The 54,791-nt window shown below is 65.0% G+C and carries 57 protein-coding genes, 1 tRNA gene and 2 pseudogenes (2 of these 60 only partly in view); 21 read left to right on the forward strand and 39 right to left on the reverse strand.

The window, feature by feature from the left end; all coding sequences use genetic code 11:
* The 7 genes from EV669_RS07395 to polA all read right to left on the reverse strand — a co-directional run.
* A protein-coding gene (locus tag EV669_RS07395; protein ID WP_132098280.1) for a type IV pilin protein crosses the window boundary here: on the reverse strand, positions 1–156 show its beginning. It extends 294 nt beyond the left edge of the window; the window shows 156 of its 450 coding nt (coding positions 1–156); the start codon lies at positions 154–156; the stop codon falls past the left edge of the window.
* Entirely contained in the window at positions 157–3,135 is a 2,979-nt protein-coding gene (locus EV669_RS07400; RefSeq protein ID WP_165922721.1) for a pilus assembly protein, read from the reverse strand. It abuts the gene before it with no gap.
* 26 nt (positions 3,136–3,161) lie between these two features.
* On the reverse strand, positions 3,162–3,827 hold the full coding sequence (locus EV669_RS07405) for a pilus assembly PilX family protein (RefSeq protein ID WP_132098282.1): 666 nt from the start codon (positions 3,825–3,827) through the stop codon (positions 3,162–3,164).
* Positions 3,824–4,867: a PilW family protein gene (locus EV669_RS07410; RefSeq protein WP_165922722.1), complete on the reverse strand. Its 1,044-nt coding sequence runs from the start codon at positions 4,865–4,867 to the stop codon at positions 3,824–3,826. The genes EV669_RS07405 and EV669_RS07410 overlap by 4 nt, the downstream gene beginning before the upstream one ends.
* The gene (gene pilV, locus EV669_RS07415) at positions 4,842–5,411 is read right to left on the reverse strand and encodes a type IV pilus modification protein PilV (protein ID WP_165922723.1); all 570 of its coding nucleotides are present in this window, start codon (positions 5,409–5,411) and stop codon (positions 4,842–4,844) included. The genes EV669_RS07410 and pilV overlap by 26 nt, the downstream gene beginning before the upstream one ends.
* A 7-nt stretch (positions 5,412–5,418) precedes the next feature.
* Complete coding sequence (locus tag EV669_RS07420; RefSeq protein WP_055433301.1) at positions 5,419–5,958, reverse strand: GspH/FimT family pseudopilin; 540 nt, start codon at positions 5,956–5,958, stop codon at positions 5,419–5,421.
* Positions 5,959–6,191: 233 nt separating this feature from the next.
* Entirely contained in the window at positions 6,192–8,951 is a 2,760-nt protein-coding gene (gene polA / locus EV669_RS07425) for a DNA polymerase I (RefSeq protein ID WP_132098285.1), read from the reverse strand.
* 13 nt (positions 8,952–8,964) lie between these two features.
* Between polA and EV669_RS07430 the strand changes: the two genes are divergently transcribed.
* The 3 genes from EV669_RS07430 to EV669_RS07440 are packed head-to-tail and all read left to right on the forward strand — an operon-like array spanning position 8,965 to position 10,982.
* A complete protein-coding gene (locus EV669_RS07430) occupies positions 8,965–9,693 on the forward strand; it encodes an LOG family protein (protein WP_054286708.1) in 729 nt (242 codons plus the stop codon).
* 22 nt (positions 9,694–9,715) lie between these two features.
* On the forward strand, positions 9,716–10,033 hold the full coding sequence (locus EV669_RS07435) for a DUF2782 domain-containing protein (protein ID WP_054286707.1): 318 nt from the start codon (positions 9,716–9,718) through the stop codon (positions 10,031–10,033).
* Between the two features lie 10 nt (positions 10,034–10,043).
* Positions 10,044–10,982: a homoserine kinase gene (locus EV669_RS07440; protein ID WP_054286706.1), complete on the forward strand. Its 939-nt coding sequence runs from the start codon at positions 10,044–10,046 to the stop codon at positions 10,980–10,982.
* Positions 10,983–11,023: 41 nt separating this feature from the next.
* On the opposite strand, the gene EV669_RS07445 is transcribed toward EV669_RS07440, so the two are convergent.
* On the reverse strand, positions 11,024–11,905 hold the full coding sequence (locus EV669_RS07445; RefSeq protein ID WP_132098286.1) for a LysR family transcriptional regulator: 882 nt from the start codon (positions 11,903–11,905) through the stop codon (positions 11,024–11,026).
* A 126-nt stretch (positions 11,906–12,031) separates the two neighbouring features.
* On the opposite strand from EV669_RS07445, the gene EV669_RS07450 reads away from it, so the two are divergent.
* A complete protein-coding gene (locus EV669_RS07450; RefSeq protein WP_132098287.1) occupies positions 12,032–13,057 on the forward strand; it encodes a YeiH family protein in 1,026 nt (341 codons plus the stop codon).
* A 72-nt stretch (positions 13,058–13,129) separates the two neighbouring features.
* Here EV669_RS07450 and EV669_RS14115 read toward each other — a convergent pair whose 3' ends face one another.
* From EV669_RS14115 to EV669_RS07465, 3 genes are all read right to left on the reverse strand, one after another.
* Positions 13,130–13,318: a YbdD/YjiX family protein gene (locus EV669_RS14115; RefSeq protein ID WP_235445653.1), complete on the reverse strand. Its 189-nt coding sequence runs from the start codon at positions 13,316–13,318 to the stop codon at positions 13,130–13,132.
* A complete protein-coding gene (locus EV669_RS07460) occupies positions 13,311–15,377 on the reverse strand; it encodes a carbon starvation CstA family protein (RefSeq protein WP_132098288.1) in 2,067 nt (688 codons plus the stop codon). Before EV669_RS07460 ends, EV669_RS14115 begins: the two co-directional genes overlap by 8 nt.
* Before the next feature lie 159 nt (positions 15,378–15,536).
* A complete protein-coding gene (locus tag EV669_RS07465; RefSeq protein WP_055433306.1) occupies positions 15,537–16,160 on the reverse strand; it encodes a glutathione S-transferase family protein in 624 nt (207 codons plus the stop codon).
* Between the two features lie 133 nt (positions 16,161–16,293).
* Here EV669_RS07465 and hemF point away from each other — a divergent pair, with 133 nt between their 5' ends.
* Entirely contained in the window at positions 16,294–17,202 is a 909-nt protein-coding gene (hemF, locus tag EV669_RS07470; RefSeq protein WP_132098289.1) for an oxygen-dependent coproporphyrinogen oxidase, read from the forward strand.
* Positions 17,203–17,254: 52 nt separating this feature from the next.
* Here the strand turns inward: hemF and EV669_RS07475 are convergent, their stop codons facing one another.
* From EV669_RS07475 to EV669_RS07485, 3 genes are all read right to left on the reverse strand, one after another.
* Positions 17,255–17,593: a DnaJ family domain-containing protein gene (locus tag EV669_RS07475; protein WP_132098290.1), complete on the reverse strand. Its 339-nt coding sequence runs from the start codon at positions 17,591–17,593 to the stop codon at positions 17,255–17,257.
* 106 nt (positions 17,594–17,699) lie between these two features.
* Positions 17,700–18,011, reverse strand: a complete 312-nt coding sequence (locus EV669_RS07480) for a DUF3861 domain-containing protein (protein WP_132098291.1) — start codon at positions 18,009–18,011, stop codon at positions 17,700–17,702.
* A gap of 66 nt (positions 18,012–18,077) precedes the next feature.
* Positions 18,078–18,686, reverse strand: coding sequence for an FMN-dependent NADH-azoreductase (locus EV669_RS07485; protein ID WP_054286697.1), 609 nt, complete (start codon positions 18,684–18,686; stop codon positions 18,078–18,080).
* 112 nt (positions 18,687–18,798) lie between these two features.
* On the opposite strand from EV669_RS07485, the gene EV669_RS07490 reads away from it, so the two are divergent.
* The 4 genes from EV669_RS07490 (at position 18,799) to copM (ending at position 21,110) form a co-directional block, all read left to right on the forward strand.
* The gene (locus EV669_RS07490; RefSeq protein WP_054286696.1) at positions 18,799–19,722 is read left to right on the forward strand and encodes a LysR substrate-binding domain-containing protein; all 924 of its coding nucleotides are present in this window, start codon (positions 18,799–18,801) and stop codon (positions 19,720–19,722) included.
* A 109-nt stretch (positions 19,723–19,831) separates the two neighbouring features.
* Entirely contained in the window at positions 19,832–20,155 is a 324-nt protein-coding gene (locus EV669_RS07495) for a hypothetical protein (protein ID WP_132098292.1), read from the forward strand.
* A gap of 52 nt (positions 20,156–20,207) precedes the next feature.
* Complete coding sequence (locus EV669_RS07500; protein WP_055433309.1) at positions 20,208–20,639, forward strand: DUF411 domain-containing protein; 432 nt, start codon at positions 20,208–20,210, stop codon at positions 20,637–20,639.
* A 66-nt stretch (positions 20,640–20,705) separates the two neighbouring features.
* On the forward strand, positions 20,706–21,110 hold the full coding sequence (copM, locus tag EV669_RS07505; protein ID WP_132098293.1) for a CopM family metallochaperone: 405 nt from the start codon (positions 20,706–20,708) through the stop codon (positions 21,108–21,110).
* A 99-nt stretch (positions 21,111–21,209) separates the two neighbouring features.
* On the opposite strand, the gene EV669_RS07510 is transcribed toward copM, so the two are convergent.
* The 6 genes from EV669_RS07510 to EV669_RS07535 are packed head-to-tail and all read right to left on the reverse strand — an operon-like array spanning position 21,210 to position 28,151.
* Positions 21,210–21,596 carry a response regulator gene (locus tag EV669_RS07510; protein WP_054286692.1) on the reverse strand — a complete coding sequence of 129 codons (387 nt, stop codon included), beginning with the start codon at positions 21,594–21,596 and terminating at the stop codon, positions 21,210–21,212.
* 29 nt (positions 21,597–21,625) lie between these two features.
* A complete protein-coding gene (locus EV669_RS07515; RefSeq protein ID WP_072242795.1) occupies positions 21,626–22,006 on the reverse strand; it encodes a response regulator in 381 nt (126 codons plus the stop codon).
* Positions 21,996–23,204 (reverse strand): hybrid sensor histidine kinase/response regulator, encoded by a 1,209-nt coding sequence (locus EV669_RS07520; protein WP_132098294.1) that lies wholly within the window; start codon positions 23,202–23,204, stop codon positions 21,996–21,998. The genes EV669_RS07515 and EV669_RS07520 overlap by 11 nt, the downstream gene beginning before the upstream one ends.
* The gene (locus EV669_RS07525; protein ID WP_132098295.1) at positions 23,204–23,812 is read right to left on the reverse strand and encodes a chemotaxis protein CheB; all 609 of its coding nucleotides are present in this window, start codon (positions 23,810–23,812) and stop codon (positions 23,204–23,206) included. Before EV669_RS07525 ends, EV669_RS07520 begins: the two co-directional genes overlap by 1 nt.
* A complete protein-coding gene (locus tag EV669_RS07530) occupies positions 23,809–24,633 on the reverse strand; it encodes a CheR family methyltransferase (protein WP_054286688.1) in 825 nt (274 codons plus the stop codon). Before EV669_RS07530 ends, EV669_RS07525 begins: the two co-directional genes overlap by 4 nt.
* Positions 24,630–28,151, reverse strand: a complete 3,522-nt coding sequence (locus EV669_RS07535; protein ID WP_132098296.1) for a response regulator — start codon at positions 28,149–28,151, stop codon at positions 24,630–24,632. Before EV669_RS07535 ends, EV669_RS07530 begins: the two co-directional genes overlap by 4 nt.
* Before the next feature lie 218 nt (positions 28,152–28,369).
* Here EV669_RS07535 and EV669_RS07540 point away from each other — a divergent pair, with 218 nt between their 5' ends.
* Entirely contained in the window at positions 28,370–29,464 is a 1,095-nt protein-coding gene (locus tag EV669_RS07540) for an AI-2E family transporter (protein WP_132098297.1), read from the forward strand.
* Between the two features lie 9 nt (positions 29,465–29,473).
* Here the strand turns inward: EV669_RS07540 and EV669_RS07545 are convergent, their stop codons facing one another.
* The 8 genes and pseudogenes from EV669_RS07545 to EV669_RS14215 form a co-directional block, all read right to left on the reverse strand.
* On the reverse strand, positions 29,474–31,348 hold the full coding sequence (locus tag EV669_RS07545; protein WP_055433316.1) for an ABC transporter ATP-binding protein: 1,875 nt from the start codon (positions 31,346–31,348) through the stop codon (positions 29,474–29,476).
* Positions 31,349–31,426: 78 nt separating this feature from the next.
* Entirely contained in the window at positions 31,427–31,756 is a 330-nt protein-coding gene (locus EV669_RS07550) for a thioredoxin family protein (RefSeq protein WP_132098298.1), read from the reverse strand.
* A 59-nt stretch (positions 31,757–31,815) separates the two neighbouring features.
* Entirely contained in the window at positions 31,816–33,507 is a 1,692-nt protein-coding gene (locus EV669_RS07555) for an ATP-binding protein (protein WP_054286683.1), read from the reverse strand.
* On the reverse strand, positions 33,507–34,493 hold the full coding sequence (locus tag EV669_RS07560; protein ID WP_132098299.1) for a SpoIIE family protein phosphatase: 987 nt from the start codon (positions 34,491–34,493) through the stop codon (positions 33,507–33,509). The genes EV669_RS07555 and EV669_RS07560 overlap by 1 nt, the downstream gene beginning before the upstream one ends.
* On the reverse strand, positions 34,490–34,903 hold the full coding sequence (locus tag EV669_RS07565) for an ATP-binding protein (RefSeq protein ID WP_055433320.1): 414 nt from the start codon (positions 34,901–34,903) through the stop codon (positions 34,490–34,492). Before EV669_RS07565 ends, EV669_RS07560 begins: the two co-directional genes overlap by 4 nt.
* Positions 34,893–35,288 carry an STAS domain-containing protein gene (locus tag EV669_RS07570; RefSeq protein ID WP_318271364.1) on the reverse strand — a complete coding sequence of 132 codons (396 nt, stop codon included), beginning with the start codon at positions 35,286–35,288 and terminating at the stop codon, positions 34,893–34,895. Before EV669_RS07570 ends, EV669_RS07565 begins: the two co-directional genes overlap by 11 nt.
* Positions 35,289–35,299: 11 nt before the next feature.
* The gene (locus EV669_RS14210) at positions 35,300–35,842 is read right to left on the reverse strand and encodes an STAS domain-containing protein (protein ID WP_318271384.1); all 543 of its coding nucleotides are present in this window, start codon (positions 35,840–35,842) and stop codon (positions 35,300–35,302) included.
* Positions 35,840–36,154, reverse strand: a pseudogene (locus EV669_RS14215) (RsbRD N-terminal domain-containing protein); the annotation flags it as partial. The pseudogene EV669_RS14215 and the gene EV669_RS14210, both read right to left, overlap by 3 nt.
* 268 nt (positions 36,155–36,422) lie before the next feature.
* Between EV669_RS14215 and EV669_RS07580 the strand changes: the two are divergent.
* On the forward strand, positions 36,423–37,217 hold the full coding sequence (locus tag EV669_RS07580; protein WP_165922724.1) for an alpha/beta fold hydrolase: 795 nt from the start codon (positions 36,423–36,425) through the stop codon (positions 37,215–37,217).
* 196 nt (positions 37,218–37,413) lie between these two features.
* Here EV669_RS07580 and EV669_RS07585 read toward each other — a convergent pair whose 3' ends face one another.
* Positions 37,414–38,262 (reverse strand): EAL domain-containing protein, encoded by an 849-nt coding sequence (locus EV669_RS07585; RefSeq protein ID WP_132098301.1) that lies wholly within the window; start codon positions 38,260–38,262, stop codon positions 37,414–37,416.
* Positions 38,263–38,568: 306 nt separating this feature from the next.
* On the opposite strand from EV669_RS07585, the gene EV669_RS07590 reads away from it, so the two are divergent.
* The 4 genes from EV669_RS07590 to EV669_RS07605 all read left to right on the forward strand — a co-directional run bounded on the left by EV669_RS07590 (position 38,569) and on the right by EV669_RS07605 (position 40,448).
* A tRNA-Leu gene (locus EV669_RS07590) sits at positions 38,569–38,653 on the forward strand.
* Between the two features lie 49 nt (positions 38,654–38,702).
* On the forward strand, positions 38,703–39,188 hold the full coding sequence (locus tag EV669_RS07595; protein ID WP_132098302.1) for a hypothetical protein: 486 nt from the start codon (positions 38,703–38,705) through the stop codon (positions 39,186–39,188).
* A gap of 109 nt (positions 39,189–39,297) precedes the next feature.
* Positions 39,298–39,693 (forward strand): hypothetical protein, encoded by a 396-nt coding sequence (locus EV669_RS07600; protein ID WP_132098303.1) that lies wholly within the window; start codon positions 39,298–39,300, stop codon positions 39,691–39,693.
* Between the two features lie 218 nt (positions 39,694–39,911).
* Positions 39,912–40,448 (forward strand): helix-turn-helix domain-containing protein, encoded by a 537-nt coding sequence (locus EV669_RS07605; RefSeq protein ID WP_132098304.1) that lies wholly within the window; start codon positions 39,912–39,914, stop codon positions 40,446–40,448.
* Positions 40,449–40,596: 148 nt separating this feature from the next.
* Here the strand turns inward: EV669_RS07605 and EV669_RS07610 are convergent, their stop codons facing one another.
* The 8 genes from EV669_RS07610 to EV669_RS07645 form a co-directional block, all read right to left on the reverse strand.
* Positions 40,597–40,878: a hypothetical protein gene (locus EV669_RS07610; RefSeq protein ID WP_132098305.1), complete on the reverse strand. Its 282-nt coding sequence runs from the start codon at positions 40,876–40,878 to the stop codon at positions 40,597–40,599.
* A gap of 2 nt (positions 40,879–40,880) precedes the next feature.
* Positions 40,881–41,252, reverse strand: a complete 372-nt coding sequence (locus EV669_RS07615) for a hypothetical protein (protein ID WP_080050629.1) — start codon at positions 41,250–41,252, stop codon at positions 40,881–40,883.
* Complete coding sequence (locus EV669_RS07620; RefSeq protein WP_132098306.1) at positions 41,249–41,965, reverse strand: hypothetical protein; 717 nt, start codon at positions 41,963–41,965, stop codon at positions 41,249–41,251. Before EV669_RS07620 ends, EV669_RS07615 begins: the two co-directional genes overlap by 4 nt.
* A 134-nt stretch (positions 41,966–42,099) precedes the next feature.
* Positions 42,100–42,366, reverse strand: coding sequence for a hypothetical protein (locus EV669_RS07625; RefSeq protein ID WP_132098307.1), 267 nt, complete (start codon positions 42,364–42,366; stop codon positions 42,100–42,102).
* The gene (locus EV669_RS07630; protein ID WP_132098308.1) at positions 42,363–42,992 is read right to left on the reverse strand and encodes a hypothetical protein; all 630 of its coding nucleotides are present in this window, start codon (positions 42,990–42,992) and stop codon (positions 42,363–42,365) included. The genes EV669_RS07625 and EV669_RS07630 overlap by 4 nt, the downstream gene beginning before the upstream one ends.
* Position 42,993: 1 nt before the next feature.
* A complete protein-coding gene (locus EV669_RS07635) occupies positions 42,994–43,329 on the reverse strand; it encodes a hypothetical protein (RefSeq protein ID WP_132098309.1) in 336 nt (111 codons plus the stop codon).
* 753 nt (positions 43,330–44,082) lie between these two features.
* A complete protein-coding gene (locus EV669_RS07640; protein WP_132098310.1) occupies positions 44,083–46,560 on the reverse strand; it encodes a primase-helicase family protein in 2,478 nt (825 codons plus the stop codon).
* Between the two features lie 158 nt (positions 46,561–46,718).
* Positions 46,719–46,970, reverse strand: coding sequence for a helix-turn-helix transcriptional regulator (locus EV669_RS07645; RefSeq protein ID WP_100311737.1), 252 nt, complete (start codon positions 46,968–46,970; stop codon positions 46,719–46,721).
* Between the two features lie 427 nt (positions 46,971–47,397).
* Between EV669_RS07645 and EV669_RS07650 the strand changes: the two genes are divergently transcribed.
* Entirely contained in the window at positions 47,398–48,315 is a 918-nt protein-coding gene (locus EV669_RS07650) for a hypothetical protein (RefSeq protein WP_132098311.1), read from the forward strand.
* On the opposite strand, the gene EV669_RS07655 is transcribed toward EV669_RS07650, so the two are convergent.
* Both EV669_RS07655 and EV669_RS07660 read right to left on the reverse strand, forming a co-directional pair.
* Positions 48,281–49,351 (reverse strand): DNA methyltransferase, encoded by a 1,071-nt coding sequence (locus tag EV669_RS07655; RefSeq protein WP_132098312.1) that lies wholly within the window; start codon positions 49,349–49,351, stop codon positions 48,281–48,283. The genes EV669_RS07650 and EV669_RS07655 overlap by 35 nt on opposite strands.
* A gap of 272 nt (positions 49,352–49,623) precedes the next feature.
* Positions 49,624–50,901, reverse strand: coding sequence for a tyrosine-type recombinase/integrase (locus EV669_RS07660; RefSeq protein ID WP_165922725.1), 1,278 nt, complete (start codon positions 50,899–50,901; stop codon positions 49,624–49,626).
* A gap of 273 nt (positions 50,902–51,174) precedes the next feature.
* On the opposite strand from EV669_RS07660, the gene EV669_RS07665 reads away from it, so the two are divergent.
* The 5 genes and pseudogenes from EV669_RS07665 to EV669_RS07680 form a co-directional block, all read left to right on the forward strand.
* The gene (locus EV669_RS07665) at positions 51,175–52,101 is read left to right on the forward strand and encodes a CysB family HTH-type transcriptional regulator (RefSeq protein ID WP_132098314.1); all 927 of its coding nucleotides are present in this window, start codon (positions 51,175–51,177) and stop codon (positions 52,099–52,101) included.
* Positions 52,102–52,356: 255 nt separating this feature from the next.
* Positions 52,357–52,875, forward strand: a complete 519-nt coding sequence (locus tag EV669_RS07670) for an OmpA family protein (protein ID WP_054286675.1) — start codon at positions 52,357–52,359, stop codon at positions 52,873–52,875.
* 59 nt (positions 52,876–52,934) lie between these two features.
* A pseudogene (locus tag EV669_RS14295) lies at positions 52,935–53,234 on the forward strand (double zinc ribbon domain-containing protein); the annotation flags it as partial.
* A gap of 927 nt (positions 53,235–54,161) precedes the next feature.
* Positions 54,162–54,635 carry a hypothetical protein gene (locus tag EV669_RS14220; RefSeq protein WP_054287408.1) on the forward strand — a complete coding sequence of 158 codons (474 nt, stop codon included), beginning with the start codon at positions 54,162–54,164 and terminating at the stop codon, positions 54,633–54,635.
* 66 nt (positions 54,636–54,701) lie between these two features.
* Positions 54,702–54,791: the beginning of a zinc ribbon domain-containing protein gene (locus EV669_RS07680; protein WP_132098316.1), read on the forward strand. Its footprint extends 1,047 nt past the window's final position; the window shows 90 of its 1,137 coding nt (coding positions 1–90); it begins with the start codon at positions 54,702–54,704; the stop codon falls past the right edge of the window.

A 54,791-nucleotide genomic window follows, 5' to 3' on the forward strand; every position in this document is an offset into this window, starting at 1 on the left:
TTCCAGCAGCAGGGCACGCGCTTCCGCCTGCCGGGTTTTCACCACATGCTGTCGATAGACCGGCACGGCGATCGCGGCAAGAATGGCCACCACGGCCATCACCACCAAAAGTTCGAGCAGGCTGAAGCCTGCCATCCGGATGCAAAACCTGTTCATTCAGAAGAGCTCCCGCCATGCAAGGCGCCGGCCGGGCCCACCGGCCGCTCCCCAAGGCAAGGTGAGCGGGCCTTCGGCCCCACCCCCACCGGCACCACCGTACATCTGCCGCAGGCCGCCCTGAAAAATGCGGTCAATGTAGGGATTGAGCCGGTTGTTGATCTGACCGCTCTGGGTAACCGAGCGGCGCCAGACATAACGGTTGCGCGCCATGCCTACCGGTGCCAGCGCCGAGGGCATGCCGACCTGCGAACGGTAGCCGGTGATCACCTCGGGCTGCCCTGCGGCAAAGGCGGTGCGGTCCGCCACCGAGGCGCGGCCGTCCTCATCCAGGTCCCACGGATCGCGCACTGGCCGGCTGCCGGTGAGCGGGTCGAGTGAAAGCACCCAGCCGGTTCCCCCTGCAGTGCACTGGTTCGCCCCGAGGAAGGGAACCTGCGTGGAGAAGTCCACGCGCCCGTTCCCCAGCGGCACCATCTCGTAGAGCACCCGCTCGCCCTGCGGGATGCCGGAGGCCGGCAGCAGATCGAGGTACCAACCGCCAAAGGTGTCTGCCCCGGCACCGAGCATGAAGCTGCGACGGGTGGTGCGCCGTGTTTCGTAGGTGCGCACCGTGGCGCTGCCCGAAAGCGTCACGGTGGTGCTGCCCTCGGCATCGACACTTTGGCGGGCCAGACGGCCAGGGCCGCTGCCGGCCTGATCCTCACGGTCGCCATAGGCGTGGGTTGGCCGAAGGCCGGCCGGATCATCCCACAGGCCGTATACCGACTGCACGTCCAGGGCGCTCCCGGCGCTGCCCTGAGGCTTGTCCTCGCTGTAGAGCAGGCGGCCAGTGCCGAACAGCACCATGTAACCGGGGCCGTCGCTGCGGCGCACCAGCGCCGGGGTGGCTGTTACCGGCTGGCGGGCCACCCCGTGCCAGAACGCCGTGCCCGACCCCTGCGCCCAGTCGGCCACCCCGCCAAGGGCGAAACGCCATACCCGACCTTTCAGATCGCCGGCATAGGCCCAGTCCGCCACACCGTCACCGTCGCTGTCCAGCACCGCCGGGCCCGACAGGCCGTTGTCCGGGCTGTCGTCCGTCTGCAGCTGGGCCACCCGCGTACCCGTCAGCAGGTCGTGGACGAGCAGCCAGCCCCTGCGCACCGGGCTGTCATAGCCATTGCCGGTGATCACCGCCCAGCGCACTGCACCGGCCTGCCAGCCGGCGCCCGCCACCGGCATGCGGACGCGCGCGATGACCGGCCGGCCGAAGACATGCCCCAGCAAGGGATCATTGTCTGCCTGTCCACCCCGCTCCCACAGCACTACCTGACCGGGCGCATCCACCGCTGCCGTAGCCGGCGTCAGGGCCGAGGTCACGTCTAGTGCGAACAGGCCCCGCCCGCCCTGGGCCAGCGTACCCACCAGATAATGGCGGCCTTCGGCAGTCTCGGACACAACCGGCCCGTTGACGAAATAGGTGTGCGCCAGTCGGCTGCCGTATCCGGCATCACGCAGTACGGGCAGGCGCGTCAGCACGTTGAACGGCACGTATGCCAGCCGCTCGCGGTACTGGCCGCTACCAGGCGAGGTTTCGGTGAAGAGGTGCAGCATGCCATCGTTGGCGCCCACCGCAAACGCGGCCCCGTCGGCCAGCATCTCGATCCGTGAGTCGATGATGTCGCCCAGCCAAGGCAGACCGCCATTGGGGTTGCGCTCGTTCGCCGCCGGGCTGCCCCGAAGGTGCCGGATGACATCGGCGGCGGCCTCGCCGAAAGTCAGCGTATCGCTGGCGAGGGGGCTGTCGAAGCGCTGGCCGGAGAGCACGGCCCCTGCGGTCAGACGGTACTGGCCCCCTCCCATCGGGCATGTCCACATGCCCGCAGGCTGCGTGGGATAGCTGGTATAGATCAGCCGCTCCGCCGCGGCCGGCAGCTGCACAGGGTAGCGCTGCGCCGGGTCCAGATTGCCGCGTCCGTCCAAACCGTAACTCACCAGTTCCGATGTCCAGGTCTTCGGATCGAAACGGCTGAACACCACCGAGGTCGGCTTGCCGCTGCCGGCAGCAGGAGGGGTTGCTGCAGCGTTGCGGTTGTTGATGTCGGTCAGGATGGCATTGAAGCTCTGCCGCAACGAAGCGGCATCGCTGGCGGTAAAGTACAACCCTCCGCCTGCCTGGGCTGCCTTCTTAAGGTAGGCGTGGTCGATGGTGAAGCCGACGGTATAAGTACGCAGATACTGGCGCACAAACCCGGCGGTGTTCCAGCTGAAGCCTTCGATATCGTTCTGGCTACCGTCGGGGAACAGGTCGCTGCTGAAGGCCGCACCGGTCAGCTTGGGCAGCACGTTCAGCGCTCCGTCCACTTTTAGCTGGCTATTGGACAGGCCACCGAACAGAGCGTCACCGTCCACGCGAAAGTCGTCGTCCTCGTAAGGCTCCCCATCGGTCATCATGAGGATGGCGTTGTTCTGGCAACGGTATTGCACGGGAGAGGTGTAGGCCGGGCTCCCGGCGGCTTTCCTGTACACCGTGGACAACCCGCGGAAATACCGGCTCATCTCGATGAAGGCTTCCGAAAGCGGAGTGTTGGTCTGTGCCTGCAGGGCGTCGATTTCGGTTGCCATGCGCTGCAGGTGCGTGAGCCCGTCGGCTTCGGGCTGGCTGCCATCAGCGATGGGAAGCACCAGCTTCCCGGCAGTCGTGTAGGCATTCGGGTCGAAGGTGAACAGGCCCCAGCGGATGTCCGGATAGTTGCCCACCACTTCCTTGGCCGCCGCCTTGGCTGCCTGCAGCCGCGTGCGTGTGCTGTTGGGAAGGCGGGTACTCATGCTGACCGAGTTGTCGAAGAACATCAGCACGTTCGGGCGGGTGACGGGCGCAAGATAGAGGGGAACCGACGGATAGACCGACCTGAGTCCTGGCAGCTCGCAGACACCTGCGGGCACGGCTGCCCCCGGCCAAGCGGCAAGCAGCAGGCCCAGGGACGTTAGCAACATGGAGAAGGACAGGCGGCAAGCAGGCATCACGGCACCAGATAGAAGCTTTGCAGGGTAACGACGGTATTGGCGCTTTTCCCCCAGGCGCGGGCAGTGATCCGGTACAGCCGACCGCTCCCTCTGGCGTCGCTGTGTGCCGGGTCAACAAGTTCGATCAGATAACGCGGATTGGCCCACACCCGACTGCCGGAGACCACCGCAGCACAGCGGTTCTGGGCCCGGGGCGTTTCATAGGCGAACTCCCGCGCCTGCCCACAAGGGTGCAGCAGGGAAACGGTACCACCCCGTACCGCGCCCTCGCTCGCCACATAGGTGCGTACGCCCAGCCACGGCATGGTCTGCTGGCCGCCCCTGCCAGGCGGAGCACACAGCCCCTGTCGCCAGCGCTCCGGATTGCCGGCATTGGCACAACCGGCAGTGAAGAGCCCGTTGCGCCCCCATAGCGCGTCCTCGCTGCGTCCGGCCACCTCCAGTTCGGCATCCAGTTGTTCGGCCTCTGCTTCTCCTTGCCGCAGGGCCAGCTCCGCCAGCTCGAAGGCCAGATGGCGGTCGGTCTGGTTGGCGCCGATGCGTTGCTCGTCCAGCATCAGCCGAGCGCTGCCGACCACGGCCATCGACACCAGCATCAGCAGCATCAGCGCAACCGTCAGGGTATGGCCCCGCTGGTGCCGCCCGGGGGGAGAAAGCCTCATGGCCGCTCTCCACCACAGGGGGGCTGGCTGCGCAGTGCCACGTTTGCCTGATACGTCAGGGTGGCGCTGGCGGCCGCCGCATCCCGATAAGGAAAGGCCAGCTGCAGCCGCAGAAGTGCCAGACGTGGCCATTCGTCCTGCGCCACCCCGGCGGCATCAGCGCGGAACACCATGCGTGGGCCTGAGGCGTTGCAGGCCGAGCGGATACCGTACTCCACCTGCCACTGGTCGACACCAGACGCCACGAGCGCAGGTACGCTTCGTGTACCGTCCTTTTTCAGATCCATCCGCCACAGGCTGCGCACGCCCCCGGACGCTGCGATGAAGTAGGCGCGCGAGACCAGCGCCAGTACTTCCAGCGACCCCGGCTGGTGGCCGGAAACGGCTCCGCTGGCCAAAGGAAGTGCGTGCGCCAGTGTCAGAGTACTGCCGCTGGCACCGGTACTCACGGTGACGCCTCCGCTACCTACGGCCAGCACGTCAGCACGACCGCAACTACTTACCACAACCGTGCCCCAGGCCTTCCAGTCACTCTGGCTGGCCACGGGAAAGCTCAGCTGGGCCAGCTGACCGGAGGCCACCGAGTAGGAAGCGACCGGACCGATCAGCTGCCCGTACTGTACGATCAGCACCTCCCCAACCGGTACCATCCCGCTGCCTCCGAACCAAGTGTTGCCTGTGGCGGAAGCCTGTGCCAGCCCGGCCACGCCGGCCCCTGTGGCTGCCAGCTGCCGCCAGGGTGCGGCAGAGGCCACTGCGTTGACGATGCTGCCCGATGCCTCCGCCAGCGAGAGGCATCCCAGCTCGCCCGCCATGCGCACGTCCCGCGCCAGTGTCTGGACGGCATAGCGCGCATCCTGCTGGCGGCTGATCCGCTCCTCGGCATTAGCCAAGGTACGCCGGGTGTTGAGATAGGCGGACAGTACAGTCGCCAGCACAACCAGCCCCAGCGTCAGAGCCACCATCAGCTCCACCAGCGATACCCCCCGCTGATGCCGCAGTGCCTGCCCATCCTCAGTCGGTCTGTATCGGCAGGACATAGCGTTTCTCCACGGTAGCCGAAGCGCCGGAGGCGAGGGCAGCCCGTGTGCGGGCATCCTGACGCTGACGCCATACGATCCGTACGCCCAACTCGCCACTGGGGCGGCATCCGCTGTCAGCGAAGCTAGGCTGCGATCCGGGCGCGGCACGGCAGACCACGGCTTTCCAGGCGGTGCTGCTGGCCGGAAAACGAGCCGCCAACGCCTGCTTGAACCGATACAGGTCCCAGGCCGCAAGGTCAGCGGCGCTACACTCGGTGCCGGCTTGGCAGGCCTGCCCTGGCACAGTCAGATGGCTGGTGTAATCCTCCTCCTCGTAATGCGCCCATGAATAGGCCAGTCCGCCACTGGCTGTGGCACTGGCAATGCCGTTGGCACGCATCGACTCGGCAAGACTTTCGGCCTGTGCGCTCATCACCAGCGCAAGTTCTGCGTCGCGCGCCAGCGTCAGGCTACGTGCCTGCATGCCAGCCAGCCCCAACAGGCCCACGGCCAGCACCATGAGCGCCACCAGCACTTCCAGCAGGCTGAAGCCTGCGTGCATGCATCGATCAGGCGCAACCATCGCAGCCATTTCCCCTGCATGCGCGTGCCCGTCCGGTCGCCTCCATCTGTACCGAAGCGCATTGCCCTCCGGCTTCGCGGATCACCCACCTAGGCGGGGTGTCGTTGCTGCCCAGCCGGCCCTCCGGCGTCAGGGTGAGGCGGTCTACGTTGGCCGAAACACTGGCCAGATCATCGAAGTTGAGCTTCTTGCGTGCTTCGCCGCTATCAAAGCGACCATTGGGCAGATCGGGATTGTCGGCGTAGACCAGCACGCCTTCGCTCCAGCTGGCGCTGGCGGTACCACTTCGGGCCAGGCAGCCCTGAAGGTTGAGGTTGGAGCGGAAGTTTGCGGCACAGACCGTCAGAGCCTGGTTGCCACGTATGGCCTCGCTGCGTGCGAACTGCAAGCTGGACACCAGGCCGCGTACCCGGGTTTCGATCCGTGCCGAAGCGGTCCAGGCCGCCAGCCCGGGGGTAGCGATGGCAGCCAGCACCGCGGCCACGGCCAGCGTCGCCATCATTTCCACAAGCGTGAAACCTTTCATCGCACAATGCTCTGCTACTGGGTCTTCATGCCAACGAAGGAAGACATTCGATACAAATGCACAGGAACACCAAGCGAGGAAAATTTAAGACGAGCGGGTATTTATGTCAATTACATATATGGCATTTGATTCAAGGCGCAGAAAAATGTGGCACAAAAACAAACCGCCCCGTGGACCGGGGCGGTGTCATGCAAGGGCAGGGTAAGGAAGAAACGGCCGGCGCAACGCACCGGTCAGTGGGCCGCCTCCCAGCTGTCCCCGAAGCCTACTTCTGCGAGGAGCGGCACCTTGAGCGCCGCCACCCCGGCCATCAGTGCGGGCAGGCGCTCGGCAATCAGGGCCTGCTCTTCCCGGGGTACTTCCAGCACCAGCTCGTCATGCACCTGCATTACCAAGCGGCTGGCCAGTCCTTCCGCATTCAGCCAGCGGTGCACCGCGATCATGGCCAGCTTGATCAGGTCGGCAGCTGTTCCTTGCATGGGGGCGTTGATGGCCGCCCGCTCGGCGGCGGCACGGCGCCCCGCATTGCTGGCCCGGATCTCGGGCAGGTAAAGGCGACGGCCGAACACGGTCTCCACATAACCCTGCTCTCGTGCCGATTCCCGGGTGCGCTGCATGTAATCAGCCACCCCCGGGTAACGCATGAAGTAGCGGTCGATATACTGCTGTGCAGCCACCCGCTCGATGCCGAGCTGTGCTGCCAGCCCGAAAGCACTCATGCCGTAGATCAAGCCGAAATTGATCGCCTTGGCAGCACGCCGCTGGTCGCTGCTGACCGCATCCAGCGCCACGCCGAACACCTCGGCGGCCGTGGCGCGGTGGATGTCCTCGCCGCTGGCAAAAGCGCGCAGCATACCCGGGTCATCGGACAGGTGGGCCATGATGCGCAGCTCCACCTGCGAATAGTCGGCCGAAACGATGAGGTGGCCGGGGGGGGCCACAAAGGCCTCACGCACCCGCCGTCCTTCAGGGGTACGCACTGGGATGTTCTGCAAGTTGGGGTCGGAACTGGCCAGCCGGCCGGTAACGGCGACCGCTTGGGCATAGTTGGTGTGCACCCGCCCGGTCTCGGGCCGGATCAGCGCCGGCAGCTTGTCGGTGTAGGTGGACTTGAGCTTGGACAGCCCCCGGTACTGCAGAATCAGCCGCGGCAGGGGATGGTCGAGCGCCAGCTTCTCCAGCACCTCTTCGTCGGTAGAATAGCCACCCGAGGCGGTCTTGCGCACCCCTTTGGTGTCGATGCCCAGCTTGCCAAACAGGATCTCCTGCAACTGCTTGGGAGAGTTGAGATTGAAGGGCTGACCTGCCATCTCGTGTGCGCGCCGCTCCACCTCCAGCATCTCCCGGCCCAGCTCGTGGCTCTGCTGTGCCAGCTTGTCGCGGTCGATGAGCACCCCGGTACGCTCCATCGCGAACAGCACATCCGCCACCGGCAGTTCAATGGTGCGGTATACCTCGGCCAAGCGGTCCGTCATCTTGCCGGCGAGCGTGCTGTTGAGGCGCAACACAATATCGGCATCCTCTGCCGCATAGCGGGTGGCAGTGTCCACGTCCACGTCGGCAAAACCGATCTGGCGCGCACCCTTGCCGCAGATCTCCTCATACGTGATCGTGGTTTCCCCCAGATGGCGCCGGGCCAGGTCATCCATGTTGTGCGTGAGGTGGCTTTCGATCACGTACGACGCCAGCAGGGTGTCATCGACGATGCCCCGCAGGGTGATGCCGTGGTTGGCAAACACATGCCGGTCGTACTTGAGGTTCTGCCCCAGCTTGCCGGCTTTCGGGTCCTCCAGCCACGGCCTGAGCCGGGCCAGCGTAACTTCGCGATCCAGCTGATCGGGCGCCCCGGGGCCGTGATGCGCCAGCGGCACATAGGCCGCATGACCGGGCTCCACCGAGAAGCTCAGGCCAACGATTCGGGCATCCAGTGCATTGAGGCTGGTGGTTTCGGTATCGAGCGACACCCGCTCCGCCGCCTCAAGCCGAGCGATCCAGGCCTCCAGCGCCGCTTCGGTGAGCACGGTCTCGTAATGGCGCTCGATTGCTGCCTGGGGCGCAGGGGCCGCCTCGCCGGCGGCCGGCGGTGCAAAAAAATCGCCCGGAGGGTTGGCCGAAGCCTCCGCCCCCGCTTCGGCCAACCCTTCGCTGGCCTCACGCAGCCAGCTGCGGAATCCGAAGCGCTGGAACAGCTCCACCAGTCGCGGCTGGTCGCGCGGCTGGTGACGCAGCGCCTCCAGATGCGGCAGGTGCTCGGCGAGCGTGACATCGCACTTGATGGTGATGAGCTCGCGTGCCGTCGGCAGCCAGGACAGGGCTGCACGCAGGTTCTCGCCCACCTTGCCGCCCACCTGGTCCGCATGTGCAATGAGGTTGTCGAGCGTACCGTACTCCTCCAGCCACTTCACTGCGGTCTTGGGCCCGCACTTTTCCACGCCTGGCACGTTGTCCACCTTGTCACCCACCAGGACCAGGTAATCAACGATGCGCTCCGGTGGCACGCCGAACTTGGCCTTTACGCCGGCCTCATCCAGCGTCTCGTTGGTCATGGTGTTGACCACGGTCACGCTCGGAGAGACCAGTTGGGAGATGTCCTTGTCGCCGGTGGAGATGATCACCCGCATCCCTGCGGCGGTGGCCTGGCAGGCCAGCGTGCCGATCACGTCGTCCGCCTCCACGCCAGGCACCACCAGCATCGGCCACCCCGAGGCTTGCACCACCTCGTGCACCGCCGTAATCTGGCTGGCCAGCTCGTCCGGCATCGAGGGACGGTTGGCCTTGTAGTCGGCATACAGGTCGTCGCGAAAAGTCTTGCCTTTGGCGTCGAATATGCAGGCGCTATAATCGAAGGCGACCTCCCTTTCCAGCCTCCGGAGCATGTTCACCATGCCGTAGATGGCCCCTGTGGGCAGCCCTTCGGGCGAGCGCAGGTCCGGCATGGCATGAAAGGCGCGATAAAGATAAGAAGAGCCGTCAATCAATAACAGTGTTTTCATAGAGGCATTCAGTATGAGCTTGGTCGACAAGCTGCCGCCGACGAGCGACCGCTACGATTCGATGCAGCGTTTCCGCGCACGGGAAGCGTGGCACGTCATGAAGATCCTGTCCGAATTCGTCGAATCGGCCGAGGAGCTGAATGCGGTGACACCGGCCGTGAGCATCTTCGGCAGCGCCCGGATTCCGCGTGATCATCCGTATTATAAGCTCACCGAGGACATCGCCCGCCTGTTGTCGGATTCCGGCTTTTCGGTCATCTCCGGTGGGGGCCCCGGTATCATGGAGGCAGCCAACAAAGGCGCCTTTTTCGGCAAGAGCCCGTCGGTGGGGCTCAACATCGTGCTGCCGCACGAGCAGCGCGGCAACGAGTACCAGGATCTGGCCATCAGCTTCAACCACTTCTTCTCGCGCAAGGTAATGTTCGTGAAGCATGCGGTGGCCTATGTGGTGATGCCCGGCGGCTTCGGCACGCTCGACGAACTGTTCGAGGCCCTGACGCTGGTGCAGACCGGCAAGAGTCGCAAGATTCCCATCATCCTCTGCGGCAGCGCCTTCTGGGGCGGCCTGCTCGACTGGGTGCGCGACCGCCTGGCGGGCGAAGGCATGATCAATCCTGCCGACCTGGCGCTGGTGGAACTCCTGGACGAGCCACGTCAGATCGTGGACACCATCTTCAAGCATTATGAAACCCGCGGCTTCGAGGCATCGCCTGAAGAGCGCGAGCAACTTCTCAATCTGTAAGACCGCCAGAAAGGAGCGTGCCATGCGCCGCCTCAGCCTGTTCATTGTCAGTGCCGCTGCAGCCCTCAGCCTGCAGGCCCGCGCCGAAACCACGCCCGTGCCGGCCCCCCCTCAGGTGGCCGTGGACCCGGCCACGGCCGAGCCCGAAGTCAAGATCATCAAGCGCGGCGAGGACACCATCGAGGAATACCGCCTCAATGGCCACCTGTACATGGTGAAGATCACACCTTCGGTGGGCCTGCCCTACTACCTGATGGACGAGGAAGGCAACGGCCAGATGCGCCAAATCGACCCTGTGCGGCGCGTGATCATACCGCAGTGGGTTCTGCTGCGGTTCTAACGGGGGCCTCATGTCGGTTTACACCACGGTGAGCGAGGCCGAGCTCGCGGCCTGGCTGTCCCGCTACGCACTGGGCGAGCTGGTCAGCCTCAGAGGCATCGCAGCGGGGATCACCAATACCAACTACTTCGTCACCACCACCCACGGGCGCTATGTGCTCACCCTGTTTGAGGTGCTGCGGCTGGAGGACCTGCCGTTCTACCTCGGGCTAATGAGCCATCTGGCCCGGCATGGTGTAGCCTGCCCCGCCCCGGTGGCCGACCACAACGATGCCTTCGCCTCGCTGCTGGCGGGCAAGCCCGCTTGCCTCGTCACCTGTCTGGACGGTCAGGACGTCTCCACGCCCAGCGCTGCGCAGTGCCGCGCGGTGGGCGAGATGCTGGCCCTGATGCATCGGGCAGGTGACACCTACCCCGAGCGGATGCCCAACCCGCGTGGCCCGGCCTGGTGGAGCCGTACCGCCAGCGGGCTCTACCCGTTTCTGAACGAAGACGAAGCCGCGCTGCTGCGTGATGAGGTGGCCTATCAGGAGGCACACCGTTTCGATGCCCTGCCCTCGGGTGTGATCCACGCCGACCTGTTCCGCGACAACGTGCTAATGCAGGGCGAGACGATTGCCGGCTTCATCGACTTCTACTATGCCTGCAACGATCTTTTGGCCTACGACGTGGCGATTGCGCTCAACGACTGGGCACGGCGGGATGATGGCAGCATTGACGCCGAGCTGGCCCGCGCCCTTATTGCAGGCTACCAGTCGGTACGCCCGTTCATCGAGGCCGAGCGCGATACCTGGCCGGTGATGCTGCGTGCGGCAGCCCTGCGCTTCTGGGTGTCCCGCCTGCTGGACTTCCACCAGCCGCAGGCAGGTGAGCTCACCTACACCAAGGACCCGGGCGTGTTCCGGCACCTGCTGGAGGCCCATCGGACGCGCAGCGATTTCTGGCTTTAACAGGCTTGGCCGAACCCGGTCGGACAGGCGTCTGGCCGGGTTCATTCCTCTTCGGGCTCAAGGCTAAGGAAGGCTTCCAGCCCCCGCCCGGCCCGTCGCGCCTGGTGGCGTACGAGGTATAACGTGCGCGACAGCGGGGGCAGCGGCGTTTCGAGTTCGACCAGCCGCCCGCTCTTCAGCCATTCCTCCACCACATGCCGAGACAGGCAGCTAATGCCCAGCCCGGCCGCCACGGTACGCTTGATGGCTTCGGAGTTGCCCAACTCCATCACCCTTCCCAGACAGGTCAGGTGCGGCAACAGCAGGCGCTCCACTTCCTCCCGCGTGCCCGACCCACTCTCACGCAATACCCACTCGGCCGCTGCCAGTGTCTCCAGACTCAACGGGTGTCCGGCAAGCGGATGCTCAGCAGCCGCGAACACACACATGCGGTCCTCCCGCCACGGAACGACCTGGAGCGCAGGATGATGGGCGGGGCCTTCGATGAAGCCTGCATCGACCCGAAACGCGGTGACGGCCTCCACCACATCAGCGGTGTTGGCCACCAGAAGCTCCACACGCGCCTGGGGATAGCGCAGGCGGAAGCGGGCCAGCCGCTCGGGCAGAAGGTAGTTGCCGATGGTGGTGCTCGCCGCCAAGCGCAGATGTAGCGCTCCCTCGCGGGTGAACAAGTCCTGCATCGCGCCGGCCTCGTCCAAGAGTGCCTGGGCGCGCGGCCACAGCAGCCGCCCCTGTTCATTGAGCACCAGCCGCCGGCCCACCCGATCGAACAGGGGCACCGACATCCCCCCCTCCAGATTGGCCAAGGCTTGGCTGGCAGCCGACTGCGTCAGTCCAATGTAGTCAGCCGCTGCGGTAACAGTGCCGACCTCTGCCACGGCAACAAACACTTCCAGTTCACGCAGACTGATGCGCAGGCGCATGCGCCTCTCCCAAATAATCGGTATTTCTTATTATAAGAAGAAATTTTATCTGTTTTTCTGATTTAAACGGCCCGCGTATCGTCTTGGCTGTCTGCTTCCGGGAGGAAGCCCATCAGGGACAGAACGATGAATGCTTTGCGCTTGGTTTTACCGGGGGTGTCGCTCAGTGTGGCGATCGCCCTCTTGGCAGACTGGTCGGCCCGGCTGCCCGGCCCGCAGTCGCTAGGGCTCTCCGCCCTGACTCTGGCCATTCTCGGCGGCATGCTGCTCGGCCATACCGTTTACCCGAGGCTGGCGGGCATGTGCACCGCAGGGGTAGCGCTGGCCAAGACACGGCTGCTGCGGCTGGGGATCGTGCTCTATGGCTTCCGGCTGACCTTCCAGGCCGTAACCACCGTGGGATGGGCGGGCGTACTGATCGACGCGCTGGTGCTGTCCAGTACCTTTCTTCTCGCCTGGCAGGTGGGGCGGCGCCTGCTGGGGGTGGACGAGGAAAGCGTGATCCTGATTGGGGCCGGCAGCGCCATCTGTGGGGCTGCTGCGGTGCTCGCCACCGAACCGGTGGTGCGCGCCGCCCCGGAGCGGGTGACGGTGGCGGTGTCCACCGTCGTGGTGTTCGGCACGCTGGCAATGTTCCTCTATCCGGTGTTGCACGCACTGGGCAGTACCTGGGGTATCTCCGACTTCGCTTTCGGCATGTTCACCGGCTCCACCGTGCACGAGGTGGCCCAGGCGGTGGCCGCCGGGCGCGCCATCAGCGAAACCGCTGCCACCAGCGCGGTGATCACAAAACTGCTGCGAGTGATGATGCTGGCCCCGTTCCTGATGCTGCTGTCGGCCTGGCTGGCCGGACGCTCCAGCCGGGCACAGCGTCCGAGCGCGCGCATTGCCCTGCCCTGGTTTGCCCTAGGCTTTCTGGTCGTGACCGGCTTCAATTCGCTGGCGCTGCTGCCGGCACCGGTCACCGCTACCCTGGTGACGCTGGACAACCTGTTGCTGGCCACAGCGATGGCCGCACTCGGGCTCACCACCCACCTGTCGGCCTTCCGGCTGGCGGGGCCTCGGCCCCTTCTGCTGGCCGCCGTGCTGTTCCTGTGGTTGGTGGCAGGTGGCAGTCTGATCAATGCCACCGTGCTGCGGCTGATGCCTTGAACTGCAAGCAAAAGCCGCCCGGGGTGTCCGGGCGGCCAAGGGCTTCGGCCAACCTTGCGGATCAGGCCGCCGCTAGCAGGCGCACTTACCTCCGCCCCTGCCGTAGCGGGCTTTCTGGCAGTAACGGAAGAACTCCTCGCGGCTCATGACCGGCGCCTCGGGGTTGAAGCGGCGGGCACGGGCCAGATAGGCGTCATAATCCTTGACGCCCACCATCAGTCGCAGCATGGCGGTCAACCGGTGAAGCAGGCGGTCAGGCACGGCCACCCTCCTCGCGGTAAAGGGCGGGCACTTCCTTGACCGTTGCCCACTTGACTGCCAGCGCCTGCCGGGCCACGCGCAGGCCAAAGCCCACCATCGCCAGCAGCACGAACATGAAGAGCCCGATCAGCACCGCATCCACATAGTCGTTGAAGACAATCTGCTGCATCTGCTCCAGCGTCTTGGCCGGAGCCAGCACCTCTCCGTTGGCCGCGGCGCCGGAGAACTTGGACGCATGGGCCAGGAAGCTGATCTTGGGGCTGGCGTCGAACAGCTTCTGCCAGCCGGCCGTCAGCGTCACCACCAGCAGCCCTAGGGCAGGCAGTAGCGTCACCCAGACGAAGCGCTCCTTCTTCATCTTCACCAGCACCACCGAGGCCAGGATCAGCGCGATGCCTGCCAGCATCTGGTTGGCAATGCCGAAGAGCGGCCACAAGGTGTTGATGCCACCGAGCGGGTCCACCACCCCTTGGTACAGGAAGTAGCCCCAGCTGGCCACGGCCAAGGCAGTGGCCAGCAGGTTGGCCACCAGCGACTCGGTGTTGGCCAGCGGCTTGATGAAGGTACCCAGCAGGTCCTGGAACATGAAGCGCAGCGAACGGGTGCCGGCGTCGACGGCCGTCAGGATGAACAGTGCTTCGAACAGGATGGCAAAGTGATACCAAAACGCCATCATCGTCTTGCCGCCGATCACTTGGTGCAGGATGTGCGCCATGCCCACCGCCAGTGTCGGGGCGCCCCCGGCACGGGACAGGATGGACGTCTCGCCCACGTCACGCGCCACCTGCTCCAGCGTCTCTGGGGTGATGACAAAGCCCCAGGTGGAAATGACCTGGCTGGCCTCCTGCACGGTGTGGCCCACCACAGCGGCCGGACTGTTCATGGCAAAGTACACCCCCGGGTCGATCACGCTGGCGGCAATCAGCGCCATGATCGCCACGAACGACTCCATCAGCATGGCGCCATAGCCGATGGGACGGATGTGCACCTCGTTCTCCACCATCTTGGGCGTGGTGCCCGACGACACCAGCGCATGAAAGCCGGACACGGCGCCGCAGGCAATGGTGATGAAGAGGAAGGGGAACAGCCCGCCGGCGAACACCGGACCGGAGCCGTCGATGAAGCGGGTGACGGCCGGCATCTGCAGGCTGGGCATTACGATCACGATGCCCAGCGCCAGCCCGACGATGGTACCAATCTTGAGGAAGGTGGAGAGGTAGTCACGCGGGGCCAGCAGCAGCCATACCGGCAGCACCGACGCCACAAAGCCGTACAGGATCAGCGCCCAGGCGAGCGCGGTGCCATCGAAGGTGAAATACGGGGCCAGCGTCGGGTTCTCCGCCACCTTACCGCCATAGACGATGGCCAGCATCAGCAGGATGAAGCCGATGACCGACACCTCGCCGATGCGGCCCGGTCGGATGAAGCGGGTGTACAACCCCATCAGCAGCGCGATCGGAATCGTCATGGCGATGGTGAAGGTCCCCCAAGGGCTGCCGACCAGGGCCTTGACCACCACCAGCGCCAGCACAGCGAGGATGATCACCATAATCATCAGCACGCCGATGGAGGCCACCAGCCCGGCCACCGCGCCCATCTCGGCGCGGACCATGTCACCCAGCGACTTGCCGTCACGGCGGGTGGAGAGAAAGAGCACCATCATGTCCTGTACCGCGCCGGCGAACACCACGCCGGCGAGGATCCACAGCGTGCCGGGCAGGTAACCCATCTGCGCGGCCAGCACCGGGCCCACCAGCGGGCCAGCCCCGGCAATCGCGGCAAAGTGGTGCCCGAAGAGCACGGTCTTGTTGGTGGGCACGTAGTCCAGCCCGTCATTGTGGCGCTCGGCCGGTGTCATGCGGCCAAACTCGAGCCCGGCCACGCTCTGGGCTATAAACCGGCTGTAGAACCGGTAGGCGATGAGATAGACCGAAACGGCAGCGACGACAAGCCAGACGGCGTTGACGGTTTCGCCGCGCCCGAGCGCCACGACCCCGAAGGCCACGGCACCGGCGACGGCCACCACAAGCCAGATCAGCCAGTTTTTGAGGTTTGACATGCTTGCTTCCTGAAAGAGCGTCAGAGGGAGGATTGAGTCCGCAGTGCGGTGATGGTGTTGTGCGTGACAATTCTTGCCGTGACAGTCGGGTGTGGCAATACGGGACAGCCCCTTCCCTGCCGACACCTGACCTGGCTCAAGCCCTCACTGCAGCAAGTTTCACACCGCCGGCACCTGCATGCCGGCCACCACCGCAGGCCGCTCGCCCACCCGGCGATACCATGCCTCCACGGCCGGGAAGGCGGAAAGCGTCACCGCATGCCATTCATGGCGGGCCACCCAAGGATAGAGCGCAATGTCGGCAATGGTGTAGGCCTCGCCCGACACGTACGGTCCTTCGGCCAACTGGCGGTCGAGCACGCCATAGAGCCGTAGCGTCTCGTCGTGATAACGCTTTCGGGCGTAGGGCACCGGCTCGGGGGCATAGCGCAGGAAGTGGTGAGCCTGGCCCAGCATCGGCCCGAACCCGCCCATCTGAAACATCAGCCACTGCAGCGTCCGGTAGCGGGCGACCCCTTCGGCAGGCAGGAAGCGGCCATGTTTCTCGGCTAGGTACTGAAGGATGGCGCCGGATTCGAACAGCGCCAGCGGGGTACCGCCTGGTCCTTCGTCGTCGACGATGGCGGGGATCTTGTTGTTAGGGCTGACGGCGAGGAAGGCGGGTTCGAACTGCTCGTTGCGCGTGATGTCGACAGTCTTCACCTGGTAGGGCACCCCGAGTTCCTCGAGCAGGATAGACACCTTTCGACCGTTGGGGGTACCCCAGGTATACAGTGTGATCATGGTGCGGCTCCGGTAAGGTCAGAGACGGCCGCCAGCCAGACGGGGCGGCCCGGTCGGCCTATCCTAGCCCGCCCCCCTCCCACCGGCCAGCACCGGCGGTACAATGTCCGGCCCATCCGCTTGGACGACCACGATGCAGACGCCCGATACCGCCCGCGTACAAGACTTTCTTACCGACCTGCAGGACCGCATCTGCCACGCCCTGGAAGAAGCCGACGGCCAGCGCCGCTTCACAGAGGAGCGCTGGATGCGCCCCGGCGGTGGAGGCGGCCGCTCGCGCGTGCTGGCCCAGGGCGCGGTGTTCGAGCAGGCCGGGGTGAATTTCTCCCACGTCACGGGCGATGCACTGCCCCCGTCGGCCACCGCTCACCGTCCCGAACTGGTAGGGCGGCGCTGGCAGGCGATGGGCGTGTCACTGGTGGTGCATCCGGAAAACCCGTATGTGCCCACCAGCCACGCCAACGTGCGCTTCTTCATCGCGGAGAAGGACGGCGAGGCACCGGTATGGTGGTTTGGCGGCGGCTTCGACCTGACACCCTACTACGGCTTCGAGGAGGATGCGGTGCACTGGCACACGGTGGCACGCGACCTGTGCACACCCTTCGGGCCGGAAACCTACCCTGCCTACAAGAAGTGGTGCGATCAGTACTTCTTCCTCAAGCACCGCAACGAGGCGCGCGGGGTGGGCGGACTGTTCTTCGACGATCTGAACCGGCCTGACTTCGAGCATTGCTTTGCCTTCCTGCAGGCGGTGGGCAACGGTTATCTGGACGCTTACCTGCCGATCGTCGCGCGGCGCAAGAACACGCCGTGGGGGGAGCGCGAACGTCAGTTCCAGTTGTACCGGCGCGGACGCTATGTGGAGTTCAACCTGGTGTGGGACCGTGGCACGCTATTCGGCCTGCAGACCGGCGGCCGCACCGAATCCATCCTGATGTCGATGCCCCCGCTGGTACGGTGGGAATATGGCTACCAGCCGGAGCCGGGCAGCCCGGAAGCAGCCCTGACCGAGCGCTTCCTGCCCGCGCGCGACTGGGTCTGACAGCGCGCCGGCCGGGCGAAAGCCTTCGGCCAACCGTGCCTGCGCCCGAGCGTCAACCGCGCAAACGGTGCAACAGCCACAGGGCCCGGGCGTAGCGCGCCGCGGCCGAAGGTGCGGTGTCCGGTCGCGCCAGCACTTGGGGCAGCCACGCTCTTTGGTCGGACTCGGCCACGCCACCGGGCCCGCCCGCGAGGAGACGTCGCATGTCGTCCAATGGGCGGGCCGCCCCTATCGTTCGCAACAGGCGCCAAGCCATCCGTTCGTCTGGCATCAGCCCCGCCGGGGCATCGTCCTCCGGCAGGGGCTGTCCGGCGCACGCCAGGCTCTTCCAGTCGCCCCGCTCCACCGCCTCGTCGATCCGGCGCTCGCCGATCAATGCCAGTGCATCCATGTGAAATGTCCCGTTTCAGCCTGCATGTGCTCCAGTTGGGGCTGGCCACGCCAAAGCCAAGCCGTAGCCGACACTGCAGACGACCGGCATGCTATCCGCAGGCTGCTCAGGCCTCGGGCATGGCGCTCGCTGCAGCTTTGCCCTGTCCAGCCGCCTTCAGCCTCTTGATAAAGTCCCCCAGCGCGTCTTCGGCCAAGGGGGCGAAGAGCGGGTCCTTGCGGTGCGCTAGGACCACTTCGCCCAGCAGCTTCAGGCCTACCGCCAGCGCGGCGGCCTCGTCGTTCTCGAAGCGACCCAGACCACGCAGGCGTTCCACGATCGCCAGCATGTCGTCGTGGCACGCCGACTCGAACGCCAGCGGCGCCCGCGCCACATCGTCCAGGTCGGTGACACTGATCAGGTAATGGTGTGCAGCCATCGGCTCCTCCGGAAAGAAAAAGGGCGCGGAACCCTTCCGCGCCTTGGGGATGATGCAGTGTCCGCCTCAAACCGCCAAGGTGGCGATGACGTCCTGGGCGGTGCGGATGGCCGCTTCACGCTGAGCCTGTCCCATGTTAACGGCTTCGGCCCGCACCACCTCGATGTCGGTGATGCCCAGAAAGCCCAGCACGGTCTTGAGGTAGTCTTCCTGAAAGTCCATCAGCTGACCCTGACCGGTGCTGTAGACGCCGCCGCGGCCGGAAACGATGTAGACCTTCTTGCCCCCAGCCAGACCCACCGCGCCGGCTTCGGTGTACTTGAAGGTGCGGCCGGCAGCGGCCACGCGGTCGATCCAGGCCTTCAGCTGTGAGGGAATGGAGAAGTTGTACATCGGCGCGCCGATCACCACTACGTCGGCCGAAAGGAACTCGTTGAGCAGGGTTTCGGTGCACGCTTTCTCACGGCGTTGGACATCATTCCACTCGGCTTCCGGCGTGAAGTTGGCTCCCAGGATCTCCCCAGACAGGTGGGTGATCGGCTCGGCGGCCAGATCGCGGTAGCTGATCTCGCTCTGCGGATGGGCACGGCGCAGGGCGTCGACCAGGGCGCCGGTGAGGAGACGGGTGACCGACTGGCCGCCCAGTACGCTGGAGTCGAGGTGAAGGATATGCATGGCGGTTCCTTATTGGATGATGGCGATTGACAGGATTGAGCATAAGAAACTGCACGCCCTGCGACTAGATGGTTAGAATCGGAAACATTGTTCCATCATCAGGACAATCCTAATGAGCGATCTGAACGACCTCTACTATTTCGCCAAGGTGGTAGAGTACGGCGGCTTCATGGCAGCCGGCCGGGCTCTGGGCGTGCCCAAGAGCCGGCTCTCCCGGCGGGTGGCCGAACTGGAGGAGCGGCTGGGGGTGCGGCTGCTGCATCGCACCACCCGCAAGCTGGCACTGACCGATCTGGGCACCCAGTACTATCGCCACTGCCAGGCCATGCTGGCCGAAGCCGAGGCCGCACAGGAAACCATCGATCGGGCACGCGCGGAGCCACGCGGCGTGGTGCGTGTCAGCTGCCCGGAACTGCTGTGCAAGACACTGCTGGCACCGGTGCTGCCAGGCTTCATGCAGCGCAACCCTCAAGTGAAGGTATGGCTGGAGATCACCAACCGCCGGGTGGACCTGCTCGAAGAAGGGGTGGACGTGGCACTGCGCGTGCGCCCGCAGATGGAGGACAGCGCCAGCCTGGTGGCGCGGCGCCTGGGCATCAGTGGTTACGCGCTCGTGGCCAGCCCGGCACTGCTGGCCACCCACGGCATGCCGCGCCGGCCCGAAGACCTGCTGGCCATGCCGGTGGTAGCCATGAGCCGCCCGGATAACCGTACCAGCATCGTCCTGACCGACCCTACCGGTACCACCCAGACGCTGACCTTTGATAGCCCGCGCCTGATGGGCGACGACCTGGTGCTGCTGTCTGCTGCCGCAGAGGCTGGCATCGGCATCGGTGCCCTGCCAACGCTGGTCTGCCACGAAGCCATGGCCGCCGGCCGGCTTGTGGCGCTACTGCCGGAGTACCAGCTTCCTGGCGGCATTCTGCATGCGGTGTTTCCTTCCCGACGGGGGCTGGTGCCGGCGGTGCGCGCCTTCATCGACTTTCTGGTCGAAGAACTGGTGCCCCCCAACCATCCTGCCTACGACCGGCTCTGACCCGTTTCACCAAGGGCTGCGCTGGATCAAGCGTTGCCGGACTTTACCCCTGGCGGGTATGCAGGAGTGTGCTAGGATAGCGTCTATCCTGACATGGCGGAGTGGCCCCGTGGCGTTCCTCAAGATGCTGGTATTGCTGTTCAGTCTGGTCCTGCTACCGCAGGCCGGTCTGGCGCTGCCTGCCGCCTCCGCCAGCACGCCCACCTCGTGCCACGATAGCCGCCCCGCTCCGGACTGCCCATCGGCCCATACCGCCGATCACAGCGCCACACAGGGGGCCTCGGCCTGCTGCCAGCTGCCGGCCGCCACACCTCCGGCGGCGATCACCCTGCCTGCGGCACCGCTCAAGCCGGTGCACGCCGGCCATGTCTGCCTTCCGGTCGCTTCGCGCGACACCCCGCCTCCGGTCCCGCCGCCCCGCGGCCTCGTCTGAACGACGACACCGGCTGACGCCGGCTGCCTATTCCTATCGACCGGAGAACATCATGTCTTATCTGACCCGGGGAGGTCTGGCGCTGCTTGCTGCGCTGGCCCTGCCCGCTTGGGCGGCAACGCCCGGCACCCTCTACAAGGACCCGAACTGCGGCTGCTGCGGTGCGTGGAACGAACACATGAAAAAAGGCGGGTTTGCGCTGGAAACCCGCGCCGATGCCAACATGTCTGCCCTGAAGGACCGCTACCGCGTCCCGGCAGACCTGCGCTCCTGCCATACGGCCGTGGTCGGTGGCTATGTCTTCGAAGGCCATGTCCCGTCCGACCTGGTGGCGCGCGTACTGAAGGAAAAACCCAGGATCGCTGGTCTGGCGGTGCCAGGCATGCCGCCGGGCAGCCCCGGCATGGAGAGCCCGACACACCAGCCGTACAAGGTGATCGCCTTCGACCGTGACGGCCGCCGGCAGGTATATGCCTCGCGCTGACGCCGTAATGTCTTTTGCCATGACCCATTGCGCAGGCTGCCTGGGGCAGCCTGCAGGAGAACCGAAATGAAAACACTATTGATGCTGGCCGCTGTTGCCACCCTCTCCCTTTCGGCTGCGCAGGCCGCCACCCCTGCAGCCCCGGCAGCCTGCCCGATGATGCAGGGCGGCGCGCACCCGATGCATGGCATGGCGATGCCCCAGGGGGCGCAGACTCCGTCCACCCAGGGTTACCTGGCCGCCCATCGCGGCATGATGCAGGGCATGGCGATCCCGTATACCGGCAACGCCGACTATGACTTTGCCGCCGGCATGGTACCGCACCACCAAGGGGCGGTGGACATGGCCCGTGTAGAGTTGCAGTACGGCAAGGACCCGGAGCTGCGCAAGCTGGCCGAGGAGGTGATTGCCGCGCAGGAGAAGGAAATCGCCTTCCTCAAGGCGTGGATGGCTGCTCACCCGGCCAAGTAAGGAGCACGGCAGGGTTGGCCGAACCCGCTTCGGCCAACCCTGCCCATGACAAAGCCCGGCTCAGGCCGGGCTTTGTCATGGGCATCAGGAGGCGAGGCGTCAGTGGCGGCGGCTGGCGTACTCGTGCACCAGCTCGATAAAACGGTCCAGGTCGGTCAGCTTGCGTATGAACCCGGCTGCCCGGCTGGGCGGCACGCTGTCCATGCCGGTCAGGAAGACCACCGGTGTCTGGTCCAATAGCTGCGGGTGCTCCACTTCCAACCGGGCCAGGAAATCGACCCCGGTCATGTCGTACATACGGAAGTCCAGCAGGATGAGATCTGGCGTCTCGATGTCGTCCAGCACCTGCAGCGCGCGGCTGCCGCTCGCGGCAGTGTGTACCGCATAGCCTTCCATCTCCAGCACCGACTTGTGCAGTTCAAGGATGTCGAGGTCGTCGTCGACCACCAGGATCGATGCCCCCCGCAGAGTATGTTCTTCACGCATGCCCGTATTTCCGTCCCCCGACCAGCCGCTCATGACAGGCTCACCGGTAAGTGGCGCGCTACCGCATCGATCAGCACGCCGATATCCACCGGCTTGCGCACCACCTCGGCCACGCCGCCTGCCAGGAAGGGCTCGCTGATGGCGGTGAGCACCAGCACGGGGATGCGCTGCCACGCCTCGGGCCAGCGGCCGCTGGCCAGCTCTGCCAAGAACTGCGGGCCATCCATCACCGGCATCGTCAGGTCCAGCAGGATCAGCGCAGGCAGGGTCTGCGCGCTCTGAAGCGCCTGCAGCGCTTCACGCCCATGCGCCGCAGTCAGCACCTCGAACCCCTCGCTGACCATGATTTCCTCAAGACATGCCCGGATGTCCGGGTCGTCCTCGACGATCAACAACGTATTAGCTTGCATCCGATGCCCTATTCCCTTCTACGGGCAGCTCCACGATGAAGGTCGAGCCCTTGCCCAGTGCGCTTTCCACCCGGATGCTGCCGCCGTGGGCCCGTACGATCTGGTCTACGATGTACAGGCCCAGCCCCAGTCCGCCGATCTGCGAGGCGGAAACCACCCGCTCGAACTGCTGGAAGATGCGCGCCTGATGTTCTTCAGCAATTCCGATGCCCTCGTCACGCACCGAGAGCCGCGCCCGTCCGTCACCCGCCTCCAGTACGATGGTCACCGGCTTGCCCGCCCCATAGCGCATGGCATTGGTCAGCAGGTTGATCACCACCTGTTCCACGCGAAAATGGTCCCAGTAACCCACGACGGGCCCGGGCACGGTCAGCGTTACCGTGCAGCCCGCTGCGGCCAGCTGTTCGCTGAAACGGTCCACCACATCATGCACCAGTTCGCTCAGGTCGAAGGTGGCCGGGTGCACCGTCAGGCGTCCGGAGCGGATGCGCGAGATGTCGAGCATGTCGTCGATCAGCCGGATCAGGCGCTGGATCTGCCGATCGTCGCTTTCCACCATCTTGGCGATCTTGTCGATGGTAAAGGCGGAGGCATCGCCCTTCTTGAGGTAGCGCTGACGCAGCTGGATCTGCAGCTTGAGCGATGTGAGCGGAGTCTTGAGCTCGTGCGAGGCGATGGACATAAATTCGTCGCGGATGGTAATTGCCTTGCGCAGCTCCTCCTGGGTCTCGGTCAGCTCCTGCAACAGCGCTTCCTGTTCCTGCCGGTTCCTCTCCAGCGTCTCCAGCTGGTGCTTGAGCACCTTACTCTGCCGGTAGAGGTCCACGAACACGTTGACCTTGCTTTTGACCGTATGGGCGTCCAGCGGCTTGTGCAGGAAGTCCACCGCTCCGCTCTCATAGCCCTTGAAGGCATAGTTGAGCTCACGCCCCCCCGCCGTCACGAACACAATGGGGATGTGCTTGGTCTTCTCTGTGCCACGCATGAATTCGGCCAGCTCGAAGCCGTCCATGCCCGGCATCTGCACGTCCAGGATGGCCAGGGCGAAATCGTGCGCCAGGAGCAGCTCCAGCGCCGCATCGCCCGAGGCCGCCTTGTGCACCACCACATCGTCGCGCCGGATCAGGGCCTCCAGCGCCAGCAGGTTCTCCGGGACGTCGTCGACCAGAAGGATGCGGGTCTTTTCTCTGTGGGGCATTACGCTTCCTTTTCCAGCCCGGCCAGAAAGCGGCCGATGTCTTTGAGCGGCAACACGGCCCGGGCAGCGCCCAGTTCCACCGCCGCGGCCGGCATGATGGAAATCATGGCTTCGGCCGGGTCCTGTGCCAGGGTCTGGCCGCCCGCCTCGCGGATGGCCAGAAGCCCGCGAGCGCCGTCCTGGCTGGCGCCCGTCAACAGCACACCCACCGCACGCTCGCCATAGGCGTCCGCGGCCGACCCGAACAGCACGTCGATCGAGGGCCGGGAAAAGTGCACCGGCTCCTCGGTGCTGAGGGCGAAGGTACCGTCCGCCTCCAGAAGCAGATGGTAGCTCGGTGGTGCGAAATAGATCACGCCCGGCTGCAGGCGTTCCTTCTCGTCTGCTTCCTTGGTGGCCAACCCCACCTTGTACGAGAACACCTCGGCCAGCAGGCTGGGCTCGTCGGCTGGCAGATGCAGCACCACCACCACCGGCAGAGTGTAGTGCTTGGGCAGCATCGGCAGCACCGTGCCCAGCGCCTCAATACCCCCGGCAGAGGCACCGATCACCACCACCGCAAAGCGGCGGGCGGGGCGGGGGGCGGAAGTGGGCGCGGCCGTAGTCATTTCTTGCGGAAAATACGGTCTTCGCGCACCACGGGTTCGAACAGTTCCGCATAGGCCGAGAACTGTACGGTCTCCTTGGCGCCCAGCCCCAGAAAGCCCCGGCGGCACAGCGATTCGTGGAAGAGGCCGAAGGCCCGGTCCTGCAGGGCACGGTCGAAGTAGATCAGCACATTGCGGCAGGAAACGAAATGCGTCTCCGAGAACACGCTGTCGGTGGCCAGGCTGTGGTCGGCGAAGGTCACGTTCTGGCGCAGCGACTTGTCCATGATGGCGGAGTTGTAGGCGGCGGTGTAGTAATCCGAAAACGCCCGCTTGCCCCCTGCCTTCTGGTAGTTCTGCGTAAACTTGCGCACGCTGTCCGCGCTGTAGATGCCGCGTTCCGCCTTCTCCAGGCTCTGCGGGTTGATGTCGGTCGCGTAGAGGATGGTGCGTTCCAGCAGGCCTTCTTCATGCAGCAGGATGGCCATCGAGTACACCTCCTCGCCGGTGCTGCAGCCGGCTATCCAGACCTTCAGCGACGGATAGGTGCGCAGCATCGGAACCACATGCTGGCGCAGCGCCAGGAAATAGGTGGGATCGCGGAACATCTCGCTGACCGGGATCGTGAGGATCTGCAGCAGCCGCATGAAGGCGTCCGGGTCGTGCAGTACCTTTTCCTGCAGCGCCGACACCGTCTGGCAGCCAAACTGTTGCAGTGCGTATGCCACGCGCCGGCGTAGCGACGCCGGCGAGTAATTGCGGAAGTCGTGGTTGTATTTCAGGTAGATCGCTTCGATGAGAAGGCGGATCTCGATCTGAAAATTCTCGGGGTAGAGACTCACGCCCGCTCCAGTTGAGGCAGCCACACACGGATCAGCGACAGCAGACGGTCAAGCTCGATCGGCTTGGCCAGGTAGTCGTTGGCGCCAGCCTCGAGACAGCGCTCCTGATCGTCCTTCATGGCCTTGGCGGTCACGGCAATGATCGGCAGCTTGGCCAGACGCGGGTTCTTGCGGATGGCGCGCATCGCCTCGTAGCCATCCATCTCCGGCATCATGATGTCCATCAGCACCAGGTCGATCGGGCGGCCGCCGTCCAGCTTCTCCAGGGCCTCGCGGCCATTGCGGCCGATCTCTACCTGCGCCCCCTTCTGCTCCAGCGCGCTCGTCAGGGCAAAGATGTTGCGCACGTCGTCGTCCACCACCAGGATGGTGCGTCCTTCGAAGGCACGCTCCCGGTTGCGCGCGGCCTTGAGCATGCGCTGGCGCTCCGGTGGCATATCGGCCTCCACGCGGTGCAGGAACAGCGTCACCTCGTCCAGCAGGCGCTCCGGCGAGCGCGCACCCTTGATGATGATCGAGCGGGAGTAGCGCATCAGCTGGGCTTCCTCCTCGCGCGACAGCTCGCGCCCGGTGTACACGATCACCGGCGGGAAGGAGCAGATGTCCTCATGCGTCATCCGCTCCAGGAGCTGACTGCCCTGCATGTCGGGCAGCACCAGGTCGATGATCATGCAGTCGAAGACGTTGGTACGCAGCTGGGTGAGTGCGTCTTCGGCCAAGGCCACAGCCACGATCTCCACGTCGGTGTCGGCGATCAGGCGCGACACGCTCTCGCGCTGGCGTGGGTCGTCCTCCACCAGCAGCACCCGCTTCACCTTCTGCGACAGTTTGGCTTCCAGACGGGCGAAGGCGGCGCGGATGTCGTCCGGGGTTACCGGCTTGAGCTGGTAACCCACCGCCCCCAGATGCAGCGCGGTTTCGGCCCGGTCTTCGGCTGACACCACATGCACCGGGATGTGACGGGTCTTGGGATTCTGCTTGAGCCGCTCCAGCACCGTCAGCCCGGAGTGGTCCGGCAGCTTCATGTCCAGGAGGATGGCGTCCGGGGTGAACTCCTGCGCCATCTGGTAGCCCTCGTCGGCGCCCTGCGCCACGATGCACTTGTAGTTCTGCTCGTGTGCCAGGTCGTAGAGCACTTGGGCGAACTGCGGCTCGTCCTCGATCACCAGCACCGTGCGCCCACTGCCGGCCAGATGGGTGCGGTCGTCGTTGAACACCGGCGGCACCGGGCGCGGACGTGTCTCGGGGACGGCAGGCCGGACCGGCGAGAGCGGCTGCACCAGCGCCGGGCGCTCCGGACGGGGCGTGGGTTCGACCACATGTGCCGGCGGCGTCGGGTCCACTTCGGTATAGCTTTCAGGCAGCGTCAACGTGAAGGTGCTGCCACGGCCGGGCTGACTGTCCACCTCGATCGAGCCGCCCAGGAGGCGGGCCAGGTCGCGCGAGATTGACAGGCCGAGTCCGGTGCCGCCGTACTTGCGGTTGGTGGTGCCGTCGGCCTGGCGGAAGGCTTCGAAGATGATCGACTGCTGCTCGGGCGGGATGCCGATCCCCGAGTCGTTGACGGCAAAGCGGATACGTCCGTCATCATCGCGGCTGACGGCCAGCCGCACGCTGCCGGTATCGGTGAACTTCACCGCGTTGGAGAGCAGGTTCTTGAGGATCTGCTCCAGACGCTGGCTGTCGGTGTAGAGCGTCTGGGCCACGTCTTCGGCCACGGTAGCCTCGAAGCTCAGACCCTTGTCGTCGGCGAGCGGACGGAAGAGGTTGCGCAGGCTGTCCACCAGACGCGGCAGCGAGAACGCCTCGGGGCGAATCTCCAGCTTGCCGGCCTCCACCTTGGAAAGGTCGAGGATGTCGTTGATCAGGTTGAGCAAGTCGTTGCCGGCGGAGTAGATCGACTGGGCAAACTGGACCTGATCCTCGCTGAGGTTGCCATTGGGATTTTCTGCCAGCAGCTTGGCCAGGATCAGCGAACTGTTGAGCGGCGTGCGCAGTTCATGCGACATGTTGGCCAGGAACTCGGACTTGTACTGGCTGGCCCGTCTGAGCTCGTTCGCCTGCTCTTCCAGCTGACGCTGGGCGTGGTTGAGCGCCTGGTTGCGCTGGTTGAGCTCGTCGCGCTGGCGCTCCAGCAGACGGGTCTGTTCTTCCAGGTGTTCGTTGGTCTGCTCAAGCTCGGTCTGCTGGCCTTCCAGCCGTGCCTGTGATTCGAGCAGCGCCCGCGACTGTTCCTCCAGTTCCTCGTTGGCAGCCTTGAGTTCCTCCTGCTGAACCTGCAGCTCCTCGTTGAGATGCTGGGTCTCCTTGAGGATGGACTGCAGCCGCTGGCGGTAACGAGCGGCCTCGATCGCGTTGGCCGCCTTGTCGCACACCCGGCGCACCAGTTCCACCTGCATCGGCGTTAACGCCTGCATGAAGCCCAGTTCCACCACGGCGTTGACGGTCTCGCCCGCTGCGATCGGAGCGATCAGCACGGTGCGCGGCGGCATGTCGCCCAAGGTGGAGCCCACCTTGAGGTAGTTGTCAGGCACCTCGTCCAGCTGCACCAGCCGGTTGTCGGTCACAGCCTGGCCCAGCAGCCCTTCACCCGCATTAACGAGGCCGGGGGCGGCATGGTCGTCTTCTAGCAGCGCGTAGCTGCCGATGCGTTCGATGCGTTTATCGTCGTCCACCAGATAGAGTGCGCCCACGGAGGCGCCGAGGTACTCGGCGAAGAACTGCAGCACATTGTCGGCCAGCTCCGACAGCGACCGCTGGTCGATGACGCGCTCGGCCACCTGCATCTGTCCGGTGCGCAGCCAGGCCTGCTGCTCCAGTTCGGCGTTCAGGACGTTCTGTTTATCCAGCGCGTCGCCATACACCGTGGAGAGGCGCAGCAGTTCGCGCCGCCCCATGTAAGCCAGCAACAGCCCGGTCACCAGCCCGAACAACAGGGTAAGACCCACCATCCAGGTGATGAGGTGGTTGGTGTTCTCGATGCGCTCCAGGCTAAGCCGCTCCTCCATCTGGACGAAGTCGGCAAATTCCTGACGGATGGAGTCGGTCAGCATCTTGCCGGTGCCGGCGGCCACCAGCGTGGACACGTCCTGCCCGCTGCGGCGGATGGCAATCCCTTCGCGCGCGAACTTGCCCCATTGCTGGTACAGCATGTTGATGCGTTCGAGCCGCTGAATCTGGACCGGATTATCGGATACCAGGGCCTTCAGTTCGGCCAGCGAGGGCGTGAAGAGGGCATTGCCGCGGTTGTAGGGTTCGAGGAAGTTGTTTTCCCCGGTGATGAAGAAGCCGCGCAGGCCAGTCTCCACGTCGATCGCCAGCCGCAGCACCTGCTGCGCACGGCCGATGACCTGGCTGCTGTGGGTAACCTGCCTGCTCGCAGACATCAGGTAAAAGATCATGCCGATGAAGAGGGCGGAACTGACCAGGCCCAGGATGATCGGCAGGCTGATGTTGCGTACCAGCACCCGGCGGAAGCTGGTTTCGTCGATGGGTGACGCACCCGACTTGCTGTTCATGAACACGGCCCTTGCTCTCGGCCGTCGTGCGGCCGCCAATGCTGTGCCCGGCCGGGGCCGGGACGGTCTGTCAGGAATAACCGGCAGATGTTAAGCGAGCGTTCGGTTTTGGTGAAGGCAGCGTGGCAGCCCTCTGCCGCAAGGTTGGCCGAAGGCGAGTTCGGGAATGAAGATTGCCCGGCAGGCCTCGACACCGTCGTCCACGCTGCGGAACCCTCATGCCCTTCCATCCCCTTACCAGGCGCGTACTGCGCCGAAGCGCCCTCCAGGTACTGATGCTGTGCATCGGCGTGATGCTGCTGGCCCTGCTGTGGCAGGCAGCCAGCGTATTGCTGGTCCTCTTTTGCGGCGTGCTGCTGGCCCTGTTTTTGTCCGGCTTGGCTGGCTGGCTGAGCAGCCGCACCGGGCTGGGCTACGGTTGGGCGCTGACTGCGGTGCTGGTCGGGCTGGCCGGGAGCGCGGTTGCCGCTCTTCTCGCGCTGGCACCCAGCGTTTCCGAGCAAATGGGCGAACTTTGGTCGCGCATGCCACAACTACTGCGTGGCCTCGTTGCACAGATGGAACACTATCCTTGGCTGAACGGGGTGCGGCAGCGCTTGGCCAGCCTGACAGGCGCGGCGCCTGCCGCTTCGGGCGGCACGCCGGCGCTGCCCACGGGCCAGGCCCTGAGCACGGCCGCGTCGATGTTCTCGGTCACGCTCGGCGGGCTGGTCAATCTGGTGGTCATCCTGGCGCTGGGGCTTTACCTGGCCGTCAGCCCCACCCTGTATCTGCGTGGGCTGATGCATCTGGTGCCCCCTGCGCACCGCACCCGTACGCAAGAGGTACTGGCGGCGCTGGGCAGCACACTGCGTCAGTGGCTGGCTGCCCAGCTGATGGCGATGGCGGTGATCGGCTCGCTGACTACGCTCGGGCTGTGGCTGCTGGACGTGGAGCTGGCGCTGGCGCTGGGGCTCTTTACCGGCGTGCTGACCTTCGTTCCCACCATCGGTCCGGTGATCTCGGCGATCCCCCCGGTGCTTTTGGGGTTGGCCGAAGGCCCGGACAAGGCGCTTTATGTGCTGGCGATGTATCTGGGCGTACAGGCCATCGAGGAATACCTTGTCACTCCGATGCTGCAGAAGCGCATGGTGTCTCTGGCTCCGGCCGTCACTATCGCAGCGCAGTTCCTGATGGGGGTGCTGGCCGGACCAATGGGCATCGTGGTGGCCGCACCGCTGGCGGCTTCGGTGCTGGTGCTGGTGCGTATGCTGTATGTTGAAGGCGCGCTCGGCGATGCAACCGGAGCATCGCCGGCCCCCCCTGCGCCGTGAGCAGACGCCTTAGCGCGCCGGGGTGAGGCGATCCTTGGCAGATTCGCTGTCCCCGTCCACTTCCTCTCCGAGAAAGCCACCACTCTGGTGGGCCCAGAGCCGGGCGTAAAGACCGTTGCGTGCCAGCAGGCTGGCATGGTCACCCTCCTCCACGATGCGCCCTTGGTCGAGTACGATCAGCCGGTCCATCGCGGCAATCGTCGACAGCCGGTGTGCAATCGCCACCACCGTCTTGCCTTCCATCAGGCGGTAGAGGCTGGCCTGAATGGCGGCCTCCACCTCCGAGTCGAGCGCGCTGGTGGCCTCGTCCAGCAGCAGGATGGGGGCATCCTTCAGCATCACCCGCGCAATCGCGATCCGCTGGCGTTGCCCACCGGAGAGCTTCACACCGCGCTCGCCCACATGCGCATCGTAGCCGCTACGGCCTCGGGCATCGGTCAGTCGCAGGATGAAGTCGTGCGCTTCGGCCCGCCGCGCTGCGGCCACCATCGCCTCGTCGCCGGCGTCGGGGCGTCCGTACAGGATGTTGTCGCGCACCGAGCGGTGCAGAAGCGAGGTGTCCTGCGTCACCATGCCGATCTGGGCACGCAGGCTGTCTTGCGTCACGGTTGCGATGTCCTGACCGTCGATGAGGATGCGGCCGGATTCCACATCGTAAAAGCGCAGGAGCAGGTTGACGATGGTGGACTTGCCGGCCCCGGAGCGGCCTACGAGGCCGATCTTCTCGCCAGGGCGGATCGTCAGGTTGAGGTGGTCGATCACCGTGCGCTCGCCCCCGTAGGCAAACGACACATCCTCGAAGCGGATCTCCCCACGACGGACGGCGAGCGTGCCGGCCTTTGGCGTGTCCACGATGCGGCGCGGACGCGACAGCGTGTTGATGCCGTCCTGCACGGTCCCGATCTGTTCGAAGAGCGAGGACATCTCCCACATGATCCAGTGGGAGATGCCGTTCAGGCGCAGCGCCATCGCGGTGGACGCGGCCACCGCGCCCATGCCCACCTGCCCCTGCGTCCACAGCCACAGCGCCGCCCCGGCGGTGCCGGCGATCAGCAGCATGCTCAGGAGATGGTTCACGATCTCGAAACCGCTGACCAGCCGCATCTGCCCGTAGGCGGTGACCATGAAGTCCTGCATCGCGGCGCGGGCGTAGTCTGCCTCACGGCGTGAATGGGAGAAGAGTTTGACGGTGGCGATATTGGTGTAAGCATCGGTGATGCGGCCGGTCATCAGCGAGCGGGCATCGGCCTGACGCGCGCCCATCCTGCCCAGACGGGGCACAAAGTAGGCCACCGCCGCGGCATAGGCCACCAGCCACAGCAGGAAAGGCACCAACAGCCAGGTATCGAAGCGGCCTACCACGATGGCCATGGTGACGAAGTAGATGACCACGAACACCAGGATATCGGTGAGGATCAGAATGGTGTCGCGCACCGCGAGCGCGGTCTGCATCACCTTGGCGGCGATACGGCCGGCAAACTCGTCCTGATAGAAGCCCATGCTCTGGTCCAGCATCAACCGGTGGAAGTTCCAGCGCAGCCGCATGGGAAAGTTGCCCGCCAGGGTCTGGTGCTTCACCATCGTCTGCAGCGCGATTAACACCGGACTGAACAGCAGGATAGCCGCGAGAAGCAGCAGTGGCCCCTTCTGCTCGGCCCACAGCCGCGATGGGGCAACCTCACTCAGCCAGTCCACGACATTGCCGAGCATGCTGAACAGCAAGGCTTCAAAAGCGCCGATCAGCGCGGTCAGCAGCGTCATCGACAAAATGTAGGGGCGCAGCCCCTGCGTGCTGGCCCACAGGAAGGCGAACAGCCCTTTGGGCGGCAGCTCGGGCGCCTGGGACGGGTAAGGATGCAGCAGTCTTTCAAAGAAACGGTACACGGGAGACTCCGTTAAAGAACAGGTGCCCCGCCCCCGAGGGACGGGAGCGGAGCACAGGATACGATGGAACGGGCGCAGCTAGCGCCGGGACAGCGCCGACAACGCGTCGCGGATCGGTCCGGTCTCGGTGGGACGGACGAGGCGGGCCACTTCCTGGCCATCCTGCAGGAACACCAGCGTGGGCCACAGCTTGACCCTGAAGGCGCGCCCCAGGCGTCGACCCCGGCCATCTTCGATCTTGAGGTGCGCCACCTCGGGGAACCCGGACAATGCTTCGGCCAAGGGACGTTGCGCGCCCTGGCAATGGCCGCACCACGGCGCGCCAAACTCCAGCAGCACCGGCCCCGGCAGGGCCGCCACCGCCTCGGCCGTGGGTTCGGATGCAGCATAAACGGTATTGATCGGCATGACAGCCTCCCTGTTACAGAAACACATCGGTTTCTTGGCAGCGGCAATGCCTGCCGGCTTCAGACCTCCCCGGCCGGGGCTGCCGGCTGGGCCAGCAGGCTGCGCAGCGCACGTGGGGAGAACGGCTTGAGCAGATGGTGATCGAACAGGCCATCGTTGGCCGAAAGGCCGCTGTGGTCCTTGCTGTAACCGCTCAGGGCCACCATCAGCGGCGGTGGCGATACGCTGCCCCGCACCGCACGCGCCAGTTCGATGCCGCTCATGCCCGGCAGGTTGATGTCCAGCACCATCACTTGCGGCGGGTCGGCACGGCACAGGGCGAGCGCAGCCTCGCCATCGCTGGCAGTGGCAACTTCGTACCCCCAAAGCTGCAGGCACATCGCCAGACCATCAGCCGAATCGCGGTTGTCGTCCACGACGATCACCCGCTGGCGCGTGCTGACGGCCGCAGGCGTCCCCTCGGCGTCGGCGTCGCCGGTGCCCTGTCCTTCGGCCAACGGAAGCGCGATCTCGAAGGTAGCCCCCTTGCCGGGGCCGTCGCTACAGGCCTCGACCGTGCCATGATGCAGCGCCACCAGGCTGCGCACCACGTTCAGCCCGATCCCCAGGCCCGCCTTCACATTCTCCCGGCAGGCTGGCCCCTGGACGAACATTTCAAACATCTGCGGGATGGCTGCAGGCTCCAGCCCGATGCCGCTATCTTCCACACGGAAGATGACGCGGCCATGAACGGTGCGCACCAGCAGCCGGATGCGGCCTTCGGCCGGGGTGAACTTGCTGGCGTTGTTGAGCAGGTTGCCCAGCGCCTGGGCCAGACGCACCCGGTCGGCCCGTAGCCAGACCGGGGTCTCGGGCACGTCCACCTCCAGCACCTGCTGCTTGGCCTGGATCTGCCCGGCATTCATCTCCACCACCGCGGCCACGATCTCGCCAGCGGCCACGGTCTCAAGCTGGATGTTGATCTTCCCCTGGGCGATGCGCACTACGTCCAGCAGGTCATCGATCAGACGGTTGAGCTGACGACTCTGGCGCTCCACGATCGCCAGCACGCGCGGCGCAGCCCCCTCGCCGGCCATGCGGTAGACCGCCAGCGCATTGGAGATGGCGGACAGCGGATTGCGCAGCTCGTGCCCCAGAATGGCCAGGAACTCGTCCTTGCGCCGTGCAGCCTCCTGCAGTTGCGCCTGGTGCTCTTCCAGCTGGGCACGGTTTTCCTGCAGTTCGGCCAAGGTTTGCAGCAGTTCGCGGTTTTGCACTTCCAGCTCTTCGGCCAAGGTGTGGCTATGCTGTCGCACCAGTCCGTCCACCAGACGGGTCAGCGCCTCCGGACTGGGCAGACCCCGCGCCGGGTCCAGCTTCATGGCCAGCCGCACGCGCGTGCCGGCGCCGGGCGCGGTGTCCAGTTCGAAGACATCCACCAGCCGGCCGCTGCCGTACAGCCCCACGGTGCCTTCGTCGCGCTGCAGCCGACCCCGCCGCCCCACACGCGGCACATAGTCGCGGATGCCTGGCCCTTCGTCGACGATGCGCGCGCACACCAGCGGGACGGGGGTGTCCTCCAGCGAGAAGGTGACGCTGCCACCCCCGCCGTGCACCCACGCATTGCGTGAGATTTCGGACACCGCTGTCGCAAAGCGCGTGGCACCGGTATGGTCCAGGTCGAGGAGGTCGCAGATCTGCCGCGCTCTGCGCCGCACCCAGGCGACGTCCATCTCGTTACGGATGCGCGCATGCAGAAGATCGGTCTTCATCAGGAGGTACGCCTCAGCACGACCACGGTGGCATCGTCCGTGTCGCGGGTGTAGTCAAGATAGAGGCAGCCGGCCACCAGGGCCGGATGCGCCGAAAACAGCCCCGGCCGCTGGGTGAGGTTCCAGCGGCTGCTCAGGCCATCGCTGTGCATCACCACCAGGCCGCCTTCGGCTATCTGGTAGCTGTGCTCGCGAATGCTGCGCACCTGATAGCCCAGCGTGCCGTCATACGACAGCACGCTCCGGCAGGCGTCGTCCTGGCACAGGTGGGTGGCGATGTTGCCCACCCCGGCGTAGCGCAGCGTGCCGCTGGCGTGCTCCAGCGCGGCCAGGCCGGCCACCGCGCCGCGTGTACCACGCAGCGCCTGGTGCAGCACCGCCAAACCATCCGAGGGGCGGGTGGGGCGCCAGCCAAAGAAGGCGTCCAGCGCCGTCTGACTGGCACTGGCAGCCAGCGGACCATGGCCCAGACCATCGGTCACCAGCAGCCAACTGATACCGTGTTCATGACGCAGCGCCCAGGCATCGCCGCAGGCGTCCTGGCCAGGCTTGGGCACACATACCGCCCCACAGTCCGGGCCGCGTGGCGTACGCGCCGCCTCCGGGCGAAAAAAGTGGGCCACCACCGCCGTGCCCGCCTCCGGACGGGTATAGATTTCGGCCAACCCTGACTGGCGGACGATGGTGCCCAGCCCAAGGCCGAGGGTGCCCGCGGTGGAGTAGCCGTCGGTCAGGCAGCGCGTCACTTCCTGCATACCGTGGCCGCGGTCCAGCGCAAGGAGCTCCAGCCCCGCACCCCGTGCGCCGGGCAAGGGTTGTGCCAGGAATACCCCGCCTCCGCCATGCTTGATCAGGTTGGAGGCCATTTCACTCGCCACCATCTTGATCTGGGCAAGCGCGGCCTCGTCAAAGCCAAGGCCGTCCCCCACTCGAGCGGCATAGCGCCGGGCCTCGGCCACATGGGTGGCTTCAAGCCCCTCGATCATCGGCGTGCACCCGCCCGCTTCCACAGCACCACCGCTACCCGGGTGCCTGCACCGGGGGTGGACTGAATGTCGAACTCGCTCATCAGGCGCCGCGAGCCACTCAGCCCCAGCCCCATGCCACCGCCGGTGGTGAAGCCATCGGTGAGTGCCTGATCCAGATCGTCGATGCCGGGCCCCTGGTCTTCGAACACCAGCTGCAGCCCTTGGGTGAAGCCGTCTTCCAGTTCCTGCATTTCCACCGAGCCCCCCAGTCCATACACCAGGGTGTTGCGCGCCAGCTCGCTGGCGGCGGTCACCAGCTTGGTCTGTTCCACCACGCTGTAGCCCATCGCCTGGGCCCGGCTGCGTACTGCCTGGCGGACGCGCGCCACATCGTCGGGGCTGCGTATCGGCAGCTGTTCAGCACGCATCGCTTGGCGACCCCGCCGCAGGGTCTGTCTCTACGAGCCGCTGCAACAGCTCCATGCCACGCTCGACATTCAGGGCGGTGCGGATGCCGGGCAGGGTCAGCCCCAACTCCACCAGAGTGATGGCCACCGCTGGTCGCATGCCCACCAGCACGGTGGAGGCCCCCAGCAGGCGGGTAAGCGAGGCAATGTGTGCCAGTGTCCGACCGATGAAGGAATCCACGATGTCCAAGGCGGATATGTCGATCATCACCCCCTGAGCCCGGTGGCGCGCCACCTGCTCGGTCAGGTCGTCCTGCAGTGTCAGCACCAGCTGGTCGTGCAGCTCCACCTGGATGGTGACGAGCAGGAACGGCCCCATTTTCAGGATCGGAATACGTTCGCTCACCGCAGCCTCCGTCAGCCCTGTTTGCGCACGACGACATGGCCGGTACGCTGCAACGCCATCACCAGCGCATCGGCCAGGGTGGCTTTGGTCATGATGTCACCCAGATCCACGCCGAGGTGGACGATGGTTTGGGCGATCTGCGGCCGGATGCCGCTGAGGATGCACTCGGCGCCCATCAGGCGCGCTGCGGCGATCGTCTTCATCAGGTGCTGCGCCACCAGGGTATCCACTGCCGGCACGCCGGTAATATCGATGATGGCGATGCGCGCCTCATGCGCGATGATGCCGTCCAGCAGGTTTTCCATCACCACCTGGGTACGCTCGCTGTCGAGCGTACCGATGAGCGGCAGCGCCAGGATCTGCTCGTACAGCTTGACCACCGGCGTGGACAGGTCCAGCAGCTCTTGCTGCTGTTTCTGAATGATGCTCTCGCGGCCGCGCTGGTACATTTCCGTGGTGTAGAGGCCCAGGTCGTCCAGCAGGCGATTGAGCCGCCAAACCCGGTCAAGCACATCGTTGCCCGCTTCGCCGCTGCCGCTCAGATGTTCGAACATCGGCTGCTTGAGCGAAAACACGAACAGTGCCGTTTCGGTGGGGGCGAAACCCTGCTGGGCCCGGCTTTTGGAGAGCGCGGTCAGCAGGTCGCGCACCTCGGCCTAGGCCTCCTCCTGGATGTTCCCTCCCTCGCTTCGGCCAACCGCCTCGATAAACCGGCTCAGGAACTGGCGCGACTGTTCGCGCAGCTCGCCTTCACGCAGGCTGCCGCGGCGGGAGGCGGGCAACTGCAGCTGATAGGCCAGCCACTGCTCCAGCAGCTGGGGTTGGGCGTCCTGAAGCAGGGAACGCAGGGTATTCATCGAATTCATCCGCTGTATCTTTCCGAAAGGGGCGGTCTGCCCGCCGACTGTTTGAATGCCCTGGGCACAAAGTCCGGAAAGGGCCTGCCGGGTGCCCTGCGGCACCGTTAAGGGGCCGTGACCACCCGGCGGGCTGTCCGGAATTGCCGTGGCCTGCGGGCCGCAGCAATAGCAAAAGATTATGAACCGGCGCTTGGGTCCTCACCAGCGTGCGCGGCTGCCGGGGGTGGCGCACGCCTTGCAGGCGGTAGGACAGGCCATTTCGGAGGACCCCACCATGAACTCATTCGATCACACATCCGGCAGTTTCTTCACCCACGACGGAGCCCGGCTCTACTACGAACAGCACGGTCCCGGCAGCGCCCCTTGGCTGGTGCTGCTGCATGGAGGCATGGGATCGATCGAAGGCTTCAACCACATCCTGCCGGCACTCGCGGGGCATTTTCGTGTGCTGGGCATCGACAGTCGCGGCCATGGCCGTTCCACCCTAGGCGATGGCCGCCTGACTTATCAGCGTCTGGAAGCGGACGTGGCGGCACTGCTGGATCACCTGCAGACCGGACCGGTGCGGATCATCGGCTTCAGTGACGGCGGCACGCTCGGTTACCGGCTGGCCCTGCGGCGCAATGTGGTGGAACGGCTGGTAGCCATTGGAGGTAGTTGGGACTGGAAGAACCATGCCGAGGATCAGGCGCTGTTCCGGGGGTTGACCGGGGCAGGGTGGCGACAGAAGTTTCCGGACAGCCATGCCACTTACCAGCAGATCAACCCGGAGCCGGACTTCGATCGCTTGCTGGAAGCCACAGTGCGGATGTGGACCGATGCCAGCGAAACCGGCTATCCCGGCGACGCAGTGGCACGCATCCAGTGCCCGGTACTGGTAATGCGGGGCGACGAAGACCCGCTGTTCCGTCGCGAAGCCGCCTTCACGCTGGCCGCCCGGCTACCGCAGGCGCAGCTTTTCAACCTGCCGTTTGCCGGCCATGAAGCCCATGAAGACCAGCCCGACCTCTGCCTGCCGGTAATCCTGCGCTTCCTGAACGACGGCAAGGGCTACGGCGCACCGGTCTGAAGACAGGCTTCGGCCAAGGTAAAAGAAAGCCGGGCACGCCGGCCCGGCCAAACCATACCCATAGAGGAGAAGGGCGAAACCACCGCCCGGAGGAACCCTGCCCCCGCGCACCCGGCTGGACACCGGCTGCGTGAAGACCTGTTCAATCTAATGCTGCCGGCGGGGCGGTGTGAACCGATAAAAACTGCATTGCTTATCAGCTGGCAGCAGCGTGACAGAGCCCCCCCTGCTGCTGCAGCCCTTCGTATGGGCCTGCATAGCGACTGGCGCCCATCTGCCGGGCCATCCTCAGCTGTCGGCCGCAGGCGATGTCGTCCACTCCCAGCGTGTACCCTTGCGCCACCAGTTGCGGCATCAGGGTCAGCACGGCCTCACGCACCACCGGATAGACAAACGCTGCAGCCATTATCCGGGGCGCCAGCACCAGCCCATCCGGTTCGGTCTGCCACAGGTGCAGCAGATCCTGGGCGCCGGTTCCGAAGCCTCCCAGCGCCAGCCCGTGCCCCAGCGCCCGGTAACGGGTCACGAGCGCACGCGCAGTGTCCAAGGTGGATGCATCGGCAAACAGCAGGAAATCCACATCACTGGCTGGCAGGGCCAGCCGTTCCAGAACATCGGCGGTAAAGTCCACAATCCGGAGACTGCGGGCGTGACAGAGGCGCGGGTCCAGGTCAAGGCGCACGCGCGTGCCGGGCGGATGCCGTCCCCGGTGGTTGAGCAGGTGCAACACTCGCACTGCCTGCAGCAGCGCCAGGGTTTCGGGCTCGGCGTAGTGCAGTGCGAACAGCCAGTCTGCAGGCAGGGTTTGGCCGAAATGGCCATGAATGTGCAGACGGGCCGCCATGGCGGCCAGCCTGCCGGCCCTGTCAACCACCGGGGTGAACGCACTGGTCAGCCACCAGCCATCGAATTCGGCAAACACTTCTGCGGCATTCCAGCCCAGACGCACCGGGCACGCCTGAGCCGCCAGCAGCGCCTGGCACGCGTCAATCTGCCGGGAACAGTAGCCGGGGGGTGGGGCTTTGCCCTGCTGAAAGCGTTTCATGGCATCACGAAGCGAATCGGGACGCTCACTCTAACGCAGTGGCGGCCAGCAGCTTAATGCTTGATCCGATAAGCAAATCTGTCCGGATAATTAAGCCTCACGACCCTCGGCGCGGCTTCGGCCAACCTTGGCTCCCTCTGCGCATCAGCCGGCCATATGAAAAGCATTATCTCTTCTTTTTATAAAACCACCGTACTTAAAATTACCTGTGTCCTTGCCGACGCCGCGCCAGATGGGCACCCCGGAACCCGTTCCGGGACACGTTGATGACGAGTAACAAAAGGCCGTAACCTGTTGTTTTTACAAGCCCGGATGATGAAACTGGTAGACATACCGGACTTAAAATCCGGAGCCGAAAGGCGTGCGGGTTCGATTCCCGCTCCGGGCACCAGCACCTCGCGCACCGTCCAGCGAACCGTCTTGGCGGGCGCACCCCTTCCATGAGCATCGACGACGCCACCCTCGCCAAGGCGCGGGCCGCCTGGGACGCCTGCCTCCAGCAGGAGCGCGAAGCCCAGGAGGCGCAGCAGCGCCTGACAGCAGCGCGGAAGGAAGTCGCCGCATTCCACCGGCGCATGGCTGCCGCCTGGGAAAACCTCTCCGAAGAAGCCCGCGCACAGGTGGCATGGACGGCCCAGCACACCGCTGGCGCTGCCCCCGTTGAGGCCGCGCTGCTCACCCTCCAAGAGACTGCCGAGACCGTCCTATTCGAGGCGGGCCGCAAGCGCCGGGGCCACTACTCGGGCGTCAGTCTAGAGGCCATCCGTGCGGTCGCTCGCGCCCTGGGCCTACGCAGCTACGGCAGCGGTAGCGGCACCAAACCCCTGCCCGACGAGCGTCTTCTGCTCAGTGTGTGCAAGCAGTTCGACGAACGAGTTTCAGAGGCCAACGTCCGCAGCGCCCTGCAGGGCATACCCCGCAAATAGGCACCGAAAACGGGCCTCCATTCAACGGGGAGAGGCCCAAGCGGGTTCCTGCGAAAGTTCGCTCCACACGAGGCAGCGCGGTGCTGCTTCGGTTCAACAGGAGCGAAACATGGACATCAACACCCAAATCGACCAAGGTGGAACCCAAGAGCGCATCAAGCGACTGAAGGGTGAGCTTAAGCGTTTGGAAAGGTTTGGCACCAGGGAAAGCTGGTCGTCGGAGGACGCAAACTACCTCCTCGGGGAGTTGAGGCATTGGCTGGTGGAGGATTTCCCGTTCCCATCTCACAACGAGCTGGTGGCCGTCGCAATTGATGCCTACCAGAAAGCGCTCGGCAGTGAGCCAACCGAAGACGAAGTATTCCGGGATCTGCTGCAGTTAGCCCTGACGGTGGAGCGCATTGCCAGAGGCCCGTCGGTCGCGGACGAGGTAATCGCGTTGCTCGACAGGCATCTGGTCAAAAGCGGCTTCCCTTCGGTCGGGCACGTACCCTGCAACCAGTAACCTCGTGTCCCTTGCGGGTGCCGGTCTCCCTGGGCTTGGCAGGCGCTGCACGGTTCGCCCGACAAACAGCGAACCGCCTGGGCCGAGCTGGCCCAGGGCGGCCCGCCCCGCTGGGCGAATCTCAGCAAGTGCATGATGCTGTTGCCTTTTCTCCTCTCTGCTCAATGATTCGGTCATCGGCGGCGGTCGCGCTGCCGGAACAGAAAAGGAGAGCCACCATGATCCGCATCGCTAACGTCACCATCACCCGCTTCGCCGACCTGAACGAAGTTTCCACCGCCGACCTGCTGGCCTACTACAACAGCGTCACCGGCAAGAACACCAAGCAATTCCTGAAACGCGCCAAGGGCATGCAGCAGGTCTGGGCCTTGATCGAGCCGCAGCTCGCCCAGGTCGAAGAGACTGCCCAGGAGGAGCCCGCCGAGGTTGCGCCGGAGCAGGCCGAGAGCGTGCAGGAGCCCGCCACCCCGGCCACCGTAGAGGCAGCCCCCGCCACCGCGCCTAGCACCGCCGAGGAGCCCGCAGAGGGCGCAGCCACCGCCGAGGCCAAGGCCAAGGCCGTCGGACTCAAGGCCCGCGTGGAAGACCTCCTGGCGGCGCTCGCCAGCGGCCCGCGCACCGTCGCCGAGCTGGCAGAGGCGCTGGGCATGGAACAGAAGAAGGTGCGCTCCACTATCGACACAGCCCGCCGTGTCGGTCACACCATCGCCTGCGTCGGGCGCGGAACCTTCGCGCTGCCAGAAGCGGCCCAGTAAGTCGCAGTTACTCGCGGGTGCCCGTCTGCCCAGGGCTGGCGGCACCCAAGGGCGCAGCGAACCGTGCGAGCGCACTGTCTGACGGCCAAAAAGAACCCCGGCGCAGGGCCGGGGCGAAGGTGCAGTCGGAGTAACAGGAGCGGAACGATTAGACCGGCAGCATGACTTCGTGGCCGCCACGGCCCAGGTGCGGCAGCCCTTCGGCGTTGCCGGGCTGGCTCACGGGCGGATGGCCCTCAACAGCGAAGGCGGTCGTCGCGCCGATCTCGACGACAGTGAACTTATCGAAGGCCGTCGGCTCGACACGCTTGCACAGGGCGCGGGCGGCAGCCGGGGCGGAAGCTGCATCGGCAGCGGGCACGACGATGGCGTTCAGGCCATCGGCGCGGCGGAAGTGCGGTTCAGCGGGGTACAGCAGGAAGGTAGCCATGGTTAGATCTCCTCAGAGGCTTGGATGAAACGAAGGTTGGCGCGGAGTCGGCCTCCGAGCTGGCGGAACACGAACAGGCCGGGTTCTTGGGTGCGATCCACGATGCCGGGGCCGTGTGCGCCTTGCTCGGCGTCGGCCCAGCCGTCGGCGTAGCCCTTCAGCGGCAGATAGCCCAGGAACGGCATCACGCGCTGGGCGTTCGCTCCGGCCAAGGTGCAGCAGGTGCGGGCCGTCTTCACGTCCGGGCGGTCTTTGCCGTGGGCATGCGCCATCAGGCAAGCAGAAGCCAGGGCGGCGGCGTCGCGGTCGTCGAGGGTGTCGATGATCCGCTGGGCCAGCTCGGCATCGGTCAGCGATTGGAGATGGGCGTTCATTCCTCACCCCCTTCAGCGCCAGCAGCGGCTTCGCGGTCGCGCAGGGCGCGTTCGATGCGGGCGGTCGGGTTGGTGGTGCCATTCACGACTTCGCCGTAAAGCGACAGGCCATCAGCCAGGGCGGCCTCGGCTTCCTCGAACTCAACCATCGGCGCGAACACCTCGTGCTCTTCGGGGAAGATGTCGAGGACGGCTGCCGGGTGGAACGGGCGCTTGTCGGTCGGCATACCCGAGACCACAGCGATAACAGCGGCGGCCAGCTCGGCGTCGCCCAGGGAGGCGGCACGCTCGGCGGCGTTCTTCAGGGCCACCGGGCCAGCGCTGGCGAGGTTCTGCGTGTAGGTGGCGCGGCGCGGGCTGCCCAGCGTCGCGGCATCCAACGCGGAGAACGGGTTGTCATAGACGCCCTTGCCCAGCTCCAGCACGTTGCGGGCGGTCGCCAGATCCTTTGCCAGGCGCTCGGCGGTCTCCTTCGCGGCGGCCCGCTGGGCTGCGACCAGGGTGTCGGCCTTGCGCTTGGCGAAGGTCTGGCGCTCCTGGGCGGTCATGGTGATTTTGGAGACTTCCTCCATCGCACGCTTCTGGGCAATTTCGCGGGCGTCGGTCAGCGACTTGCGCAGGCTCTGGAGGTTGGCGGCGTGGGACTTCAGGATGGAGCGAAGTTCCTGCACGTTCGCACGGGACGGGATTTTCTTCAGATTCAACTTGGACATGCTTCTCACCTTTGAGAAATCGGAGCCGAACCATTTCGGCTTCCTTGGTGAGAATCATTCCTGTCTCGCAGCGCATCCGCTCTCAGTTTTTAGCGGGGCGCGTGTGGCCCAGGAAGGCCACAGCTAACGTCCGGTTACTCCAGGCGGCCCCGCCGGATGGGCGCTCCAGGCTGCTGGACGGTTCGCCCCGGCGTATCGCGCACCGCCCTGGGCACGGGGATGGGCAGGCGGGTGGTGCCTCGGGCCTTCTCCCCATAGGCAGCCTCCCAGCGGCCGAGCCCTTCCTCGTCCTGCCGGTAGTCCGGCATCAGGAAGCCGAACGGGGTTCGCCGGGGCGGCACCCCGGCTTCCTCCTCGAAGCTGACAAGCCCCTCCACCTGGGCCAGGAAGTCGCCGATCATGCTTCCGCCTCCAGCAGCCCAGCGGGCTCCGGCTCTACCTCCAGCAGGTCGCCCCGTGCCAGCGCAATTTCGGTGAGCAGGCCCAGGAGCTGCTGGCGCTTGCCTTCGTCGAGCAGCAGAACGTCCTCGGGCTTGAGCGTCAGCGCGTGTCCGCCGTACAGCTCTTGGGTGACGTTCAGGTTGGCGCTCAGTTCGACGGCCCGGCGCTCGATGTACTTCTGCGGGAGGAGCGCCTTGGCCCGCAGCTCCAGCAGGCGGTCGGAGAAGCGGGTGATGGTGCCTACCAGCTCGCCCTTCTGATAGACCGGCTCGTCGTAGCCCTCCACAGCGCGGCGGTGAATCTCCAGCTCGACGCTGCCGGTCGCCTGCTCAATGGCATCATCCCAGGCGGCGGCGAACTCGGGATTGTTCTTCCGCAGGATGTAGAACGACGGGGCGCACGTCCCCTTGGCGTGTGGGCTGGCTGCCCGAGCGGCGGCACTCACGATCCCGTGGCGGCGCAGCTCCGACAGGAAGACCTCCTTCCGTTCTTCCGTCAGTGCAGCTTGGGGTACGCCTTCGCCCCGTTTCCGGCCCACAGGTGCGCGGGGGCGTGCCCCTCCTCCATTCTTCGGCTTGATACTCATCTCAGTGTCCCTCTCCAAACTGGGCCACCGCACGCAGGCGGATGGCCTCATCATCAACGGATAACGCGCTCGTGAAGAGCTGGCGCTGTCGTGCCCAGGAGCCCCGCTTGTCCGTCAGGAACCGTCGCGCCGTTCGGACGAGGTGCTCGGGCGTGAAGCCCCCGCTTCCCTTCGCGTACTTCACCGTTTCGGGCGTCGCGTTTGCGTCGTTCCATGCCTGGAGAAGGACGGTGGCGGCGAGCTGGCGCTCGGGGCTGTCGCGGGCTTCGTCCTCGTCCTGCTCGATTCGGTACAGGTCGATTCCTCTCTGGGCTGGTGCGCGGGCGGTCAATGTCATGCGGATTCCCTGGTGCTTGCGTTCTCAAGGGAAATGATCTCGGCCCGGCAGCGGCGGCGATATCAGTTTTGGCGGGCGGTGAGCGGCCCAGGAAGGCGCTGTACGGTGCGCTCCACGGTCGGCAGCGGGCGGCCCAGGGTGGCGGGCTGGTCTCGCTGGCGGGGCGTGGTAACTCGAACTTACCGGGGCGTTCCGCTGCACCTCCTAGGCGGGCCTAGGGGCGGCGGCGCGGCCCAGGCAGGCCAGCGGCTGGGCGAGGTGCTGGCGGGCGCTCTCGGCGCTGCTAGGGCGACCCAGGAGGGCGGGAACGCGCAGGCGGGGTTGTGCCCGTGCGCATGCGCGATGTGTTAGTTGAATTGGATATGTCAGGAGTAGCAGCCGGGCCGGGCCGTGCTGCCCAGCAGCGGGAAGTAGCGGGCGGGAATTCCCGTGTTATTCCGCACTGCGGGAAACGCCCAAACCCTGTAGCCACGGGGTTCCTAGCCGGCTATTTCCCGTTTTCCCTCTTTAAGTAAGGAGAGGAAAAAAGGAGTAGCACCACACTGCTGTGGTGCACTGCACTGCTACTGGGCAAGTTGCACTGCCGGAACGGGAAAGCGGGAACATTCCCGGCGCAAACCCTGTAGCCACGCGGCCTGGCGGGTTTCCCGGCGGGGCGGGAAATTGGCGTTCCCGTTCCCGCCCTGGGCAGCCCAGCCGTGCATACGCAAAAAGGCCGCCTCGGTGGGCGGCCTCCTGCAAGCGTGTTGGACGTTAGGCCGTTGCGCTTCGCACCAGAGCGAGAATCCGTTCCCGAAGGTCGGCGTTCTGGAGTGCCTGGAACACCTCCCACTCGTCGCCCGTCATGTGCTCGACATGCGAGACATCATCGTCGCCCAGGTCGTCGGAGGGGTGATCCTGGATGGAGTACGGCAGCCACTTTTCCACCGGCTCCTCCCACTGACAAGGCGCACCGGAGAAGGCATTCCAGGCTTCCCGCGCACGCTCCACCGACCCGCTCAGCATGATGCGACGCTTGTTACCAGTGATCTTCGCCTTGCGGAACCCGAGCTTGGCGAACTCCTTCTCCAAGTCTTCGACGCTGACCGGGCGGGTCTTTAGGCGCATCCCGATCCACTGGGCCAGCTTGTCCGGGTGGAGGCCGACTTCGCCAGTCTTCTTCACATGAACCATCCGCTCGGCATAGCCCGGATTCGCCTCGTTCGGCAGCCATTCAGGCGGAAGTTGCCCCGTCCGGAACATCTCGCGGATGAAGCCGCGAATCGGCCCGAGGCTCCGTGCCTGCTGCTCTTCCAGCGCCCGCGTCCGAGGCACAGCGCGGACGTTGAAGTCGCTGATGTCGTAGTGCATCAGGAAATGCAGAAGGTTCTCACGCCCGCCAGCTTCCATAGCCCGGTTCAGTTCGCCGAAGTAGGCGGTGTCCTGCATCCGTTCAGAGCCAACATCCAGCACGAAGAACCGGCGCTCGAACTCCCCTGCGGGCACGACCCAGGCTTCGTTCGAGGCCATGATGATGTGCAGGCAGTTCCGGGCAGCCTCCGTGTCGAAGCCCTTACGCTCGATGGCGATTGTTTCCTCCGTAATGAGAGACTTGAGCGTGGATTCGTGCCTCTTGTCGCCCGCGTAGAGTGCTTCGTCGCCGAACAGCACGACGCAGTCGCGCAGGTGGGCGTTGAAGTTGCCAGTAACGTGGCGGGAGTCGGTAACGGGCAGGTAGTGCCGTCCGAACAGCCCACCGAACACCTTCGCAAGGAACCCCTTGCCCGTGCCACGCTTGCCCCGCAGGACGACGGCCACCTCTCCTGGGCAGCCTGGTTGCTGCACAGCCCGCGCCATCCAACCGAGCAGGTAGCGATAGTGCTCCTCGTCGCCCGAACAGACGTTATCACGAATATGGTCCAGGAACGGCAGGTGCTTGTCTCCGGCGACAGCATCCACCGCGAAACCCTTCCAGGTGTTGTACACGTCGGGTGGGGTGTCCTGCCCAGGGGCGAAAGTGACCCGCTCGTACTGGCGACGGTTCGGGTGCGCCAGCCACCAAGCCCCAGCGGGCTTCGCGACCGGGTTGCCCTTGGCGTCGGTGCCCAGATCAACCATGACGTTGAGGAAGCGGTTCTTGAAGTCGGCGAAGCTCTGCGCCACGAGATTGACTCGCCCGAGCCCTTCGTCGGTCACTTCGCTGACCACAACGCACTTGCCCCCGAAGTTCCCGACGACAGCGAACTCCTCGTTGAGCTTGCGCAGCATCGGATGGATGGCGTCCTCGTGCGCCCGTTCGATCTGGCGCAGGGCGTATTTCTCCGGGCGCTTGTGTTCCACCACGGACTCAGCGATGCCGAACGACTCGTCGGTGAGGATGGCGAAGATCACCTCGTCGGGCACCCCCTGGCGCACCAGCCCACACGCGGCGGCGAACAGCGCCTCGGAACGGCTCGGGTACTTGGTCGGGTTGTCGGGATCGTTGCCTTGGACGATGAGAACCTTCAGCCAGCCCGGCACGTTCCACTTGTCGAGGGCATCCACCGACTCCAAGGGCTCCACCTCGCCCAGCGGGACAGCGGCGAGAGCCGCGCCAGAGGAGCGCACGGTGGCGGGCGCGGCGGCACCCTGGGCCGGAGCCTGCTGGAAGCTCTCCAGCCCATAGACGCGCTCGGGGTGCAGCTCCACGAGGGTGGCCGGGGCAGCGGTGCGGCCCTTGGCCCGCTTCTTGGCGTCCGGGTTGTTGATGCTGCCCGGCAGGCGCAGAACACGATCCACGTTGTGGCAGTTGTCGGCCTCACGGAACACGTCCTGAATCCAGCGGGTGTATCGCTCGGCCTCTGCTGCCTGGGCCTCGGAGCCGTCCAGCAGGATAGGTTCGCGCAGTGCCCACAGCGCCTGGGCACCAGCGCCGGAACTGATGATTGCAGTGGGTGGCGGCAGCTCCTTCGGCAGGTTGTGCGTCAGGCGGCCGATGATGCGCTGGCGCTCCTCGCCAACGTCCTCCCCGGCACGCGGGTCGATATCCACGTGCAGGAAGCGCACGGCGGTAACGTCCGACTTGGCGGCCTTCTTCTCCAGCCCGTCGCGGGTGGGGTTCAGGTGGTAATAGACGTTGTTCTCGGCGTTGCCCGCCAGCCAGGCAGCCAGCTTGGCCTCTTGCCCAGGGACGAACAGCTTGGGCCGGAACACCTTCTTCTCGGGGCTGGCATACGAGAGCAGCCACGGGCCTTCCGGGCGGAGCCACTGCAAGAAACTGACAGCGGCGGCGGTGTCGATGATTGCCGGGGCAGCCTGTGCCGCCGAGAATTCAGCTTGAGTATCGCTTCCTTCTCGCTTTGCTCCGAAAGCCCCGTCTTCTGTCGCCCCGGAAGCGGGGCTTTCACCTTTTCGGGTGTCCAGAAAATCGCTCACAGGCCACCCCCTTTGGTTTCAAAGCGGGGCTGCGCCAGGACGAAGGCGTCCAGCTCGTGAATGTCGTACAGGACAACGCTGCCGAACTTGCGGTACGGCGGGCCTTTTCTCAGCTCGCGCAGTCGGGCGAGGTGCGGCACGGAAACGCCCAGGTACTCGGCAGCTTCACGGGCGCGGAGCCACCGCTTCGGGACGTTGAAGGAAATTTCTTCGGCGAGGTTGCCGTCTTGGGCAGGGATGCTGGACATGAGAGTCTCCGAATCTGATGTCGCCAAGATCCGGAGCCGCCCCGAGACAATGCCGGGCGAAGCATGAGAACCCACTCGGCGGGAACGGGTTCGGCTGTTAGCTGCGGACTGCCACCGCTACTGGTCGGCCCTCCGTAGGCCGTCCTGGTTCGTCCTGTCGATTCAGGCACGCTCTCGCTAACGACCCCAATTATCTGGCATCTACGCTCCCAACCGCAACAGGACAACCGTTCCTCCTGACACCGGCCAGCGCCATTCCTGAGATGTCATGAGAAAGGCACGCGGTCGGCCTCGCGGTGCGCGCACTGCCCAGGGAGCGCCAGCGGCCCGCCAGACCATGCCAGAGTGGTAACTGTGGGTTCTTGATGGCAACTAGACAGCATTCATTGTCAGCGTTACGCTCATGCGTTTGGCGTGAGGGCAAGGAATGCAGACTAGGGACGTTATTCAGCTCGGTGCGCGGCACCTGCAAAGCATGGCGGGGCACGACTTTGATGTCCTGACAGTGAGTCAGCCCATCAGCCCAGAAGCAGCGGTGAATCTCTCCAAGATAATCTCCAAGCTGTCCCCGCTGGTAGGCAACCTGATTGAGTTCAACACCGTTGAGTTCCTGAACGATCAGCCAGATTTTGCCGGCTTTGGGTCGTGGCTTCGGCAAGACCCCGGCTTTCCCGACACGATTTTCCAGGGAGCGGTCACGCCCACCCCTGGGTTTGAGATCAAGGCGTGGTTCCCGCTCGCAACTGAAATCACGGCCCGATTCAAGGACAGTCAGAACCATTTCTCCCAAGATCAGACCTACGTTGCCATGCTGGCATGGCTGCCGGAGATGGTTATCTACGGCAAGCCCAAGATCGTTGGAGTCTGTGTCGTTTCCGGGCTATCTGTCGCCCAGGCGCGAGACAACCATTACCACAATCCGCCGGACTACCTTGTTCTAGAGCCCGAAGACACCAGCTCGCGCACAGCCAACCTGCAGCAGACGAACACCAACGGATACAAGTTCCAGGGAACCCCGGCGCAGTTCGCCGAAGCACAGCGTCTTGTCGCGAGCTGGGGGCTCAACGGTCATCAGTACCGGCCAACGCCGGAGTACCAAGCTCTTCTGCGACAGTTGATCCAGCGGTATCCCTACCGACTAGATACCAATTACGCCAAGATGGATCGCATCGTCCATCCGGAGATTGAAGCCTTCAAGAGCTGGGTGTATCAGCAAACCATCCACGGCATGACGATCTACCAATGGAACCGCCTTTTGAGCAGGGGCGATGATCAGCAGATTCGTCAAGCCTTGGAGGCTCATCTCGGCATCAGAGAAGAGAACGCTGAAGACCTTCTGCTCTGAGGCGCTCCAGCCCATAGTGGAAATAGGTGGGATCTATTTCAGCCGAATAGGCCCGCCTGCCCAGACGATGGGATGCCACGGAAGCAGAGAACAAACCGCCGAACGGCTCCCATACGACATCACCCGCGTCTGTGGTCGCCTCGATGATCTGGGTAAGAAGGTCCAGCGGCTTCTGGTTCAGGTGAACCGCCTTCCCGCCAGGGATTGAAAAGCGTTCGCTCCCGCGAAGTGCAGGGCGCTCCCACACATTGGTGACACCGTAGGGACACTTAAACTTCGAGCGCATTTTCTCCCACTCCCGCGCCGTCCCTGGGTTCTCCCCATCAAGGGAGAAGTAAGGCCTGCCCGCAGGGGCTCCGTGTTCGTTGGCGTATGCCTGCAACTTCTCAAACATATCTGGCGGCGGGAAGTACCAAAGGTGCCCCTTATCCAGATACTTCCGGGCGGCTGCATCCGCCACTCCGCAAGCTATGTTTGCGGCTTTTCTCGGCAACCCCGAACGACTCCACTCGCTGATAAGCCATTCCCTTAGAGGAGTGCCGCCGACACGGGCCTCCATCACATATTGGACACACACTTCCGTCGTTACTGGGAAACGCCGGATCTTGCTGGTATTGACGTTGCCGGCAATGTGCCCCTTGCCCTTATTCCAGATGTTCGCATTGACATAGCGCCAGCCGTATTTTTCAAGAATCGGGTGGGCGGCAGCCCAGCCAATCTCGCTATTCCAGAACCAGAGAGTCGTTTGGGCGGTTGCCTGGCGCGACCAGGCGGCGACATGCGGCTCGTACCATTCCGGAATTCCAGTGTGATCTGAGGTATCGCCCTCGAAGCCCAAGACTCCGTATGCGCCATCACTGATGATGCACGTGGGGGTTTCCCAGTTTTGATAGTGCTGTAGGCTGTCGCCGAAGGAAACGGTGACTAGATCGTTTTGCCAATGGAGCTCATCAAGAGGCGCTTCTCTGGTTACCGCCTTGCCGCGCCCCACTGTGCTGGTTCGTTCCCGTTTTACGGACTTGGTTATGTCGTCCATCGTTTAATCCTAATCGTCACCCGCTACTGGGCGGTGCGCTCACAGTGCGCAGTGGTATCGGCGGCGGCAGTGCTAGCGCGGGTTCGCAAGCCCAGCATCCACACGTTAGGGCCAGGGCGGTGCGTCTCGCGGTTCGCGCCACTCTCGGCGGCCTCGGCTGCTGGTCTCGGTGTGCCGAACCAGCAACCAATACTCCCCTGCGCCTATCAAAGGCTTCGAGCGCCAAACCTGCCATGTTACCCGTTGCGGGTCGCCTGGGCGACCCTGGGCTGTTACGCCACAGCCCGCCTAGGGAGGGCTAGGACGTTGCCGTGAATTTGGCCCAGGAGGTAGGCCGAAACGCGGCCCTGCGCCTCTCTGAGCGTTGCTCCAAGCGCCGAGCCGTGGATGTAGCCGCCCGTTACGCCCGGCAGCTGGTGGTTGAGCAGGAGCTTGATAGTGAATGGGTCTAGCCCAACGGCTGCGGCGGCGGTCGCGTAGGAGTGGCGCAGCGCGTGCGGATTCACCAGCCCGGCGTGCCTGACGTGGGACTGGGTGAGGTGCCCCTTGCCCGAGGTGTGCGACGGGAAGAGCCACGGGTAGTCCTTGCCGAAGACCTCGGCGTTCTCCTTGACGCGCTGGCGCAGCATATCCACGAGGAAGGCCGACAGCGGCAGGTCGAAGGCCCGCTTCGGCCCGCCCTTCGGATTGGGCACGTGGAGGAAGCCGTTCTCCAAGTCCAGGTGCTCGATGCGGGCCTCGCTGGCGGCACCCCGGCGCATGCCGGTGAAGGCCAAGAACAGATACCAGTCTCGCGTCACCGGGTTGCGAAGCCCCTGCACCGCTGCCCAGAAGGCGGGCCAGTCGGTAACAATGACATCTCGGCGCTTCTCGTCGTTGAAATCCACCGCGTCAGTGGGAGGGGGCGGAAGGTCGCGCATCTTGCGGCGGGCGTGCCGATAGACAGCCCGGACGAGGCGCATGGTCTGGTTGGCAGCCACTGGCCCGTTGTTCTTGGTGATGGTGCGGTGGCGCTCATCCACGCCCAGGGTGTCGTCGCCGATCTCGCGCAGCGGGCGGTCGGCCCAGTCCTTGAGGTAACGCTCGAACAGGTTCCGGTAGCCCAGGACGGTGCTCGGGCGGCGGGCCTTGCGCTCGCAGCGGTCGATGTAGGAGTCCAGCGCCTGGGCGAAGGTGAATTCCTTCTTCGGCTCCGGCAGCGCCTCGGGCTCGGCGGGCTTGTTCGGGTCGATGCCCGCCCGGAGCTGGTTGATGACCTCCTGGGCCTTCGCCCGGACGGCCTCGATGGACAGGAAGCCCTTGGCGTCGCCCAGGCGAACGCGGCGGGTGCCGAGCTTCACGCGGCGGCCTTGGGCATCGCGCTCCTCGGAGTACAGGTCGCGCTGGACAGCGAACGACTTGGAGTTCGCATTCACGACAACCATCAGCCCAGGGACGAGGGTGTCCCGGACTGAGTACGACAGGACGCGCCCGGACGTTGGGTCGCGTTCGGCGTGCGGCAGGTTCTCGACAAAGCGAATCGTGAGTTTGGTAGGTGCGAAGGTTGGCATGGCGGTGCTCCAGTTGTTGGCCCAGGGTGGCGAACCGTCCGCGAACCGTGCAGGTGCCGGACTAGGTATGCCTCTGGATGCCGAACTCTTGGCCAAACCGCCTTCGCAGCCAATCATTTTATTGAGATACGGAGCCTAAATGCCTCTAACTGCCGCTAAATGATGGCAAAATGTGAACTTAAAATTATGAAGTGCTAAAAGGGTGGTTACCGACTGCAGCCTGTCGCGTAGGTCGCCCTGCTCTTTCCGCTATACATCCCTCGGGCCGCACGCATGAACTTCCAGCAACTGCGCATCATCCGTGAAACCGTACGCCAGAACTTCAACCTGACCGAGGTGGGCAACGCGCTCTTCACCTCGCAGTCGGGCGTGAGCAAGCACATCAAGGACCTGGAAGACGAGCTGGGCGTAGCCCTCTTCGTGCGCAAGGGCAAGCGGTTTCTCGGACTGACCGAGCCCGGCAAGGAACTGCTGACAATCGTCGAGCGGATGCTGATCGATGCAGGCAATGTCAAGCGCCTGGCCGAGCAGTTCAGCCAGCGCGACGCAGGACAGCTGACGATCGCCACCACGCACACGCAGGCCCGCTATGCGCTGCCGCGCGTGGTGGCGGCGTTTCGCGAGGCCTTTCCGCGGGTTCACCTAGTGCTGCATCAGGCCAGCCCGGATGAACTGGTGCGGCTGCTGCTGGCGGGCGAGGCTGATCTGGGCATTGCCACCGAGGCGATAGCCGATGTGCCCGAGCTGGTGTCGTTCCCCTACTACAGCTGGCACCACAGCGTGGTGGCCCCGCCCTCGCATCCGCTGCACCGGACCGCTCTCACCCTGGACAGCTTGGCAAGCTACCCTATCGTCACCTACCACCAAGGCTTCACCGGACGCGCCCGCATCGACCGGGCCTTTGCCGAAGCGGGGTTGACACCTGACATCGTGATGGCAGCCCTCGACGCCGATGTGATCAAGGCTTACGTCGAACTGGGGCTGGGGGTGGGCATCGTGGCTTCAATGGCAGTGGACCCGACCCGCGACACCGCGCTGAAGGTGGTGGAGGGCCCGGTCCTGTTCGGCCACCAGACAGCACGCATCGCGGTACGCCGCGGTCACTACCTGCGCAGCTTTGCCTACCGTTTCATCAGCCTGTGCTCACCCGCGTTGGAGGAAGGCGTGGTACGCAGCGCGCTTGATCCGGCACGCGTCTGATCCTCCCCCTCCGCACCACCCCGACAAGCATCTGAGCCGCGCCTGACCAGAACAGTGGCCAGCCGCCTGCTCCTTATCCTCCCTCGCGCGTGACGTCGCTTCTTGCGGGCACCGCTCGCGCACTATGCCCTGCTATTTCCTGGCACAACCGCAGTACACAATGAAATAGCAGTACATGTTCATAGGACAATTTCATTATCATTGAACAAGTAATACCCATACTGCCATTAAATGTATTCAGCCTTGGAATCTGCGATGAAAAACAGACTTGCCTTGAGTGGCGGGCTGCTCGCCCTCTCCCTGCTGGCCGGCTGTGCCACCCCTCCCCAGCCAGGTGTCCGCGTCAGTCAGACAGCCCGTGGGGTGGAGATCAGCTCCACCGACTCCATCCTCTTCGATACCGGCAAGTACGAGGTCAATGCCGGTGGGTCGACCTTTCTGGAGCGGATCGCCGACCTGCTCAAGAACAAGACCCGTAGCAATGTGGTGATCGAAGGTCATACCGACAATGTGGGCCGCAACGACTACAACCAAGAGCTTTCCGAACTGCGGGCCCTGTCCGTGGTAAAGGCACTGGTTGATCGCGGTGTGTCCAAAACCCGCATGAAGGCCATCGGTTACGGCGCCTCCCGTCCCGTGGCCGACAACGGAAGTGAAGCGGGACGCCGCATGAACCGGCGGACCGACATCATCATCCTAGGCGAGAAAAAGGAAAACCTCGGCACAGACCTTCTCTCCGACCTGAAGAGTCGCATCAAGAACCTGTTCCAGTAAGTTGTCCGCCCCGCGCCGCCCGCCGGCGCGGCCCGCCCCAAAGCAAGAAAGAGTGCACCATGGCTGAGTGTATAGCCTGTCGCAAACCCAACCCCGAACACGCAAAGTTCTGCCAGTTCTGCGGGACTTCACAGCCCTCCCCCTCCTCGGTGGACTGCGCGTCCTGCCCAGCGTGCAACCATGCCAACCCTGCGAGGCGCAAGTTCTGTGCGGCCTGCGGCCACCCGCTCAAGACAGCAGCAGACGAAGCTGCCGTGCCCACAAGCAATACCCTGGTGGTGCCAGCAGACACGGAAGAGCCCGTTCCGGTCTCCTGTCCGGCGTGCGAGGCCACCAATAGGCCGGGGCGCAAATTCTGCCAAGCCTGTGGCGTCAGCCTGCTGAGGGCGCACACGCCCTCCGGGGAAAGCGGGGCCGCTACCGAACCGCAGTCAGCCGGGCTCGACACAGTGGCAACGTCCGGCGCGGACGTCCACAACGCGGACCGCTCTGTCGGACAGACTGAGCAGTCCACCCAGCCCACGCAAGCAAAGGCCAACCCCGAGCTGCCCTCTGCCACGGTGCCAGTCAACCAAGTGCCCGCCATGACACCGATGGCCACCCCCGTACCGGCGGCGATGACGTTGGCGCAGGAGGACCCTTTCTCCGGTTGCCCGCAAGCTCCTTCGGACAACCTTCCTCCAACAATCTCCACCGTGTCACCCCTGCCCTCCATGCCGTACAGCGAAGACCCGGTACCGACCAAAATTGCCACACCAGCCGAAGTGGGCGGGGGCCAATCTAAGGCAGCCCAGTCCGCTCCCGAGCCCGCAACTTCGGCCAACCCTCCTGAAACCACTGCCGTGGTGGAGAAAGCCATTTCCGCTGCAGAAGAACAGGAAGTTCAAGCGAGTGGGGCAGGCCCAGAAGTATCCTCTACTGCCATGCCCGCTGCTGAAGATCGGGACCGACTGCCAAGCACTCTCATCGAGCACTCACAACCCGTACCGACCTTCATGGACGGTCGCATAGAGGAAGAGCACCCAGCCTCAGTCGAACCGGCGTCGACAGACCCCAGCCCAGCCAGCCCGGGCAGCCCCCCTTACCGCAAGGCCCCGGCTGACGAACCGGCTACGGCAGAGGTCACCCCCACCCACCCCGATCCGACTACCGACGGTCCTGCTCCCACCGAACCCCGCCGCCCAGAGGACGAGCAACTAGCCCCGGGTATCTCTGGCCTGACGGTCCCTAAGGCTCCCTCCGACACTGCGAAATCTCAACGGCGTGTTTCCGGAATACAGAAGTGGATGTATGCCCTGGTCGGTCTGGTGGGCACCGTTGCGGTGGTCGTGGGAGGGGTATGGCTGAGCCAGAAACCGCAGCAGACAGGGCAGGTTGCCAAGACCGCAGCCAGTGGCCCAGTGGCAGACACCCCGCAGACCCTGGCACCCGGTACCCGAATAGTCGAAACCAAGGATGTACCCGCCGAAAGCAGCCCCCAACCGGCCCCTCCTCCTAGCGTTCCGGACGATCCGCCAGCCGCCTCCACCCCGGCCGAGCCCGAAACTGCCCCCACGACAAAAGCCGTGACGCCCCCTGCGGCTGCGGCGGCACCCACCTCGCCAGCTGCGGAGTCCCAGGCTGAGCCCGCCAAGCCTGCACGCAACAGTGAAAACCGACCGGCTGAAGCCCGTAAGCCGTCGAGCAAGGCGGACAGCTCGGTGGAGGCCTTGCGACGCAAAAAAGAAGAGCTCTTGAGGCAGCTGCGTCAGAGCCAGTAAGCCTGCCCGGCAGGGCACCCTGCCGGTAGCAGACTGCTGCTGCCGGCCTCAACCCGGATGCGACACATGAAACTTTCCGAACAACTCCGTAATGCCAACGGGCTCCTGGATGCCACCGGAGCCATCACCAACTGGCGGGCGCTAACCCTGCTGGGC

Origin of the sequence: Gulbenkiania mobilis (assembly GCA_004346645.1) — a bacterium.
GTDB lineage: Bacteria > Pseudomonadota > Gammaproteobacteria > Burkholderiales > Chromobacteriaceae > Gulbenkiania > Gulbenkiania mobilis.

What these genes read in the sequence shown, in the direction of transcription:
- EV669_RS07400 (WP_165922721.1), bottom strand. Translation starts at nt 3,135, where the DNA reads ATGTTGCTAACGTCCCTGGGCCTGCTGCTTGCCGCTTGGCCGGGGGCA.
- EV669_RS07405 (WP_132098282.1), bottom strand. Translation starts at nt 3,827, where the DNA reads ATGAGGCTTTCTCCCCCCGGGCGGCACCAGCGGGGCCATACCCTGACG.
- EV669_RS07410 (WP_165922722.1), bottom strand. Translation starts at nt 4,867, where the DNA reads ATGTCCTGCCGATACAGACCGACTGAGGATGGGCAGGCACTGCGGCAT.
- pilV (WP_165922723.1), bottom strand. Translation starts at nt 5,411, where the DNA reads ATGCACGCAGGCTTCAGCCTGCTGGAAGTGCTGGTGGCGCTCATGGTG.
- EV669_RS07420 (WP_055433301.1), bottom strand. Translation starts at nt 5,958, where the DNA reads ATGAAAGGTTTCACGCTTGTGGAAATGATGGCGACGCTGGCCGTGGCC.
- polA (WP_132098285.1), bottom strand. Translation starts at nt 8,951, where the DNA reads ATGAAAACACTGTTATTGATTGACGGCTCTTCTTATCTTTATCGCGCC.
- EV669_RS07430 (WP_054286708.1), top strand. Translation starts at nt 8,965, where the DNA reads ATGAGCTTGGTCGACAAGCTGCCGCCGACGAGCGACCGCTACGATTCG.
- EV669_RS07435 (WP_054286707.1), top strand. Translation starts at nt 9,716, where the DNA reads ATGCGCCGCCTCAGCCTGTTCATTGTCAGTGCCGCTGCAGCCCTCAGC.
- EV669_RS07440 (WP_054286706.1), top strand. Translation starts at nt 10,044, where the DNA reads ATGTCGGTTTACACCACGGTGAGCGAGGCCGAGCTCGCGGCCTGGCTG.
- EV669_RS07445 (WP_132098286.1), bottom strand. Translation starts at nt 11,905, where the DNA reads ATGCGCCTGCGCATCAGTCTGCGTGAACTGGAAGTGTTTGTTGCCGTG.
- EV669_RS07450 (WP_132098287.1), top strand. Translation starts at nt 12,032, where the DNA reads ATGAATGCTTTGCGCTTGGTTTTACCGGGGGTGTCGCTCAGTGTGGCG.
- EV669_RS07460 (WP_132098288.1), bottom strand. Translation starts at nt 15,377, where the DNA reads ATGTCAAACCTCAAAAACTGGCTGATCTGGCTTGTGGTGGCCGTCGCC.
- EV669_RS07465 (WP_055433306.1), bottom strand. Translation starts at nt 16,160, where the DNA reads ATGATCACACTGTATACCTGGGGTACCCCCAACGGTCGAAAGGTGTCT.
- hemF (WP_132098289.1), top strand. Translation starts at nt 16,294, where the DNA reads ATGCAGACGCCCGATACCGCCCGCGTACAAGACTTTCTTACCGACCTG.
- EV669_RS07475 (WP_132098290.1), bottom strand. Translation starts at nt 17,593, where the DNA reads ATGGATGCACTGGCATTGATCGGCGAGCGCCGGATCGACGAGGCGGTG.
- EV669_RS07480 (WP_132098291.1), bottom strand. Translation starts at nt 18,011, where the DNA reads ATGGCTGCACACCATTACCTGATCAGTGTCACCGACCTGGACGATGTG.
- EV669_RS07485 (WP_054286697.1), bottom strand. Translation starts at nt 18,686, where the DNA reads ATGCATATCCTTCACCTCGACTCCAGCGTACTGGGCGGCCAGTCGGTC.
- EV669_RS07490 (WP_054286696.1), top strand. Translation starts at nt 18,799, where the DNA reads ATGAGCGATCTGAACGACCTCTACTATTTCGCCAAGGTGGTAGAGTAC.
- EV669_RS07500 (WP_055433309.1), top strand. Translation starts at nt 20,208, where the DNA reads ATGTCTTATCTGACCCGGGGAGGTCTGGCGCTGCTTGCTGCGCTGGCC.
- copM (WP_132098293.1), top strand. Translation starts at nt 20,706, where the DNA reads ATGAAAACACTATTGATGCTGGCCGCTGTTGCCACCCTCTCCCTTTCG.
- EV669_RS07510 (WP_054286692.1), bottom strand. Translation starts at nt 21,596, where the DNA reads ATGCGTGAAGAACATACTCTGCGGGGGGCATCGATCCTGGTGGTCGAC.
- EV669_RS07515 (WP_072242795.1), bottom strand. Translation starts at nt 22,006, where the DNA reads ATGCAAGCTAATACGTTGTTGATCGTCGAGGACGACCCGGACATCCGG.
- EV669_RS07520 (WP_132098294.1), bottom strand. Translation starts at nt 23,204, where the DNA reads ATGCCCCACAGAGAAAAGACCCGCATCCTTCTGGTCGACGACGTCCCG.
- EV669_RS07525 (WP_132098295.1), bottom strand. Translation starts at nt 23,812, where the DNA reads ATGACTACGGCCGCGCCCACTTCCGCCCCCCGCCCCGCCCGCCGCTTT.
- EV669_RS07535 (WP_132098296.1), bottom strand. Translation starts at nt 28,151, where the DNA reads ATGAACAGCAAGTCGGGTGCGTCACCCATCGACGAAACCAGCTTCCGC.
- EV669_RS07540 (WP_132098297.1), top strand. Translation starts at nt 28,370, where the DNA reads ATGCCCTTCCATCCCCTTACCAGGCGCGTACTGCGCCGAAGCGCCCTC.
- EV669_RS07550 (WP_132098298.1), bottom strand. Translation starts at nt 31,756, where the DNA reads ATGCCGATCAATACCGTTTATGCTGCATCCGAACCCACGGCCGAGGCG.
- EV669_RS07555 (WP_054286683.1), bottom strand. Translation starts at nt 33,507, where the DNA reads ATGAAGACCGATCTTCTGCATGCGCGCATCCGTAACGAGATGGACGTC.
- EV669_RS07560 (WP_132098299.1), bottom strand. Translation starts at nt 34,493, where the DNA reads ATGATCGAGGGGCTTGAAGCCACCCATGTGGCCGAGGCCCGGCGCTAT.
- EV669_RS07565 (WP_055433320.1), bottom strand. Translation starts at nt 34,903, where the DNA reads ATGCGTGCTGAACAGCTGCCGATACGCAGCCCCGACGATGTGGCGCGC.
- EV669_RS14210 (WP_318271384.1), bottom strand. Translation starts at nt 35,842, where the DNA reads ATGTTCGAACATCTGAGCGGCAGCGGCGAAGCGGGCAACGATGTGCTT.
- EV669_RS07580 (WP_165922724.1), top strand. Translation starts at nt 36,423, where the DNA reads ATGAACTCATTCGATCACACATCCGGCAGTTTCTTCACCCACGACGGA.
- EV669_RS07585 (WP_132098301.1), bottom strand. Translation starts at nt 38,262, where the DNA reads ATGAAACGCTTTCAGCAGGGCAAAGCCCCACCCCCCGGCTACTGTTCC.
- EV669_RS07595 (WP_132098302.1), top strand. Translation starts at nt 38,703, where the DNA reads ATGAGCATCGACGACGCCACCCTCGCCAAGGCGCGGGCCGCCTGGGAC.
- EV669_RS07600 (WP_132098303.1), top strand. Translation starts at nt 39,298, where the DNA reads ATGGACATCAACACCCAAATCGACCAAGGTGGAACCCAAGAGCGCATC.
- EV669_RS07605 (WP_132098304.1), top strand. Translation starts at nt 39,912, where the DNA reads ATGATCCGCATCGCTAACGTCACCATCACCCGCTTCGCCGACCTGAAC.
- EV669_RS07610 (WP_132098305.1), bottom strand. Translation starts at nt 40,878, where the DNA reads ATGGCTACCTTCCTGCTGTACCCCGCTGAACCGCACTTCCGCCGCGCC.
- EV669_RS07615 (WP_080050629.1), bottom strand. Translation starts at nt 41,252, where the DNA reads ATGAACGCCCATCTCCAATCGCTGACCGATGCCGAGCTGGCCCAGCGG.
- EV669_RS07620 (WP_132098306.1), bottom strand. Translation starts at nt 41,965, where the DNA reads ATGTCCAAGTTGAATCTGAAGAAAATCCCGTCCCGTGCGAACGTGCAG.
- EV669_RS07625 (WP_132098307.1), bottom strand. Translation starts at nt 42,366, where the DNA reads ATGATCGGCGACTTCCTGGCCCAGGTGGAGGGGCTTGTCAGCTTCGAG.
- EV669_RS07630 (WP_132098308.1), bottom strand. Translation starts at nt 42,992, where the DNA reads ATGAGTATCAAGCCGAAGAATGGAGGAGGGGCACGCCCCCGCGCACCT.
- EV669_RS07635 (WP_132098309.1), bottom strand. Translation starts at nt 43,329, where the DNA reads ATGACATTGACCGCCCGCGCACCAGCCCAGAGAGGAATCGACCTGTAC.
- EV669_RS07645 (WP_100311737.1), bottom strand. Translation starts at nt 46,970, where the DNA reads ATGTCCAGCATCCCTGCCCAAGACGGCAACCTCGCCGAAGAAATTTCC.
- EV669_RS07650 (WP_132098311.1), top strand. Translation starts at nt 47,398, where the DNA reads ATGCAGACTAGGGACGTTATTCAGCTCGGTGCGCGGCACCTGCAAAGC.
- EV669_RS07655 (WP_132098312.1), bottom strand. Translation starts at nt 49,351, where the DNA reads ATGGACGACATAACCAAGTCCGTAAAACGGGAACGAACCAGCACAGTG.
- EV669_RS07660 (WP_165922725.1), bottom strand. Translation starts at nt 50,901, where the DNA reads ATGCCAACCTTCGCACCTACCAAACTCACGATTCGCTTTGTCGAGAAC.
- EV669_RS07665 (WP_132098314.1), top strand. Translation starts at nt 51,175, where the DNA reads ATGAACTTCCAGCAACTGCGCATCATCCGTGAAACCGTACGCCAGAAC.
- EV669_RS07670 (WP_054286675.1), top strand. Translation starts at nt 52,357, where the DNA reads ATGAAAAACAGACTTGCCTTGAGTGGCGGGCTGCTCGCCCTCTCCCTG.
- EV669_RS14220 (WP_054287408.1), top strand. Translation starts at nt 54,162, where the DNA reads ATGTATGCCCTGGTCGGTCTGGTGGGCACCGTTGCGGTGGTCGTGGGA.